At 63.7% G+C, this 57278-nt stretch carries 47 protein-coding genes and 1 tRNA gene (1 of these 48 running past the window's edge); 21 read left to right on the forward strand and 27 right to left on the reverse strand.

Annotated elements, in window-relative coordinates:
- Positions 1 to 39: 39 nt before the first annotated feature.
- From nirD to AB5Y89_RS14865, 8 genes are all read right to left on the reverse strand, one after another.
- Positions 40 to 357 (reverse strand): nitrite reductase small subunit NirD, encoded by a 318-nt coding sequence (gene nirD / locus AB5Y89_RS14830; protein ID WP_368224054.1) that lies wholly within the window; start codon positions 355 to 357, stop codon positions 40 to 42.
- 100 nt (positions 358 to 457) lie between these two features.
- On the reverse strand, positions 458 to 3004 hold the full coding sequence (nirB, locus tag AB5Y89_RS14835) for a nitrite reductase large subunit NirB (RefSeq protein WP_368224055.1): 2547 nt from the start codon (positions 3002 to 3004) through the stop codon (positions 458 to 460).
- Positions 3005 to 3300: 296 nt separating this feature from the next.
- Complete coding sequence (locus AB5Y89_RS14840; RefSeq protein ID WP_368224057.1) at positions 3301 to 4401, reverse strand: ABC transporter permease; 1101 nt, start codon at positions 4399 to 4401, stop codon at positions 3301 to 3303.
- 3 nt (positions 4402 to 4404) lie between these two features.
- On the reverse strand, positions 4405 to 5514 hold the full coding sequence (locus AB5Y89_RS14845; RefSeq protein ID WP_213320503.1) for an ABC transporter permease: 1110 nt from the start codon (positions 5512 to 5514) through the stop codon (positions 4405 to 4407).
- Entirely contained in the window at positions 5511 to 7280 is a 1770-nt protein-coding gene (locus AB5Y89_RS14850; RefSeq protein WP_202003616.1) for an ATP-binding cassette domain-containing protein, read from the reverse strand. The genes AB5Y89_RS14845 and AB5Y89_RS14850 overlap by 4 nt, the downstream gene beginning before the upstream one ends.
- Entirely contained in the window at positions 7277 to 8245 is a 969-nt protein-coding gene (gene hlyD, locus AB5Y89_RS14855) for a secretion protein HlyD (protein WP_368224059.1), read from the reverse strand. Before hlyD ends, AB5Y89_RS14850 begins: the two co-directional genes overlap by 4 nt.
- 85 nt (positions 8246 to 8330) lie before the next feature.
- Positions 8331 to 8972, reverse strand: a complete 642-nt coding sequence (locus AB5Y89_RS14860) for a TetR/AcrR family transcriptional regulator (protein ID WP_368224061.1) — start codon at positions 8970 to 8972, stop codon at positions 8331 to 8333.
- Positions 8973 to 9244: 272 nt separating this feature from the next.
- A complete protein-coding gene (locus tag AB5Y89_RS14865; RefSeq protein WP_368224062.1) occupies positions 9245 to 10165 on the reverse strand; it encodes a LysR family transcriptional regulator in 921 nt (306 codons plus the stop codon).
- A gap of 168 nt (positions 10166 to 10333) precedes the next feature.
- On the opposite strand from AB5Y89_RS14865, the gene AB5Y89_RS14870 reads away from it, so the two are divergent.
- A complete protein-coding gene (locus AB5Y89_RS14870; RefSeq protein ID WP_368224064.1) occupies positions 10334 to 11758 on the forward strand; it encodes an MFS transporter in 1425 nt (474 codons plus the stop codon).
- 88 nt (positions 11759 to 11846) lie between these two features.
- On the opposite strand, the gene hslU is transcribed toward AB5Y89_RS14870, so the two are convergent.
- From hslU to argS, 4 genes are all read right to left on the reverse strand, one after another.
- On the reverse strand, positions 11847 to 13175 hold the full coding sequence (gene hslU, locus AB5Y89_RS14875) for an HslU--HslV peptidase ATPase subunit (RefSeq protein WP_010676031.1): 1329 nt from the start codon (positions 13173 to 13175) through the stop codon (positions 11847 to 11849).
- Between the two features lie 92 nt (positions 13176 to 13267).
- Positions 13268 to 13801 (reverse strand): ATP-dependent protease subunit HslV, encoded by a 534-nt coding sequence (hslV, locus tag AB5Y89_RS14880; RefSeq protein WP_005306539.1) that lies wholly within the window; start codon positions 13799 to 13801, stop codon positions 13268 to 13270.
- A 186-nt stretch (positions 13802 to 13987) separates the two neighbouring features.
- Positions 13988 to 14836, reverse strand: coding sequence for an SPOR domain-containing protein (locus AB5Y89_RS14885; RefSeq protein ID WP_052815344.1), 849 nt, complete (start codon positions 14834 to 14836; stop codon positions 13988 to 13990).
- 3 nt (positions 14837 to 14839) lie between these two features.
- Positions 14840 to 16585, reverse strand: a complete 1746-nt coding sequence (gene argS, locus AB5Y89_RS14890) for an arginine--tRNA ligase (protein WP_010676028.1) — start codon at positions 16583 to 16585, stop codon at positions 14840 to 14842.
- 314 nt (positions 16586 to 16899) lie between these two features.
- Between argS and AB5Y89_RS14895 the strand changes: the two genes are divergently transcribed.
- The 3 genes from AB5Y89_RS14895 (at position 16900) to AB5Y89_RS14905 (ending at position 18818) form a co-directional block, all read left to right on the forward strand.
- The gene (locus tag AB5Y89_RS14895; protein ID WP_041211950.1) at positions 16900 to 17466 is read left to right on the forward strand and encodes an LON peptidase substrate-binding domain-containing protein; all 567 of its coding nucleotides are present in this window, start codon (positions 16900 to 16902) and stop codon (positions 17464 to 17466) included.
- Between the two features lie 124 nt (positions 17467 to 17590).
- Positions 17591 to 18160, forward strand: a complete 570-nt coding sequence (locus AB5Y89_RS14900; protein WP_010676026.1) for a sigma-70 family RNA polymerase sigma factor — start codon at positions 17591 to 17593, stop codon at positions 18158 to 18160.
- Positions 18153 to 18818, forward strand: coding sequence for a ChrR family anti-sigma-E factor (locus tag AB5Y89_RS14905; protein WP_223932326.1), 666 nt, complete (start codon positions 18153 to 18155; stop codon positions 18816 to 18818). The genes AB5Y89_RS14900 and AB5Y89_RS14905 overlap by 8 nt, the downstream gene beginning before the upstream one ends.
- 112 nt (positions 18819 to 18930) lie before the next feature.
- On the opposite strand, the gene bacA is transcribed toward AB5Y89_RS14905, so the two are convergent.
- The 6 genes from bacA to galE all read right to left on the reverse strand — a co-directional run bounded on the left by bacA (position 18931) and on the right by galE (position 25507).
- Complete coding sequence (bacA, locus tag AB5Y89_RS14910) at positions 18931 to 19746, reverse strand: undecaprenyl-diphosphate phosphatase (protein WP_010676024.1); 816 nt, start codon at positions 19744 to 19746, stop codon at positions 18931 to 18933.
- A 254-nt stretch (positions 19747 to 20000) separates the two neighbouring features.
- Complete coding sequence (locus tag AB5Y89_RS14915; protein WP_319891210.1) at positions 20001 to 20996, reverse strand: aldo/keto reductase; 996 nt, start codon at positions 20994 to 20996, stop codon at positions 20001 to 20003.
- A gap of 149 nt (positions 20997 to 21145) precedes the next feature.
- The gene (locus AB5Y89_RS14920) at positions 21146 to 22213 is read right to left on the reverse strand and encodes a galactose-1-epimerase (protein ID WP_368224090.1); all 1068 of its coding nucleotides are present in this window, start codon (positions 22211 to 22213) and stop codon (positions 21146 to 21148) included.
- Positions 22214 to 22240: 27 nt separating this feature from the next.
- Positions 22241 to 23389, reverse strand: coding sequence for a galactokinase (gene galK, locus AB5Y89_RS14925; RefSeq protein WP_368224066.1), 1149 nt, complete (start codon positions 23387 to 23389; stop codon positions 22241 to 22243).
- The gene (locus AB5Y89_RS14930) at positions 23386 to 24444 is read right to left on the reverse strand and encodes a UDP-glucose--hexose-1-phosphate uridylyltransferase (protein ID WP_368224067.1); all 1059 of its coding nucleotides are present in this window, start codon (positions 24442 to 24444) and stop codon (positions 23386 to 23388) included. Before AB5Y89_RS14930 ends, galK begins: the two co-directional genes overlap by 4 nt.
- Positions 24445 to 24493: 49 nt before the next feature.
- Positions 24494 to 25507 (reverse strand): UDP-glucose 4-epimerase GalE, encoded by a 1014-nt coding sequence (galE, locus tag AB5Y89_RS14935; protein WP_134997206.1) that lies wholly within the window; start codon positions 25505 to 25507, stop codon positions 24494 to 24496.
- A 216-nt stretch (positions 25508 to 25723) separates the two neighbouring features.
- On the opposite strand from galE, the gene AB5Y89_RS14940 reads away from it, so the two are divergent.
- The 6 genes from AB5Y89_RS14940 to AB5Y89_RS14965 all read left to right on the forward strand — a co-directional run bounded on the left by AB5Y89_RS14940 (position 25724) and on the right by AB5Y89_RS14965 (position 36064).
- A complete protein-coding gene (locus tag AB5Y89_RS14940) occupies positions 25724 to 26728 on the forward strand; it encodes a substrate-binding domain-containing protein (RefSeq protein ID WP_010676018.1) in 1005 nt (334 codons plus the stop codon).
- A gap of 664 nt (positions 26729 to 27392) precedes the next feature.
- Positions 27393 to 30467, forward strand: coding sequence for a beta-galactosidase (locus AB5Y89_RS14945; protein WP_368224068.1), 3075 nt, complete (start codon positions 27393 to 27395; stop codon positions 30465 to 30467).
- Positions 30468 to 30686: 219 nt separating this feature from the next.
- Entirely contained in the window at positions 30687 to 31673 is a 987-nt protein-coding gene (gene mglB / locus AB5Y89_RS14950) for a galactose/glucose ABC transporter substrate-binding protein MglB (protein WP_010676016.1), read from the forward strand.
- 53 nt (positions 31674 to 31726) lie between these two features.
- Positions 31727 to 33247, forward strand: a complete 1521-nt coding sequence (gene mglA / locus AB5Y89_RS14955) for a galactose/methyl galactoside ABC transporter ATP-binding protein MglA (RefSeq protein ID WP_010676015.1) — start codon at positions 31727 to 31729, stop codon at positions 33245 to 33247.
- Between the two features lie 15 nt (positions 33248 to 33262).
- Positions 33263 to 34273 carry a galactose/methyl galactoside ABC transporter permease MglC gene (gene mglC / locus AB5Y89_RS14960; protein ID WP_010676014.1) on the forward strand — a complete coding sequence of 337 codons (1011 nt, stop codon included), beginning with the start codon at positions 33263 to 33265 and terminating at the stop codon, positions 34271 to 34273.
- 57 nt (positions 34274 to 34330) lie between these two features.
- Positions 34331 to 36064 carry a methyl-accepting chemotaxis protein gene (locus AB5Y89_RS14965; RefSeq protein ID WP_010676013.1) on the forward strand — a complete coding sequence of 578 codons (1734 nt, stop codon included), beginning with the start codon at positions 34331 to 34333 and terminating at the stop codon, positions 36062 to 36064.
- 742 nt (positions 36065 to 36806) lie between these two features.
- Here the strand turns inward: AB5Y89_RS14965 and AB5Y89_RS14970 are convergent.
- On the reverse strand, positions 36807 to 36983 hold the full coding sequence (locus AB5Y89_RS14970) for a hypothetical protein (RefSeq protein ID WP_103243883.1): 177 nt from the start codon (positions 36981 to 36983) through the stop codon (positions 36807 to 36809).
- A 746-nt stretch (positions 36984 to 37729) separates the two neighbouring features.
- Here AB5Y89_RS14970 and arcA point away from each other — a divergent pair.
- The 4 genes from arcA to AB5Y89_RS14990 all read left to right on the forward strand — a co-directional run bounded on the left by arcA (position 37730) and on the right by AB5Y89_RS14990 (position 42550).
- Positions 37730 to 38950, forward strand: a complete 1221-nt coding sequence (gene arcA / locus AB5Y89_RS14975) for an arginine deiminase (RefSeq protein ID WP_010676011.1) — start codon at positions 37730 to 37732, stop codon at positions 38948 to 38950.
- A gap of 62 nt (positions 38951 to 39012) precedes the next feature.
- On the forward strand, positions 39013 to 39939 hold the full coding sequence (arcC, locus tag AB5Y89_RS14980; RefSeq protein ID WP_039039634.1) for a carbamate kinase: 927 nt from the start codon (positions 39013 to 39015) through the stop codon (positions 39937 to 39939).
- A gap of 78 nt (positions 39940 to 40017) precedes the next feature.
- Entirely contained in the window at positions 40018 to 41022 is a 1005-nt protein-coding gene (gene argF, locus AB5Y89_RS14985; RefSeq protein WP_042864776.1) for an ornithine carbamoyltransferase, read from the forward strand.
- 121 nt (positions 41023 to 41143) lie between these two features.
- Positions 41144 to 42550: a YfcC family protein gene (locus AB5Y89_RS14990; protein ID WP_010676008.1), complete on the forward strand. Its 1407-nt coding sequence runs from the start codon at positions 41144 to 41146 to the stop codon at positions 42548 to 42550.
- Between the two features lie 153 nt (positions 42551 to 42703).
- On the opposite strand, the gene AB5Y89_RS14995 is transcribed toward AB5Y89_RS14990, so the two are convergent.
- The 4 genes from AB5Y89_RS14995 to AB5Y89_RS15010 all read right to left on the reverse strand — a co-directional run bounded on the left by AB5Y89_RS14995 (position 42704) and on the right by AB5Y89_RS15010 (position 45632).
- A complete protein-coding gene (locus tag AB5Y89_RS14995; RefSeq protein ID WP_039039633.1) occupies positions 42704 to 43195 on the reverse strand; it encodes an arginine repressor in 492 nt (163 codons plus the stop codon).
- A gap of 218 nt (positions 43196 to 43413) precedes the next feature.
- Positions 43414 to 43878: an aspartate carbamoyltransferase regulatory subunit gene (pyrI, locus tag AB5Y89_RS15000; RefSeq protein ID WP_010676006.1), complete on the reverse strand. Its 465-nt coding sequence runs from the start codon at positions 43876 to 43878 to the stop codon at positions 43414 to 43416.
- A 16-nt stretch (positions 43879 to 43894) separates the two neighbouring features.
- Positions 43895 to 44815: an aspartate carbamoyltransferase gene (pyrB, locus tag AB5Y89_RS15005; RefSeq protein ID WP_010676005.1), complete on the reverse strand. Its 921-nt coding sequence runs from the start codon at positions 44813 to 44815 to the stop codon at positions 43895 to 43897.
- A 274-nt stretch (positions 44816 to 45089) separates the two neighbouring features.
- Positions 45090 to 45632: a hypothetical protein gene (locus tag AB5Y89_RS15010; RefSeq protein WP_368224069.1), complete on the reverse strand. Its 543-nt coding sequence runs from the start codon at positions 45630 to 45632 to the stop codon at positions 45090 to 45092.
- Between the two features lie 202 nt (positions 45633 to 45834).
- Here AB5Y89_RS15010 and AB5Y89_RS15015 point away from each other — a divergent pair.
- Positions 45835 to 45911 (forward strand) — tRNA-Trp (locus AB5Y89_RS15015).
- A gap of 209 nt (positions 45912 to 46120) precedes the next feature.
- Positions 46121 to 47491, forward strand: a complete 1371-nt coding sequence (locus AB5Y89_RS15020) for a phosphatidylserine decarboxylase family protein (RefSeq protein ID WP_368224071.1) — start codon at positions 46121 to 46123, stop codon at positions 47489 to 47491.
- A gap of 54 nt (positions 47492 to 47545) precedes the next feature.
- Here AB5Y89_RS15020 and AB5Y89_RS15025 read toward each other — a convergent pair whose 3' ends face one another.
- Positions 47546 to 48418 carry a LysR family transcriptional regulator gene (locus tag AB5Y89_RS15025; protein ID WP_049636044.1) on the reverse strand — a complete coding sequence of 291 codons (873 nt, stop codon included), beginning with the start codon at positions 48416 to 48418 and terminating at the stop codon, positions 47546 to 47548.
- 100 nt (positions 48419 to 48518) lie between these two features.
- Between AB5Y89_RS15025 and AB5Y89_RS15030 the strand changes: the two genes are divergently transcribed.
- The gene (locus AB5Y89_RS15030) at positions 48519 to 49016 is read left to right on the forward strand and encodes a lactoylglutathione lyase family protein (RefSeq protein ID WP_368224072.1); all 498 of its coding nucleotides are present in this window, start codon (positions 48519 to 48521) and stop codon (positions 49014 to 49016) included.
- 200 nt (positions 49017 to 49216) lie between these two features.
- The gene (locus AB5Y89_RS15035) at positions 49217 to 51106 is read left to right on the forward strand and encodes a methyl-accepting chemotaxis protein (protein WP_042015637.1); all 1890 of its coding nucleotides are present in this window, start codon (positions 49217 to 49219) and stop codon (positions 51104 to 51106) included.
- A 128-nt stretch (positions 51107 to 51234) separates the two neighbouring features.
- Here the strand turns inward: AB5Y89_RS15035 and AB5Y89_RS15040 are convergent, their stop codons facing one another.
- Genes AB5Y89_RS15040 through AB5Y89_RS15050 form a run of 3 tightly spaced genes read right to left on the reverse strand, consistent with a single transcriptional unit; the run spans position 51235 to position 53121 of the window.
- Complete coding sequence (locus tag AB5Y89_RS15040; RefSeq protein ID WP_368224074.1) at positions 51235 to 51678, reverse strand: N-acetyltransferase family protein; 444 nt, start codon at positions 51676 to 51678, stop codon at positions 51235 to 51237.
- On the reverse strand, positions 51675 to 52196 hold the full coding sequence (locus AB5Y89_RS15045; protein WP_368224076.1) for a lipocalin family protein: 522 nt from the start codon (positions 52194 to 52196) through the stop codon (positions 51675 to 51677). Before AB5Y89_RS15045 ends, AB5Y89_RS15040 begins: the two co-directional genes overlap by 4 nt.
- Before the next feature lies 1 nt (position 52197).
- A complete protein-coding gene (locus tag AB5Y89_RS15050; protein ID WP_104454932.1) occupies positions 52198 to 53121 on the reverse strand; it encodes an AraC family transcriptional regulator in 924 nt (307 codons plus the stop codon).
- A 118-nt stretch (positions 53122 to 53239) separates the two neighbouring features.
- On the opposite strand from AB5Y89_RS15050, the gene yqhD reads away from it, so the two are divergent.
- The 3 genes from yqhD to pntB form a co-directional block, all read left to right on the forward strand.
- Positions 53240 to 54400, forward strand: coding sequence for an alcohol dehydrogenase (yqhD, locus tag AB5Y89_RS15055; RefSeq protein ID WP_025202522.1), 1161 nt, complete (start codon positions 53240 to 53242; stop codon positions 54398 to 54400).
- 506 nt (positions 54401 to 54906) lie between these two features.
- A complete protein-coding gene (locus tag AB5Y89_RS15060; RefSeq protein WP_010675996.1) occupies positions 54907 to 56433 on the forward strand; it encodes a Re/Si-specific NAD(P)(+) transhydrogenase subunit alpha in 1527 nt (508 codons plus the stop codon).
- A gap of 11 nt (positions 56434 to 56444) precedes the next feature.
- Positions 56445 to 57278 carry the 5' portion of a Re/Si-specific NAD(P)(+) transhydrogenase subunit beta gene (pntB, locus tag AB5Y89_RS15065; protein WP_010675995.1) on the forward strand. 651 nt of this gene lie beyond the right edge of the window, so only the first 834 of its 1485 coding nucleotides appear in the window; its start codon is at positions 56445 to 56447; its stop codon lies off the right edge, out of view.

The raw sequence follows: 57278 nt of genomic DNA on the forward strand, positions 1-57278 counted from the left end.
CCTCCCCTGTGAAGGGGAGGGCCGGGGTGGGGTCTGGTGTTAGACGGCGACCCAGACCTGCTGGTCGCGTACTTCAACGGGATAGCTCTGCACCGACATGGCGGGGTTGTCGAAACAGTGGCCATCGCTCAGGCGAAAGCGCTGCTTCTTGAGCGGGCTGGCGACCCAGAGCTCGCCGTCGTGTTCGCAGATCAGGCCCCGCGACAGCACGTTGGCGGCGAAGAAGGGGTCCCGGTTGTCGATGGCGAGCACCTCGGCCGCCGCGCTCGGGCGGAACAGGGCGATCTGATGCCCCTCGAGCAGAGCGCAGACGCCGGTGCCCGGCAGGATGTCGTTAAGTTGGCAGGCAAGTTTCATCGCTTAATCTCCACCTCGAGTTGGATGAACTGGCTATCGAGCGGTGCGCAAACGTCCATGCAGCCCGGCAGGATATCGTTGAGTTGGCAGGCGAATTTCATCATTTGGTTTCCACCTCGATCTGGTAGACGGGGATGCGCTCGGCCGGGGTCGCCGGTCGGTGCTGGTCGCGCTCGCTGACGAACTGAACGTCCGGATCGCGCTTGTCGCTGTTGATGAAGTGGCTGAAGCGCTTGAGCGCCTCCTCTTCGTTGAGGGTGCGCGACCATTCGCACTCGTAGCTGTCGATGAGGGTCTGGATATCGCGCTCCAGCGTCTCGGCCAGCCCCAGCTTGTCGTCGACGATCACCTCGCGCAGGTAGTCGACGCCCCCTTCCAGATTGCCGAGCCAGACCGAGGTGCGCTGCAGTTTGTCGGCGCTGGTGACGTAGAACATCATAAAGCGGTCGATCAGCTTGATGAGGGTCTCGCGGTCAAGGTCAGACGCCAGCAGGTCGGCGTGGCGCGGCTTCATGCCGCCGTTGCCACCCACATAGAGGTTCCAGCCCGCGTCGGTGGCGATGATGCCGACATCCTTGCCCTGCGCTTCCGCACACTCGCGGGTGCAGCCGGAGACGCCGAACTTCATCTTGTGGGGGGTGCGAATGCCCTTGTAGCGGTTCTCGAGGAAGACCCCGAGGCCGACGCTGTCCTGTACGCCGAAGCGGCACCAGGTGCTGCCGACGCAGGTCTTGGCCATGCGCAGTGCCTTGGCGTAGGCCTGACCGGTCTCGAATCCGGCCGCCAGCAGCTTGCGCCAGATGGCGGGCAGATCATCCTTCTGGGCCCCGAACAGACCGATGCGCTGGGCGCCGGTGATCTTGGTGTAGAGCTTGTAGTCGCGGGCCACTTCGGCCACCGCCAGCAAGCCTTCCGGGGTCACTTCGCCGCCGGCCATGCGCGGGATGACGGAGTAGCTGCCGTCTTTTTGCATGTTGCCGAGGAAGATATCGTTGGTGTCCTGCAGCGGGATATTGCGCGGGCTCAGCACATGCTCGTTCCAGCAGGAGGCGAGGATGGAACCGACGGTCGGTTTGCACACCTCGCAGCCATAGCCCTGACCGTGTTTGGCCAGCAGCTCGTCGAAGCTCGTGATCCCCTCCACCTTGACCAGGTGGAACAGCTCCTGACGGGAGTGGGGGAAGTGGGCGCAGAGGTGGTTGTTGACCTCGATGCCCTGCTTCACCAGCTCGGCGTTGAGCACCTGGCTGATGAGCGGCACACAGCCGCCGCAGCCGGTGCCGGCCTTGGTGTGCTGCTTGATGGCGGCCAGCGTGGTGTGCCCCTCGGCCACCGCCTTGGCGATGTCGCCCTTGGAGACGTCGAAGCAGGAGCAGATCTGGGCGCTCTCCGGCAGGGCATCCACCCCCAGGGTCGGTTTGGCTCCGGCGTAGGCGGGCAGGATCAGGGTATCCGGGTGGCTCGGCAGCGGCAGGGCGTTGAGCATCATCTGCAGCAGGTTGCCGTAATCTTCCACGTCACCCACCAGCACGGCGCCGAGCAATCGGCTGTTGTCCTCGCTCACCACGATCTTCTTGTAGACGCCGGCCTGATCGTCCTGGAACACATAGCTGTGGCTGCCCGGGGTGCGGCCGTGGGCATCACCGATGGAGCCGACGGAGACGCCGAGCAGCTTGAGCTTGGCGCTCATGTCTGCCCCTTCGAAGCGGCTGTCACCGCCGAGCAGATGGTCGACGGTGATCTGGGCCATCTTGTAGCCCGGTGCCACCAGCCCGAAGAAGCGGCCCTGCCAGGCGGCGCACTCGCCGATGGCATAGATGTCGGGGTCTGAGGTGAGGCAGTGATCGTCGATGACGATGCCGCCACGGTCGGCGATGGCGAGATCACCGTAACGGCCCAGGGTATCTTGCGGGCGAATGCCGGTGGAGAAGACCACCACATCCACTTCCAGCTGGCTGCCGTCGGCAAAGGCGAGGCGGTGTTTCGCCTGCTCGCCGCCATGCATCAGGATCTCGCTGGTGCTCTTGCTGGTGTGTACCTGCACGCCCATGGATTCAATCTTGCGGCGCAGTAGCTGGCCGCCCTGACCGTCGAGCTGCTCGGCCATCAGCACAGGAGCAAACTCCACCACGTGGGTTTCGAGACCCAGCGCCTTGAGGGCGCCGGCGGCTTCGAGGCCAAGCAGACCGCCCCCGATCACCACCCCGCTCTTGCCGCTCTTGGCGGCGCTGCGGATGGCTTTCAGATCCTCGATGGTGCGATAGACGAAGCACTCGTGGTGCTGACTGCCCGCAATGGGCGGCACCCAGGGGTAGGAGCCGGTGGCCAGCACCAGCTTGTCGTACTCGACCACTGTGCCCTTGTTGGAATGCACTTCGCGGTTGGCCCTGTCGATTTTTTTCACCGCTTCGCCGAGCAGCAGGCGGATGCCGTGCTTGTCGTAGAAACCGGGTTTGACGAGGGAGAGATCTTCGCTGGTGTGATGGGAGAAGTAGGAGGAGAGATGGACGCGATCGTAGGCGGGACGGGGTTCTGCACTGAAGACGGTGATCTCGTAGCGGCCCGGATCGGCCCGCTCGATCAGCTCTTCGATGAAGCGGTGCCCCACCATGCCGTTGCCCACAACGACCAGTCTGACTTTGCTCATAGTTGCCTCAAGTTTGGAGTAATAAAACATCATTCTGGGGCTAGGCTACCCAGTCGGCAGGGGTGGGCGATTGATGCAAATCAAGTGTCTATTTATATATCTCCTCAGGGGTAATTCGAGAAAATTCAATACTATACAAAAATAGGTATACCAGTTGATGATTTCTGGGCTGGCTCGGGGTGAGGAATGGTGGAGGGAAAGCCCGGTTTACCAACTGCCGGGGAGTGAAAACTTCTGTCGGAAAAAGGCCGGTCTCGCACTGGACGAGACCGGCATCAGCTGATCAAAGCGGCACGTCAGGCGATATGGCGGCGGAACATGGCGAGCGCCAGCGACAGGGTGACGCCGGCGATGGCGAGCAGCGGCCAGAGCAGGGGCCAGGCGGCCGACCAGTCGAACCCCTTGAGGAAGACCCCCTTGAGCAGCACGATGAAGTGGGTGAGGGGGTCGATGGCCGCCAGCCACTGGAACACCTGCGGCATGTTCTCCACCGGCGAGATGTAGCCCGAGAGGATCACCGCCGGTACGGTGAAGGAGAAGACCCCGAGAAAGGCCTGCTGCTGGGTCGAGCAGAATGAGGAGATGAAGAGCCCGATCCCGGCCAGTGCCAGCCCGTAGCAGACCATGCCCGCCATCAGCAGGCTGAGGCTGCCGGCAAAGGGGAGGTGAAAGACAAAACGGGCGGCCAGCGCGACTATGCACCCTTGTCCCACCGCCACCAGGATGCCGGGCACCGCCTTGCCCGCCATGATCCAGCCTGCGGTGAGGGGGGAGACCAGCAGCTGATCGAAGGTGCCCTCTTCCCGCTCCCGCGCGACCGAGAGGGCGGTGACGATAAGACACCCCGTGGTGGTGATGATGGCCACCAGGGCCGGCAGGATATGCCAGTGGAACTCGACGTTGGGGTTGTAGAGGTTGCGCACCGCGAGGGTCGGCGGCGCCTTGCCTGCGTTCCCTTCTTCATTCTGCCAGCGGGCGATCACCTGGCTGATGTAACCCGTCGCCACCTGACCGCCATTGGAGCGGCGTCCGTCGATGATCAGCTGCACCTTGGCCGGTTCGCCCCGCGCCAGCCGGCGTGAAAAATCCCCCGGAATAATCAGCCCGAGCAGTGCCTGTTGCCCGGTGATGGCCTCGGTCATGCCCGCCTCGCCTTGCACCGGGATGATGGTGGTAAAGGCGGGCATATGGGTGAGGCGCTCCAGCAGCTCGCGGCTCTGGGCTCCGCCATCCTGGTTGTAGATGGCCAGCGTGTTGCCGGTCACCTCCAGGGTGGCGGCGAACGGGAAGAGGGCGGTTTGCAGCAGCACCGGCATGATGAGCAGAAAGCGCCCCTGGGTATTGCCCATCAGGGCCTGCAGCTCTTTTCGGATCAGCCACCAGAGTCGGATCAGCATGGGTTACTCCAGAGTGCGCCGCGTCTTGCGGGCGGTCAGGGCCAGCCAGAAACCGGCCAGCAGCAGCAGACAGAAACCGTTGACCAGCAGGATCGAGAAGACGCTGCCCGCCTGATAGAGGGTCTGTAGAGAGCTCGCGAAATAGCGGGCCGGAATGAGGTGGGTGATGGCCCGAAGCCAAGGCGGCATGCTGGCGATCTCGAACACGAAGCCCGACAGCATCACGGCGGGCAGAAAGGCGGCGATCAGCGCTGCCTGCGCGGCGTTGAACTGGCTGCGCATCACGGTGGAGAGGAACAGCCCGAGCCCGAGGGCGCTGCCGAGAAAGACGCTGGTGACCAGAAAGAGCAGCAGCAGGGAGCCGCGCCACGGCACGCCCATCACCGCCACCGAGAAGAGCAGGCAGAGCAGCATGGCGATGATGCCGAGGCCGTAGTAGGGCAACAGCTTGGAGAGCAGCAGCTCCCCCTTGGTGACCGGGGTGGCGAGCAGCGCCTCCATGGTGCCGCGCTCCCACTCCCGCGCCACCACCAGCGAGGTGAGCAGGGCCCCTATGATGGTCATCACCACCGCAATGGAGCCCGGCACCAGAAAGTTGCGGCTCACCAGCGCCGGGTTGAACCAGGCGCGGCTCTCTATCGACACCGGCATGGCGACCCCCTCGCCAGCGAGCCACCCCTGCCAGATCCCCTGCACATAGTTGGTGACGAAGTTGGCGGTGTTGGGCTCGGAGCCGTCGGTCAGCAGCAGCGCTTGCGGCGTACCATTGCCCTGACCGGCCAGCGCGCGGGAGAAGCCGTCATCGATCACCAGCAGGCCGCGGATCTCGCCACGGGCCAGACTGGCGAGCAGGGACTCCTTGCTCGGGCCGCTGTGGATCTCCAGCGCGGTTGAGCCGCGCAGGGCCTGCTCCAGCCGCACCGCCGGAGCGCCGCTGTCGGTACGCCAGATGCCGAGGCGCAGATGGTCCACATCGAGATTGATGGCGTAACCCATCACCACCAGCAGTACCACCGGCATGATGAAGGCGATGAGGATGCTGCTCGGGTCACGGACGATTTGCAGCGTCTCCTTGCGGCAGAGGGCCAGCAGTCGCCGACGGTTGATGCTCATGCGTCCTCCTCGCTGGCCCGCTCGACCAGGGTGATAAAGGCCTCTTCCATTGTTGGCAAAGAACAGGTCGGCAAGGAGCCGGTTGGCAAAGAGGTCGCCGCCTCTTTGGCGGCCAGCCCCTTGAGATCGTCCGGGGTGCCGAGCGCCAGCAGCTTGCCGCGATAGATGAGGGCGATGCGGTCGCAATACTCCGCCTCGTCCATAAAGTGGGTGGTGACCAGCACGGTGACGCCGTGGTCGGCCAGCGCGTTGATGTGCGACCAGAACTCGCGCCGGGTCACCGGATCGACCCCGGAGGTGGGCTCGTCGAGGAACAGCAGCGGCGGCTCGTGCAGCAGGGCGCAGGCCAGCGATAAGCGCTGGCGCAGGCCGAGCGGCAGGGATTCCGCCTTCTGATCGAGCCAGGGGGCGAGGGCAAAGGCAGTCACCATGGCATCGATCCGCGTCTGCTGGTGGCGGCCGAACAGGCCGTAGATACCGGCGAAGAAGGAGAGGTTCTGCGCCACGGTGAGCTGCTTGTAGAGGGAGAACTTCTGTGCCATGTAGCCGAGGCGCTGGCGCGCCGCCGAGGGGCTGTGGGCCAGATCGATGCCGGTCACCAGCGCCTGCCCTTCGCTCGGGCGCAGCAGGCCGCACTCCATCTTGAAGGTGGTGGACTTGCCCGCCCCGTTGGGGCCGAGCAGGCCGAAGATCTCGCCGCGGCGCACCGCAAAGCTGACATCATCGGTGGCGGCAAAATCGCCGAACCGCTTGGTGAGGTGGCGCGCCTCGATCACCGCCTCGGGGGAGACCCCCTGCGGCAGTTCGGCTTCCCGCATCCCGGCCGCCAGACTCGACTCCCCGCCGGGGCCGCCGCCGAGCAGGTCGATAAAGGCATCTTCCAGCCGGGGCTGGGCCGGTTGAAAGGCGCCGTTGGCGAGATGCAGCTCAGGGAGCGGCGGGGGCGTCATGCCCGGGTGCAGCAGCAGGCGAACCCGCTCCCCTGCCACCGCGCCATCCATCACCGCCGGGTGAGCCAATGCCCGGCGCAGCAGGGCGCGCCGCTCGCGGCCATCCAGTTGCCCCGCCTCCAGCAGCCAGCAGCGGCTGGCCATGGCCCCCATCAGATCGGCCGGGGTGCCGCTGGTGCGCACCTCGCCATCCGCCATCAGCAGCACGTGGTCGCACAGCTCCGCCTCATCGAGATAGGCGGTACTCCAGAGCACCGTCATCCCCCCTTTTGCCAGCTCGCGTACCATCTGCCAGAGGGCACGGCGGGAGATGGGATCGACCCCGACCCCGGGTTCGTCGAGCAGCAGCACATCCGGGGTGCCGAGCAGGGCGCAGGCTAGCCCGAGTTTCTGCTTCATCCCGCCAGAGAGCTTGCCCGCCGGTCGTGCGGTGAAGCGAGCGAGATCGGTGAAGGCGAGCAGCCGCGCGAAGGTGGGCGTGCGTTCGGGCTCCAGTACGCCGCGCAAGTCAGCGTAGAGGGTAAGATTTTCCAGCACGCTGAGATCCTCGTAGAGGCCGAACTGCTGGGGCATGTAGCCGAGGCGCTGACGCAGCAGATCCCCCTCGCTCACCGGATCCAGCCCCAGCACCCGGATGGTGCCCGCTTCGGGGATCAGCAGACCGGCCAGCAGGCGCAGCAAAGTGCTCTTGCCCGCGCCGTCGGGGCCGACCAGCCCGGTGATGCCGCCAGCCGGAATGGTAGCCGAGATGGCATTGAGGGCGACCCGCTCGCCAAAGCGTTTGGTGAGCCCCTCAAGGGAGATGGCGCAGCTCATGGCGCCAGCCTGACGGTGACTGGCATCCCCTGGCGCAGGGCCGGGTCGGGATCCTGCACCACGATGCGCAGCCGGTAGACGAGGTGAGTGCGCAGGTCCGGCGTCTCCACCGATTTCGGGGTGAACTCGGCGGTCGGCGAGACAAAGCCCACCACCCCGTGATAGGGCTGATCCGGCCGCGAGTCGGTGGTGAGGGTCACTTTGGCGCCGCTCGGGAAGTGGCCGAGCCAGGGCTCCTCCACATAGGCGCGCACCCAGACTGGCGCGGTCAGGGAGAGGTTGAAGGCGGTCGCTCCACTCTGCACCATGCTGCCGTTCTCGACAGCGCGACTGATGATGATGCCATCGCTGGGGGCGGTCAGGTTGGCATCTGCCAGCGCCAGTTCGGCACTGGCGAGCGCCGCTTTGGCCCCTTCCAGCTGGGCATCGGACTGGGCGATTTCCTCCGGGCGGTAGCCGGTTTCGAGCTGGGCGAGCTGCTCGCGGGCGGAGCGCACCTGCGCCTGGGTCTGATCCCGCTGGGAGCGGGCGGTATCGAGCTGACCGCGGGAGATGGCGCCGGTGGCGGCCAATGCGCTCTGGCGGCGCCACTGCTGGTCGGCCTCCAGCGCAGCGGCTTCGGCGGCGGCCAGTGCGGCCCGGGCGCGGTCGGTCTCTTCGCTGCGATAGCCTTTGTGGATCAAGGCGTTGGCGGCAGTGAGCGCAGCCAGATTGGCGCGGGCGCTGTCGCGGCTGTGGGTGAGGGGAACCGGATCGAGGCGGGCCAGCAGTTGACCGGCTTTTACCCTATCCCCCTCATCGACCAGCACCTGATCGACGCGGCCGCCGACCCGAAAGGCCAGATTGACGTCGCGAATATCGATATTGCCGTAGAGGATGGAGCCGTCAGCCGGGCGCCCCTGCCACCAGAGGTAGCCACCGATAACGGTTAGCAGCAGGGCCACGATTGCAATGCGTTGCTTCATACCGCTTCTCCTTGAGGATGGCTCTGCAACCAGAGGTAACCACTGAGAACCGCCAGCTGCAGAGCTACCATCGCGATGCGTTGTTTCATGCCGCTTCTCCTTCTTTCATGTCGGTGGGGCGCAGGCCGCGCAGGGCCCATATCAGTCGCTGTCTGGCGGCCTCGGGGTTGTCTATCTGGCTGAGAAAGGGGGCGGCCTGTTCGGGCAGCCAGCCGAGCTGGCGACCGCTGCCGGCGATCACCAGCGGCAGGCCGACCGACCCCATGATGAAGATCATCAGCTGGAGCGGGTGACCCGCGACCAGCGACCCTTCCGCCTGTGCCATCCGTACCTGCTCGATCAGCAGCAGGGGATGACGGCGCGGCAGACTGAGCAGAAAGCGCTGGGCCGCCCCTTCACCTGCCAGCGCATCGCCAAACAGGTGATTGATAAAGCCGCGCTGGCGCGCCACCAGCCCGATCAGCGCCTCCATGGTCGCCTCGAACATGGCGATGGCAGAGGGGTAGGAGCCTTTGGCTGCCACCGCCTTGAGCTCGTCATAGAGGGGGGCGTACCAGAGCTCGACCAGCTCGTCGATAAAGGCGTCGCGGTTGCCGAAGTGGTAGACGAAGGAGCCGAGGTTCACCTCGGCCGCCGCCGCCAGCTCGCGCACCGTCAGGCCGCGCAGCCCCTTCTCGGTGGCGATGGCGAGGCCGGTATCGAGCAGTTTCTGACGGGTGGGGTGCATCTGGCTGGTGCTCCTGGTGTATGCATTTTGTACGCAATTATACGACCGTATAAAAAATGCGGAAGCGGGCGACAGGATCTTTTTGCCCGCAATGTGATCCGCCCCGCTCTGAGGGGCCGTGATCCCCGTCCGGCAGGGGGAAGGATCCACCGCTTGTGCCCAAGCCACAGGCATGTCGGTGTGATGGGGTGGTGACAGGCGCTTCAGGCCCCGGGTACGGGCGCCCGGGCCACAAGGGACCTGTGATGGAGTCGGGAGAAGCCTGACCCGGATCAGGGGGTGTCGGTGGCCCCGGTGTGATAGGGGGGCCGGGCGCAGGTGTCCCGTATCAGGGCGCGCAGCCAGCGGTGGCCCGGATCGGCATCCTGACTGGGGTGCCAGAGCAGGGCGACCCGGATCCCTGGCAGAGCGAAGGGCAGGGGCAGGGTGACCAGATCGCCGAGCAGGCTGGCGCAGTGCAGGTGCGGCACCGTCGCCACCAGATTGCTCTCCCTGACCAGGGCCAGCGCCGTCGCAAACCCGGGAACCAGGGTGGTGATGGTGCGCCGCCTCCCCTGGCCTGCGAGAATTTCGTCGATGGGGCTGTGAGGCTGGCCCCGGCGGGAGACCAGCACGTGGCGCGCGGCGGCATAGCGCGCCACGGTCAGGGTGCCGTCGCAGAGGGGGTGGTCCGGGTGCACCACGGCGACGAAGTGGTCCTGGAACAGGGCCTGGGTGCGCAGCTCAGGGGCCGTGGTGGTGCCGATGACCCCGGTCTCGAAGTCCAGCTCGCCACGGCGCAGGGGGCCGCTCTCCTTGTCGGGTTTGGCCAGAAAGTGCAGCCGCACCCCGGGGGCCTCGACGGCGAGGCGCGCCAGCAGGGCGGGGCCTACCGCCTCCACGAAGCCGTCGCTGGATCGCAGGCGGAAGGTGCGCTCCAGGCTCGCCGGGTCTACTTCCTGATGGGGGCGCAGCACGGCCCGGGTCTCCTGAACCAGGCGGGCGACCTCATCCCGCAGGATCTGCGCCCGGGGGGTGGGGATCAGGCCGCGTCCCGCCCGCACCAGCAGCGGATCCCCCGTGGTCTCCCGCAGCCTTGCCAGGGCCCGGCTCATGGCGGAAGCACTCAGGCCTAGCCGTCTGGCGGCGCCCGCCACACTGCCCTCTTCCAGCAGGGCATCCAGGGTGATCAGCAGGTTGAAATCCGGGGTCATGGTCGTCTCCTCGCAGGCGGCGCCTGACGGGCCGACCCCTTCATGATACGCGAGTTGCCGTCTCATCATATGGCGTCTGGTGCAACTATAAGCTGCAATCCGTGTGTCTTCCGCCTTGTCATCCCCCCCGCTAGCCTGGGTGCATCATCACTTGCCGGAGAGACTGCCATGTCCACACCACTTCTTGTTTCCCCTCCCGTGACGCGCCGTCTTGGTCTCGCGGGGCTCGGGCTCGCCACCCTGCTACCCATGCTGGCGGGCAGCATGGCCAACCTGGTGCTGCCTGCCCTGGGGCAGGACTTCGGCGTGCCCTTCGCCAGCCTGCAATGGGTGCTGGTGGCCTACCTGCTTGGGATCACCAGTCTGACGGTGGTGGCGGGTCGGCTCGGGGATCGTCTGGGGCGGCGTCGCCTGCTGCTCTGGGGGACCGGGGTCTTTGCGCTGGCTTCCCTGCTGTGCGCCCTGGCCCCTTCAATTGGCTGGCTCATTGCCGCTCGCACCCTGCAAGGAGCGGGTGCGGCCTGCATGCTGGTGCTCTCGCTGGCCATGGCAGGAGAGCTGGTGCCGCCAGCCCGACGGGGCTGGAGCATGGGATTGCTCGGCACCCTATCGGCCTGCGGCACGGCGCTCGGCCCCTCCTTTGGCGGCCTGTTGATCGGCGGATTTGGCTGGCAGGCTCCCTTCCTGCTGCTGCTCCCCCTGGCGTTGCTGGCGCTGGGGTGTGCCTGGCATGATCTGCCCCGGGATGAGGCGGGCTCTGCCGAGGGAAGCCTCCCGCTCACCAGTCTGTTGCTGCTGGTGACGGCGCTGCTCTGCTACGGGCTGGCACTGACCCGGGGCAGCCCGCTCGGAGCCTGGCCGGGGATAGGGGCGCTCGTCGCCATGGCGCTCTTCGTACGTGCCGACTCGGGCGCCCGTCGCCCCCTGCTGCCCCTGGCGTTGCTGGGGGCGTCCAGGCGAAGAGGCGGGATCATCGCCAGTGCGCTGGTGGCCAGCGTCATGGTGGCGACTCTGCTGATCGGTCCTTTCTACCTGCACGGCGCCTTTGCCCTCGACATGGGGACGGTGGGGCTGATGATCTCCATGGGCCCGCTGCTGGCGGCGCTGTCCGGCATGCCCGCCGGCTGGCTGGTGGACAGGGTGGGGGCGACCCCTGTGGTGCGCCTCGGCCTGGGACTCATGGTGGTGGCCGCCGTCTTGCTGGCCCTGCTGGACAGGGCGCTCGGGCCCCTCGGCTACCTGCTGCCCATCCTGCTGCTCACCGCCGGTTATGCCCTGTTCCAGACCGCCAACAACAGCGCCGTGGTGGGGGAGGCGGAGGGGGCGAGCCGTGGCGCCGTGGCCGGGCTGCTGACCCTGTCGCGCAACCTGGGCCAGCTGACGGGGGCGGCGGGGCTGGGGGGCCTGTTCGCCGCCCTGGCGGGGCGGCCCGATCTCGCCCTCGCGACGGCGGACGAGCTGGCGTTTGCCACCCGGGTCACCTTCGCCCTGACGGCCTTGCTGCTGATGAGTGCGCTCTGGCTGGCGGGAAGGGGGGAGCGTGCCGTGCAGGGTGATGTGGCCCGGGACGGCTGCGAGTCGGGAGAACGCTGAAAACGAAGACGCCTCCACAGGGGAGGCGTCTTGCTATGGGGTTGAGCAGGATAGTAAACCGCTCAGCTCCTCGTTATCGATCAACCTGTTACAGAATGAAGCGGCTCAGATCCTCGTCTTCAATCAGCTTACCGAGGTGGGCGTTGACGTAGTCGGTGTTGATGACGAAGGTCTCGCCTGACTTCTCGGAGGCGTCATAGGAGATGTCTTCCATCAGCCGCTCCATCACGGTGTGCAGACGACGGGCGCCGATGTTCTCGGTGCGCTCGTTGACCTGCCAGGCCGCTTCGGCCAGACGGCGGATACCATCCTGGGTGAACTCGATGTTGACCCCTTCGGTGGCCATCAGCGCCTTGTACTGATCGGTCAGGGAGGCGTTCGGCTCGGTCAGGATGCGCTCGAAGTCTTCGGTGGTCAGGGCGGTCAGCTCGACCCGGATCGGCAGACGGCCCTGCAGCTCGGGGATGAGGTCGGATGGCTTGGCGATCTGGAAGGCACCGGAGGCGACAAACAGGATGTGATCGGTCTTGACCATGCCGTGCTTGGTGTTGACGGTGCAGCCCTCGACCAGCGGCAGCAGGTCGCGCTGAACCCCTTCACGGGAAACGTCCGGGCCCGAGCTCTCGCCGCGCTTGCAGATCTTGTCGATCTCGTCGAGGAAGACGATGCCGTTGTTCTCGACGGAGGCGATGGCCTTCTGCTTCAGCTCTTCCGGGTTGACCAGGCGGGCTGCTTCCTCTTCGATCAGCGCCTTCATGGCCTCTTTGACCTTGATCTTGCGCTTCTTCTTCTGGTTCTGGCCCAGGTTCTGGAACAGCCCCTGCAACTGGTTGGCCATCTCTTCCATGCCCGGCGGGGTCATGATTTCGACACCCATGGGGGAGGCGGCCAGATCCAGCTCGATCTCCTTGTCATCCAGCTGACCTTCCCGCAGTTTCTTGCGGAAAATCTGGCGGGTGTTGGAGTTGTCGGCTTTCTCTTCCTCACCCCAGCTGTTGCGCGGGTTGGGCAGCAGGGCGTCGAGGATGCGCTCTTCGGCAGCTTCCTCGGCGCGGTATTTCATCTTCTCCATCTCGGTCTCGCGCACCAGCTTGATGGCGACATCGGTCAGATCGCGGATGATGCTGTCCACTTCCTTGCCCACATAGCCCACTTCGGTGAACTTGGTCGCTTCCACCTTGATGAAGGGGGCGTTGGCCAGCTTGGCCAGACGACGGGCGATCTCGGTCTTGCCGACGCCGGTGGGACCGATCATCAGGATGTTCTTCGGGGTCACCTCGTGGCGCATCTCCTCGGAGAGCTGCATCCGGCGCCAGCGGTTGCGCAGGGCGACGGCGACCGCGCGCTTGGCGTCGGCCTGACCAATGATGTGTCTGTCCAGCTCGTGGACGATTTCTCTCGGGGTCATCTCGGACATGATGGCGTTCCTGTATCCGGGGCGGGCAGGGCCCACCCCTTGGAAAATGGGGTTTGGCTGGCGGCCTTATTTGGCGGCCCTATTTCGCCGACTTATTTAGCTGAATAATCCAGCACTTCGATGGTGTGGTTGCCGTTGGTGAACACACAGATGTCGCCCGCAATCTTGAGGGACTTCTCGACAATGCTCTTGGCGTCGAGCTCGGTGTTCTCCAGCAGGGCGATGGCGGCAGACTGGGCAAAGTTGCCGCCGCTGCCGATGGCGATGAGATCGTGCTCCGGCTGCACCACGTCACCGTTGCCGGTGATGATGAAGGATTTGTGCTCGTCGGCGACGGCCAGCAGGGCCTCGAGGCGGCGCAGGGCGCGATCGGTGCGCCAGTCCTTGGCCAGCGCCACGGCGGCGCGCTCCAGGTTGCCCTGATGGGCCTGCAGTTTGGCTTCGAAGCGCTCGAGCAGGGTGAAGGCGTCGGCGGTGCCGCCGGCGAAACCAGCCAGTACCTTGCCGTTGTAGAGGCGATGAACCTTGCGGGCGTTGCCCTTCATGACGGTGTTGCCAAGAGAAACCTGGCCATCGCCACCGATGACGACCTGACCGTTGCGGCGAACTGAAACTATGGTAGTCACTTTACTTACCTCGCTTGAGCCGAATGACGGCCTGACTGTGCATGGAGGAAAAGATGGGGATGGCAAAACGGCTTTTCAAGCCTGTGCCGAGCACGGATCGCGGAGGAGGGAGCGGGTGGGCGCGGGATGGCGCCAAAAGAAACAGGGCCGGGTGTTGCCACCCGGCCCTGTGCATGGACGCGGCGATCACCCCTTCTTGGGGATGCAGCCGCTGATGCCCGAGCCCTGCAGCTTGCGGTTGGCCGCATCGGCCGCCGCCTTGCCGTTGAAGGGGCCCACCATCACCTTGTAGACGGCGCCACCGGCCCCGTTCACCACCTGCAGGCTGGAAGATAGCCCGGCGGTGAAGGCGATGCGCGCCTTGAGGGATTCCGCGGAATCCTGGGAGCGCAGGGCGGCACACTGCATCATGTAGCGACCGCCGTCGGCGGCTGCGGTCTGTGCAGTCTGGGTCGCCGCCTTGGCCCTGGCGGCCTCGGCACGCTCCCGCTCCAGTTCGGCGCGGATCTCTCGCTCCATCCGCTCACGCTCGGCCTTCTGGTCGATCACCTGCTCCCGGGCGCTGGCGACCGGGGCGCCGGTGGCCGGCTTGGCCGGTTGCACCGGTTGCGGCTGATAGGGCTTCACCTGACCGATGGGGGTTCCTGGCTGGGGGATGTCGGTCGCGACCGGCTTGGGCAGTGCCTCCGGTTGCAGGGTCATGGTCTCGGCGGGCGGGGGCGGCAGCACGCCCGGCTGGGGCGGCGGCTCTATGATGTCCACCTGCTTGTTCTCCAGCCGCTCGATGTAGCTCCACTTCTCCTGGGGCAGGGTATTGCCCTGTGCCTTGGGTTTGTTGGCCTTCACCTGCTCTTCGATGGTGGGGGCATCGGCGCCCTTGCCGTTGATGAGGTAGAGGAAGGCGCCGAAACCGACGACCAGGGCCCCGGCCAGCAGTGCCGGGATAACAGGAAAGCGGCGAGGGGCCGCTTTCTTGATGTTACGGCCACCCGCCCGTCGTCTCGGGCTGTTGCCGACGTAATCCCGGGTCGCCATCTATTACATGCGCTCCAGGGTGTGGATGCCCAGCACGCCCAGGCCCAGCTTGAGCACCTTGGCGGTGGCGGCGCACAGCAGCAGACGGCTCTGGCGGGTCGCCTCGTCCACGCCGTCCTTGTTGATCGGGCAGGCTTCGTAGAAGGTCATGAAGTTGCCGGAGAGCTCGTACAGATAGGTACAGAGCAGGTGCGGCATCCCCTTGTCCGCCACGCCGTTGACCGCGTCGGAGAACTGGATCAGCTTCTGGGCCAGGGTCTCTTCGGCATCTTCGCTCAGGACCACCTTGCCGCTCAGGGTATCGGCATCGACGCCGGCCTTGCGGAAGATGGACTGGATACGGGTGTAGGCGTATTGCAGGTAGGGGGCGGTGTTGCCTTCAAACGACAGCATCAGATCCCAGTCGAAGATGTAGTCGGTGGTGCGGTTCTTGGAGAGATCCGCATACTTGACCGCGCCCATGGCGATGGCGTGCACCACCTGGGCCTTCTCTTCGGCAGAGAGGTCGCTGTTGCGGCTCTCCAGCAGGGCGCTGGCGCGCTCTTCCGCTTCGTTCAGCAGGTCAACCAGCTTGACGGTGCCGCCGGAGCGGGTCTTGTAGGGACGGCCGTCCTTGCCCAGCATCATGCCGAAGGCGTGGTGCTCGAGGGGCACGGACTCCGGCACATAGCCCGCCTTGCGGGTGATGGTCCAGGCCTGCATCAGGTGCTGGTGCTGACGGGAGTCGATGAAGTACATGACCCGGTCGGCGCCCAGGTTCTCGTAACGGTATTTGGCGCAGGCGATGTCGGTGGTGGTGTAGAGGAAACCGCCGTCGCTCTTCTGGATGATGACGCCCATGGGCTCGCCATCCTTGTTCTTGAACTCGTCCAGGAAGACCACGGTGGCCCCTTCGCTCTCGACTGCCAGCCCCTTGGCTTTCAGGTCGGCAACGATCTGCGGCAGCATGTCGTTGTACATGGACTCGCCCATGATGTCCTTGTTGGACAGGGAGATGTTCAGGCGATCGTAGTTGCGCTGGTTCTGCTCCATGGTCATGTCGACCAGCTTCTTCCACATGGTGCGGCAGTACTCATCGCCACCCTGCAGTTTCACCACGTAGTTGCGGGCGCGCTCGGCGAAGGCTTCGTCTTCGTCATAGTGACGCTTGGCCTGGGTGTAGAAGGCTTCCAGGTCCTTGAGCTCCATGTCGGAGGCGTGCTCGTTGGCCATCTTCTCCAGATAGGCGATCAGCATGCCGAACTGGGTGCCCCAGTCGCCGATGTGGTTGGCTCGCACCACCTTGTGGCCCAGGAATTCGAGGGCGCGGGCGGCCACGTCACCGAGCACGGTGGAGCGGATGTGGTGCACCGCCATCTCCTTGGCCACGTTGGGGGCGGAGTAGTCCACCACCACGGTCTGCGGCGCCGGCAGCTTCACGTTGGCGTTGTCGGAGGTCACCATGGCTTCCACCTGACCGGCCAGCCAGCTCGGGTCGAAGAAGAAGTTGATGAAGCCGGGGCCGGCGATCTCGACCTTGGCGATCAGATCGGAGGCGGGCAGGTGCTCGATGATGGCAGCGGCCAGCTCGCGGGGATTCTTGCGGGCCGGTTTGGCCAGCAGCATGGCCAGGTTGGTGGCCAGGTCGCCGTGAGCCTTCTCCTTGCATCGGTCTACTTGCACCCGGGCTTCCAGGTCGGCGGGCAGGACGCCTGCGGACTTGAGATTGGCTACCGTTTGTTCAAGTAGATGATGAATATGCTCTTTCATAACTGACCACCGAGGTTGCGCGTCGAAAAGTGACTGACTGGATAAGGGCGTGAATTTTACCCGCATCGGGCCGAGAAAACTATAGGAACGGCCCGCACCCGTGGGCGTGGCGGATATTTCACTGCGTTTTCCACCACATTGCAGGATATTGATTTGGGTAAGTGGTGGTTATCCATTTCTACTGCATAACGAAACGGCTTGTCCAGGCTATTCTCCCCTGATTATGACAGGGTTATTTATACCGATTCGGTCTGAATGATCCCGCTTCCCGTGGCGGTCGTATCCTTTGAGGACGCCGTTGGAGGATACTTCCCATGACACTGGTACTGTTTCCACTCTCCGCTCACCTGCTGCCGGGCGGCATCATGCCGCTGCGCATCTTCGAGCCCAGATACCAGCGCATGATCGCCGAGTCCCGGGAGCGGGAGTTCGCGCTCTGCATGCTGGACCCCCGCCAGCCCGACGCGCTGCGCAACATGTACCCCATCGCCACCCGGGTGCGCATCATCGATTTCGATCTGCTGCCCGATGGTTTGCTCGGCATCACGGTGCTCGGGGTGGAGCGGGTGCGCATCACGGATCTCTGGCAGGAAGAGGACGGTCTGCGGGTCGGCGAGGTGGATCCCCTGCCCCCCTGGCAGAGCGGCAGGCTCCAGGCGGATCAGCACTCCCTGGCCAAGGCGTTGCAGGATGTGTTCAACGACTATCCGGAGTATGCGGCCCTCTATCCGGAGCCGGACTGGGAGGATGCGAGCTGGGTCGCCCAGCGCTGGCTGGAGGTGCTGCCCATCCCGGTGGAGCAAAAGCAGTGGCTGGTGGCGGCCAAGGACAACCAGCCCACCCTCTCCCTGCTGAGCGGTCTGCTGGTCGCGAGCCATTGAATTCCCCTTCCCGGTGATCCTTTTTCCTCGCTCACCGTATTGGGGGTGAACACCACACGCGAGGGATGGCGCAATGGCATATACTGGCCAACCACAATCGGCTCCACGCAGGACATCGCCCCCCATGGACAACCCAGACGGCGACCTCACATCTTTGCTGGTCCGGGTGGCCGAGCGTGCCGACAAGGCTGCCTTCGCCACCCTGTTCCACCACTTCGCGCCGCGCATCCGCAGCTACGGGCTGCGCCACCTCGGCAGCGAAGCCAACGCCATGGAACTGGTGCAGGAGACCATGCTGCTGGTCTGGCAGAAGGCACGGCTCTATCACCCCGACAAGGGCGCCGCCACCACCTGGATCTACACAGTGATGCGCAACCAGAGCTTTGACATGCTGCGCCGCCGCCGCGCCAGCAAGGAGGAGCTCTGCGCCGAGGAGATCTGGCCGCTGCTGGAATTCCGGGCCGAAGAGGAGCACCTGAGCGGCGGTGAAGACGCGGTGCTGACCCGCCAGATGGCCCACTATGTCGCCACGCTGCCGGAGCCGCAGCAGCAGGTGGTGCGCGGCATCTACCTGCAGGAGCTCTCCCAGCAGGAGCTGGCCGACCGGCTCGGCGTGCCCCTTGGCACCATCAAGTCCCGGCTGCGGCTGGCACTACAGAAACTGAAGGAACAAGTGGAGCAAGGCCATGATTAAGACCCATCCGACTGAACCCATGCTGCGCGCCTTCGCCGCCGACGAGCTGCCCCTGCCGCTGGCCGTCGGTGTCTCCGCCCATTGCGAGTTCTGCCCCGAGTGCGCCGCCCGGGTGAAGGAATTTGAAGAGGCGCTGGCGTGCCAGCATCTCGCCCCTGACGCGCCGGACGAGGCACTGCCCGCCGGATTCGATGCCATGCTGGCGGGCATACTGCAACAGCCGGTGGCGACGGAGGCGGCGCTCGCCCTTCCCGAGAGCCCGAGGCCAGAGCTCAGGGTGGCGGGTCACAGTTACCGGCTGCCGCGGGCATTGGCACGGCATCATGCCCCCAGGTGGCGTCATCTCGGGGCCATCCGTCAGGTCAGCCTGCCGCTGGACGAGATGGGTGCGCGGGCCAACCTGCTCCACATCGAGGCGGGGGGGCGGATCCCCGAGCACACCCACAAGGGATATGAGCTGACCCTGCTGCTGGCGGGCACCATCGAGGATGGCGACACCCGCTATCAGGCGGGGGATTTCATCTGGCGCGACGCCAGCCACGCCCACAGCCCCCACACCCCGGACGGCTGCCTCTGCTACACGGTGCAAGATGCGCCGGTCCAGTTCACCAAGGGGCTGTCACGGCTGCTCAACGGCATCAGCCAGCACCTCTATTGAGTTAGGCTCACGGCTGCTCGGTGATCGCGGGCTGCCGCGCGACTGAGGCGGTATCACGGCATGAAAAAAGGGACCCTCGGGTCCCTTTTGTGTTGCTTGGCGGCGAAGCCCATCAGGCCACGAAGACCAGGTAGACGACGAAGGCCAGCAGGAAGCGGTAGATGGCGAACGGGATGAAGTCGAGACGACGGATCAGCGCCAGGAAGGTCTTGATGGCGACCATGGCCACCACGAAGGCGGTGACGAAGCCCACCGCAAACATGGGGAAGTCCGCCATGGAGAGGAAATCGCGGCTCTTGTAGAGATCCAGGCCGCTGGCCGCGATCATCATGGGCACCGCCATGATGAAGGAGAATTCCGCTGCCGCGTGGCGGCTGATGCCCATCAGCATGCCGCCGCTGATGGTGGCACCGGAGCGGGAGAAGCCGGGCCAGAGTGCCAGGCACTGAAACAGGCCGATGCCGAAGGCCTGCTTGTAGCTGATGTCGTCCAGGGTCTCCGCGGTCACGGCGGGGCGGAACTTTTCGGCGATGATGAGCAGGATGCCACCGGCCACCAGGGCATACATCACGGTTTCCGGCCCGAACAGATTGGCCTTGATCCAGCTGTGGATAGCCAGCCCGACGACCACGGCAGGCAGCATGCCGAGGATGACGTGCACCAGGGAGAGGGTCGCGTGGCCCGGGGTCGGTTTCTGACCGAAGTGAATGCCGATGAGTCCGAACAGGCGGCGCCAGAACATGACGACCACTGCCAGGATGGAGCCGAGCTGGATCACCACCTCGAAGGTGGCGGCCTTGGGTCCTTCAAACCCGAGGAGGTGGCCGACGATGATCATGTGGCCGGTGGAGGAGACGGGGAGGAACTCGGTCAGGCCTTCCACTATGCCCAGCACAAAGGCGACGAACAGGGCGTAGGATTCGGTCATGGTGCAGATCTCTTGGTTATGGGGTCTGGATAAAATCAACCCCGAACGGGTCGGGGCGGCCAATGATGGCGGAAAATCGCGCGGGCAACCAGTGAATATTGGGGATTTCAGCGCCCTGTTCCGGCCGGGAAAGGGCGCTGGCGGACCATGCAGGGCGCGGCTTGCAGCATGCTGTCAGAAGCCATGACTGCCCCGTCACGTTCTGACAGGTCAGTCACGCCTGTTGACCTCTGTTTTATGATCTCTTTGTGCTGTCAGGCCAGTATGGACAGGATTTTCTGTTGAAGATCATCGTCCAGGGGGGGCTGCCCCAGGGCGTCGATGGCGCTCGTTATCTGTTGGGGATGGCTGGCGCCGATCAGGGCGCAGCTCACCACGGGGTCGCGCAGCACCCATTGCAGTGCGAGTTGCGACAGGGACTGACCCCGTTGCAGGGCCAGTGCATGCAGGGCGCGGACGGTGGCGAGCTTCTCCTCGGTGATCTGGTCCGCCGTGAGGAAGGGGCTGGCACTGGCGGCGCGGGAATCCGCGGGAATGCCCGCCAGGTAGCGATCGCTCAGCAGCCCCCCCGCCAGGGGCGAGAAGGCGACCACCCCCATGCCGTGCTCCCGGCAGGCCGGCAGGGTGTCGGGCTCAATATCGCGTTGGAACAGGGAGTATTTGAGCTGGTTGACCAGGCAGGGGGTGCCGAGCTCCGCCAGCCGGGCGGCAGCCTTGGCCGCGAGCGGGGCCGGGTAGTTGGAGAGGCCGATGTAGAGCGCCTTGCCCTGGCGCACCATCAGGGCCAGGGCCTGGCAGGTCTCCTCGAGCGGGGTGCGGGGATCCGGCCTGTGGTGATAGAAGATGTCCACGTAGTCGAGGCCCAGACGGCGCAGGCTCTGGTGCAGGCTGGCGAAGAGGTACTTGGCGCTGCCGCCATCGCCGTAGGGGCCGTCCCACATCACGTAGCCCGCCTTGCTGGCGATGATGAGTTCATCCCGATAGGGAGCCAGGCTCCTCTTGAGCAGCGTGCCGAAGGTCAGTTCGGCAGATCCCGGCGGCGGCCCGTAGTTGTTGGCGAGATCGAAGTGGGTGATCCCCAGATCGAACGCCTGATGCACCATGGCCTTCGCGGTGGCGGGATCGCTCCCGGCGCCGAAGTTGTGCCAAAGCCCGAGGCCGATGCCGGGCAGGCGCAGGCCGTGGCGGCCCGCCGGTCGGTAGGGCTGGCGCTGGTAGCGGTCGGGGGCGGCGAGGTAGTTGTCATCCATCACGGTGCGGTTCCTTGGGCTGGTGTGCAATGAGGAGCGACGGGCCCTGCGGCGGGCCTCACCCCGGCTGATTCGGCGGTGCCATCGGGGCCGGGGCCGCCATGACGTGGCGGCGCGCCCGGGCCCCTTCGTCTGCCCGAGCAGGGCTGTCAGGGGGCAGGAATAAAGCGATAACGGGTCTGGTGGCGATAACGCTGCCCCGGCAGCAACCAGGGATCGCCGAGGGCGGGCCGGTTCGGGCTGTCGGGCAATTGCTGGGCCTCCAGGCAGAAGCCGTCGTAATCCCGGTAGGGTCGGCCCTGACGATCCGGTGTGCCGGTCAGCCAGTTGCCGCTGTAGAACTGCAGGGAGGGCTGGTTGGTGTAGACCGCCATGGCCAGCTTGCCATCCCCCGAGATCACCCGGGCGGCCCATGGCTGGTTGGACCCATCAAACGGCTCATCAGCAGGCTCAAAATCGCTGTTGTTGAGCAGAAATGCGTGATCGTACCCCTTGGCCAACTGCTGCTGGGGGTGGTCCAGCCACGCCTGGCCGATGGGGCGGGGGACGCGCAGATCGAAGGGGCCTTCCACCGGGGCGATGGCCAGTGGCAGGCTCTGGTCATCCGTGGGCAGGTAGCGGTCGGCGTCGAGGCTGATGGTGTGGTGGCGGATGTCGCCACCGCCATCCAGGTTGAAGTAGGCGTGGCTGGTGAGGCTGACCGGGCTGGGGGCGTCCGTGCTGGCGCAGAAGTCGACCACCAGATCGCACTGCTCCAGCCGATACTCCAGGCTCACCCTCAGATTGCCGGGAAAGCCCTGATCCCCCGCCCGGGAGAGGAGCGCCAGCTTGACCCTGTCCGCCTCCTGCTCCTTGATCTGCCAGGTGCGGCGATGGAACCCGTCGCGCCCGCCGTGCAGGCAGTTGGCCCCCTGGTTGGCGTCCAGCGTCCAGCACTGGCCTTCCCGCTCAAGGCGGGCGCCGCCGATGCGGTTGGCAAAGCGCCCCGCCACAGCCCCCAGCCATACCTGCTGGGTGAGGTAGGCCTCGTCGGCGCAGCCCAGCAGCACCTCCCGCCGCTCTCCCGCCACCGGCAGGGTGAGGGAGGTGAGGGTGGCCCCGTATGCGAGACCGCGCAGCCGCAGTCCCTCCTCGTTTTCCAGCTCGAATCTCATCATGGTTTGCGGTTCCCCGTCGTGATCCCGTCGCCCCCTGCCGGCCTCGCGAGTGCCGGGCAGGGGGCGTCACCCGTTGTCAGGCGTGCGTTACAGTCTGCCGGCCCCTGCGCTGGCACGGCAGACGTAGCAGTCCGCCTTGAGGCCGAAGCGTGCCGGGTATTCCGCCTCCACCACGGCGATCACCTCGGCCACCTTCTCGGGGCGCAGCAGGGCGACCACGCAGCCGCCAAAACCGCCGCCGGTCATGCGCACACCGCCTTCGCTGCCGAGCCGGGCCTTGATGATCTCCACCAGGCCGTCGATGGGGGGCACGGTGATCTCGAAGTCATCGCGCATGGCGGCGTGGGACTGGCCCATCAGTTCGCCGAGGCGCACCAGATCGCCCTGTGCCAGCGCATCGGCCGCCGCCAGAGTGCGGGCGTTCTCGCCGACCACGTGGCGGGCACGGCGATAGCAGGCCTCGTCCAGACCGTCCTTGCCCGCTTCCAGCGTGGCCAGGTCAAGATCCCGCAGGGCCTTGACCCCGTAGTGACGGGCGGCGGTTTCGCACTGCTGGCGACGGGTGTTGTATTCGCTGTCCACCAGGCCGCGGCGCACGTTGGAGTTGACGATGAGCACCGCCAGATCGGTCGGCATGGGGATGAGCCGGGTCTCCAGGGAACGGCAATCGAGCAGCAGGGCGTGATCCTGCCTGCCGCTCGCGGAGATCATCTGATCCATGATGCCGCAGTTGCAGCCGACGAACTGGTTCTCCGCCTGCTGGCCGTTGAGGGCGATTTCCGCCTGGCTGATGGCCAGCCCCTGGGCCTCCTTGAAGGCCTGGCCGATGGCCACCTCCAGGGAGGCGGAGGAGGAGAGACCCGTCCCCTGGGGCACGTTGCCGGAGACCACCAGATTGAGGCCGCGCAGGGCGTGGCCCCGTGCCTGCAGGTGTTTCACCACGCCGCGGATGTAGTCGCTCCAGCGCTGGCTGGGGTGGTGCTCGATGGGTTGATCGAGACTGAACCGGTCGCGCTGGTTGTCGTAGTCGGCGGCGATCACTTCGACCAGGTTGTCGCCGCGCAGGCCGATGGCGACGCAGGTCTCGTAGTCGATGGCGCAGGGCAGCACGAAGCCGTCGTTGTAGTCTGTGTGCTCGCCGATGAGGTTGACGCGGCCTGGAGCCCGTACCAGCAGGTCGGGTTGTTGCTCAAACTGCTCGGCAAACACGGCGCTGACGCGCTGGCTCGGGGTCATAGGGCCTCCTCGTTGGCCTGGTTCTGGTCGTTGTAGTGGATGGGACTGAGGGCGCGCAGCCGTTCCGCCGCCTGTTCCGGGGTGAGATCGCGCTGGGTTTCGGCCAGCATCTCGAAGCCCACCATGAATTTGCGCACCGTGGCGGAGCGCAGCAGGGGCGGATAGAAGTGGGCGTGCAGTTGCCACGCCTCGGGGCAGTCGGAACGGGGCGGGGCGAAGTGCCAGCCCATGGAGTAGGGGAAGCTGCACTGGAACAGGTTGTCGTAGCGGCTGGTGAGCTCCTTGAGCGCGATGGCCAGGTCCTGTTGCTGTTCCCGGGTGAGATCCAGCATGGAGGGGACATGGGCCTTGGGCAGCAGCAGGGTCTCGAACGGCCAGGCCGCCCAGAAGGGCACCACCGCCAGCCAGTGGGCGGTCTCCACCACGATGCGGGAGCGATCTGCCAGCTCCCGCTCCACATAGTCCAGCAGCAGGGGGCGGCCGTGTTCGGCCAGCCAGGCGCGCTGGTGCGCCTCTTCCCGGGCAATCTCGTTGGGCAGGAAGTCGCTGCCCCAGAGCTGGCCGTGAGGGTGCGGGTTGGAGCAGCCCATGACGGCGCCCTTGTTTTCAAAGACTTGGACCCATTCCCACTGGTCAGAAAGCTCGGCCACCTGGTCCATCCAGGTGGTGATCACCCCTTCGATGGCGGGCAGGGGCTGCTCGGGCAGGGTCTTGCCGTGATCCGGCGAGAAGCAGATGACCCGGCTGGTGCCCCGGGCGGCTTCCAGCTTCAGCAGGGGATCCGGCGCCGCATTGGCGGCCGGGGTGTCCTGCATCAGGGCGGCGAAGTCGTTGGTAAAGACGAAGGTGCCCTGATAGTTGGGGTTGATATCGCCGGTCACCCGGGTGTTGCCCGCACAGAGGAAGCAGTCGGGATCATGGGCCTGGCTCGGCGCCAGGCTCACCTTCTCGACCTGGCCTTGCCAGGGGCGCTTGGCCCTGTGAGGGGAAACCAGCACGTACTGGCCGGTGAGTGGGTTGAAGCGGCGGTGGGGGTGATCAACGGGGTTGAACATCATCACTCCAGTGTGTGAGTTGAATACATCCGAAGGCGCAGGCCAGGGCCTACGCCTCGTAACCATTGGGGTTGGCGGACTGCCAGCGCCAGCTGTCGGCGCACATGGCGGCGAGATCCCGGCTGGCGTGCCAGTCCAGTTCCCGAGCGGCCTTGGCGGGATCGGCCCAGCACTCGGCGATGTCGCCGGGGCGCCGTGGCTCGATCCGGTAGGGAAGGGGCCGACCGCAGGCGGCCTCGAACGCCGCGACCATCTGCAACACGCTCTGGCCCTGGCCCGTGCCCAGGTTGTAGGCGTGGACACCGCCCCGTCCGGCGCAGTGTTCCAGAGCCTTGACGTGCCCTTCGGCGAGATCCATCACATGGATGTAGTCGCGTACCCCGGTGCCGTCGATGGTTGGGTAATCGTTACCAAAGACCGAGAGGCAGTCGCGCCGGCCGATGGCTACCTGGGTCAAAAACGGCATCAGATTGTTGGGGATGCCCTGGGGATCCTCCCCCAGAGTGCCGGACTCGTGGGCGCCGACGGGGTTGAAATAGCGCAGCAGGGTCATGCTCCAGTGGGGCTCGGCCCGCTGCAGATCCTCGAGGATCTCCTCGATGATCAGCTTGGATCGGCCGTAGGGGTTGGTGGCGCTGCGGGGAAAATCTTCCCGGATCGGGGTGCTGGCGGGATCGCCGTAGACGGTGGCCGACGAGCTGAACACCAGATTGCGTACCCCGGCCCGTTTCATCGCCTGCAGCAATACCAGGGTGCCGCTCAGGTTGTTCTCGTAGTAGTCCAGCGGGATGCGGGTCGACTCGCCGACCGCCTTGAGGGCGGCGAAGTGGATCACGGCGTCGATGTGCTGCTCGCTGAAGATGCGATCCAGCAGGGCCGGGTCACGGATGTCCCCTTCGTAGAAGCGGGGTTCGCGCCCGCTGATGGCGGCGACACGGGTCAGGACGCCCGCCTTGCTGTTGCAGAGGTTGTCCACCACCACGGGCTCCATGCCTGCGGCCTGCAAGGCCAGACAGGTGTGGCTGCCGATGTAGCCGCAACCGCCGGTGACCAGTACTTTCATCCGTTGTTCCACCCTCAACTCCTCGCATCAGGAAAGCCTGAGCAGGAGTCTAGCCGAGGGGCTGACGGGCAAACTGTGAGCTGCTTAACAAATATGTGTAAACGATTACACTTGTTTTCATCGACCAATGTGGCAAGTTCTGATTTTTCCCCCTGTTATCAGTGACATTGAACGGTATAATGCGGCCAGTCGCAGCGTGAAATAAGTGAAAACAGCATGAGCACCATCAAGGATGTCGCCCGTTTGGCCAATGTGTCAGTGGCAACGGTTTCACGGGTGATGAACAACTCACCCAAGGCCAGTGCCGCCTCCCGCGAGGTGGTGCTGAAGGCCATGGCCGAGCTGGGCTATACCCCCAACGCCAACGCGCGGGCCCTGGTCAGCCAGACCTGTGACACCATGGGAGTGGTGGTGGGGGACGTGGCGGATCCTTTCTTCGGCGCCCTGGTCAAAGGGGTCGCGGCAGTGGCGGTGGAGCAGGGCTTGCACCTGTTGATGGGTAATGGTTTTCACCGCGCCCAGCAGGAGCGGGAGGCCATCGAGCTGCTCATCGGCAAACGCTGCGAGGCACTGGTGGTGCACAGCAAGGCGCTCGGCGACGAGGAGCTGGTCGACTACGCCCTGCGCGCCCCCGGCATGGTGCTGATCAACCGCGACATTCCGAGTCTGAGGGGGCGCTGCATCGCCCTCAACAACCGCCAGGGTGCGGCGACCGCCACCCGTCATCTGCTGGATCTCGGCCACCGCCATATCGCCTTCCTGAGCTCGGATCACGCCATCGAGGATGCGCTGTTGCGCCACCAGGGCTATCAGGATGCCCTGGCGGAGGCGGAGGTCTTCGCCGATCCCGAGCTGGTGGAGAGCGGCATGCCCAATGAAGAGGGGGGCGAGCGCGCCATGCTCAACCTGCTGGCCAAGGGGTTGCCCATCACGGCGGTGGTGGCCTACAACGACGCCATGGCGGCAGGGGCCATCTCTGTGCTGGCGGACAACGGCCTCAAGGTGCCGGAAGAGGTCTCGGTGGTAGGCTTCGATGACATCATCTACGCCAGATACCTGAGACCCAAGCTTTCCACCATGCGCTATCCCATCGAGCTGATGGCGGCCCAGGCGGCCAAGCTGGCGCTGCAACTCGCCGCAGGGGAGAGCGAATCGGTGCAGAGCCGCATCTATACCCCCACCCTGATCAACCGCCATTCGGTCGCTCCCGTCAGGTCCTGATCGCAGCGCTTGTGCCCCCGTCGGCGCAAGCGCTGCGCCTGGCGAACCCGGATTGCAGCCCATAAAGCGCCCCATAGCTCAGACGATAGATAGCTCAGACCATGGATAGCTGAGAGCATGGCTAGCGCAGACCACAGAGGGTTGCCTGAGGAGTGACAACCGTCCCCTCACGCTCCCTGCCTGCCGAACTCGCCAGTTCTTCCCGCTCGTCTGTCACGAGCCCCTCTCCCCCGGCCTGCCGAGCCTCACTTCCGGCCAGATCCTGCCAGACGCTCGCCATGGCTTTTCTCTGCGCCGGGCAGGGGCTCTCGTGGCCTCTGCACACTCCTTCGAGAGGCCGGGCTGCGTGCGTGCCCGGAACCGGGTTGAGGCGCTCCAGCACCTGATGAGGCGAGGGGGGCGCGATGTCGGGTCTTTGCCATGGCTTGCTCCGCTTGTTCGGCCATTGCCTCCCGGTTTCACACTCCCGGGCATCTTTTGCCCTTCCGAAGGTCCGCTTTTTCCCCCGTGGGGTCATTTACCCGGATTTATCCGATTTTTACTCCGTTTTACTTAACAAAATGAGTGTAATCGTTTACATCTGTGTGAGCGGGATCGCCGATCACCGGGCAAAACTCTCCTACACTGCAGTGGTTTTCAGCGTGAATGCAGGGAGAAGTGAAGCATGCTCAGGGAGATAGTGGCCCGTCAGGATTGGCAGACCCAGGGGATCACCGCCGTGAACCGGTTGCCAGCCCATACCCCCTTGTCCAGTTGGCGCAGTGAAGGGGAAGCCAGGATGGGGGGGTTGTCACCTTCCCGCCTGCTGCTGGACGGCGAGTGGCAGTTCTCCTGGTTCGAGGCCCCGGAGCGGGTGCCGGAGCAGTGGCTGGTGGAGGATCTGCCGGATGCCTGCCCCATCAAGGTGCCGGGCAACTGGCAACTGGCTGCGGCCTACCCGGGGGCGCGGCCCGTCACGGATGTGCCCATCTACACCAACATCAAGTACCCCTTTCCCTGCGACCCGCCCCGGGTGCCTGCCGAGAATCCCACCGGTTGCTACTCTCGCGAGTTCACCGTTGCTGCGGACTGGCTGGCCGAGGGGCAGACCCGGATCATCTTCGACGGGGTGGACAGCGCGTTTCACCTCTTCTGCAACGGCCGCTGGGTCGGCTACTCCCAGGACAGCCGGCTGCCGGCGGAATTCGATCTGACCCCCTTCCTTCAGGCCGGGGCCAACCGCCTCGCCGTCCTGGTGCTGCGCTGGTCTGACGGCTCCTATCTGGAAGATCAGGACATGTGGCGCATGAGCGGCATCTTCCGCTCCGTCAGCCTGTTGCACAAACCGGTCCGTCATTTGATGGATATCCGGGTGACGCCCGAGCTCGACGCCTGCTACCGGGATGCCCGCCTCAAGGTTGAATTGCAGGCGGCCAACGGAGCCGGTCTGTCGGTGGAGGCCAACCTCTATGATGGCGACGAGCGGGTGGCGACCCTGCGCCAGCAGATCGGCACCCAGGCCATCGACGAGAAAGGGGTGTATGACGATCGCGCCGAGCTGTGCCTGACGGTAACGGCCCCACACAAGTGGAGCGCCGAGACCCCGCACCTCTATCGCCTGACCTTGACTCTGCTGGACGAGCAGGGAAGTGCTCTCGAGAGCGAGGCCCATGACGTGGGCTTTCGGGCGGTGGAGATCCGTGGCGGCCTGCTGCGGGTCAACGGCCAGCCCCTGCTGATTCGTGGTGCCAATCGCCATGAACACCATCCCGCCACGGGTCACGTGGTGACCCCGGCCGACATGGAGCAGGATCTGCTGCTGATGAAGCGGCACAACTTCAACGCGGTGCGCTGCTCCCACTATCCCAATCACCCCGAGCTCTATCGCCTGTGCGACCGGCTCGGCCTCTATGTGGTGGACGAGGCGAACCTGGAGACCCACGGCATGACCCCCATGGGGCGGCTGGCGCGGGATCCCGCCTGGAGCAACGCCTTCCTGGAGCGGGTGACCCGCATGGTGGCCCGGGACTTCAACCACCCCTGCATCATCATCTGGTCCCTGGGGAACGAATCCGGTTATGGCCCGGCCCACGACGCCATGTATCGCTGGGTGAAGGGGGCGGATCCCAGCCGCCCGGTGCAGTACGAAGGGGGCGGGGCCGACACCCCGGCCACCGACATCATCTGCCCCATGTATGCCCGTACCCATCAGGATCAACCCTTCCCGGCGGTGCCCAAGTGGGCGCTGGCCAAGTGGATCGGCCTGCCGGAAGAGACCCGGCCGCTGATCCTGTGCGAATACGCCCACGCCATGGGCAACAGCCTGGGGGGCTATGCCCATTACTGGCAGGCATTTCGCGATCATCCGCGGCTGCAGGGTGGGTTTGTCTGGGATTGGGTCGATCAGGGGCTGGACAAGCAGACCGACGATGGCCGCCATTTCTGGGCCTATGGTGGCGATTTCGGCGACACTCCCAACGATCGCCAGTTCTGCTGCAACGGCCTGCTGTTCCCCGATCGCACCTCCCATCCTTCCCTGTTTGAAGCCCGACGTGCCCAGCAGCCCTTTGTTCTGACCCTGCAGGGTCGCCAGCCGCTGACGGTGGAGATCCGCAGCGAATACCTGTTCCGCGAGACGGACAACGAACGCCTGCAGTGGCGTCTGTGTGAAGACGGCGTGGTGGTGAGCCAGGGTGAATGCCCGCTCGAGCTGGCCCCCCGGGGGAGCGTGACGCTGACCCTGCTGGAGCAACTGCCGGCCTTTGCGCCGGGGGCGCTCGCCTGGCTGGATCTCGCCATCGTGCAGCCCACCGCCACGGCCTGGGCCGGAGCGGGTCACGAGGTGGCTCGCCAGCAATGCCTGTTGCCCGCGCCCCTGGCGCTGCCGTCGGCCTGCCCGGCGGTCAGCCTGACCGAGCAGCGCGATCACTGGGTGCTTGGCGCCGCAGATTCCCTGTGGCAGCTCGACAAGGCCAGTGGTCGCATCGTCAGCTGGCAGAAGCAGGGCCGGGAACGGCTTCGCGACGCCATCGCCGATCACTTCTATCGGGCGCCGCTCGACAACGATATCGGCACCAGCGAGGCGGATCACGCCGATCCCAACGCCTGGATTGCCCGCTGGCAGGAAGCCGGACTCAATGATCTGCAGCACTGCTGTCTCGGCCTGGAGGCGAGTCCGGAGCTGGGTCTCATCACGGCGCACCACGGCTACTTCGTGGGTGACGAACCGAAGATCCTGACCCGCTGGCATCACAGGGTGGACGGGGAGGGCGCCATGCACCTCGCCATCGAGGTGGAGGTGGCCGCCGACATGCCCTCCCTGCCGCGCATCGGTGCCCGGCTCTGGCTGGCTGATGAACCGGCCGAAGGTGCCCCGGTGAGCTGGCTGGGGCTTGGCCCCCACGAGAATTACCCGGATCGACGGCTCGCCGCCGATCTCGGTCGCTGGCAATTGCCCATCGAGGCGTTGCACACCCCTTATGTCTTCCCCACCGACAACGGACTGCGCTGCGATACCCGCGCACTGCAACTGGGGGATCTGGCGGTGGAGGGGCGCTTCCACTTCAGCGTCAGCCGCTACAGTCAGCAGCAGCTGGCCGAAGCCCGTCACCAGACCGATCTGGTGGCTCTGGGGGGCACGCACCTGTGCCTCGATGGCTTCCACATGGGGGTAGGAGGCGACGACTCCTGGAGCCAGAGCGTGCGGCCCGAGTTCTGGCTGTTGCCGGGGCGTTATCACTGGCACTGCCGTCTGAGCTAGCCGGACCCGCCGTCGCGAGATGGCGAGACTCAAAGGCGGTTTCTCACGTAACTATTTAATTTTTAACAATATTACGGCTATGTAACAGAGTGTAAACGTTTTCATTTTGTTGCCAGGATCACAGACCGCCTCACAACAAACTGATTACATTAGGCTGGCGCCAGCTCAAACGGTGTACAGCATTCCCTACAAAAAACAGATAGAGATCGGAGCATAACAATGAAAAAACTCACGACAGTTGCCACCTTGCTGATGGGACTGATGGCGGGAGCCCAAGCCCAGGCCGATACCCGTATCGGGGTCACCGTCTACAAGTACGACGACAACTTCATGGCCGTGGTGCGCAAGGCCATCGAGAAAGAAGCGGCGGCCACCCCGGGTGTGGAACTGCTGATGAACGACTCCCAGAACGACCAGTCCAAGCAGAACGACCAGATCGACGTGCTGCTGGCCAAGGGCGTGAAGGCCCTGGCCATCAACCTGGTTGACCCGGCGGCGGCCCCTGTCGTGATTGAGAAAGCCCGTGCGGACGAGATCCCCGTGGTCTTCTACAACAAGGAACCGAGCGCGGCTGACCTGGCCAGCTATGACAAGGCCTACTACGTTGGCACAGACTCCAAGGAGTCCGGAATCATTCAGGGCCAGCTGATCGCCAAGCACTGGAAAGCGCACCCCGAGTGGGATCTGAACAAGGATGGCGTCATCCAGTTCGTGCTGCTCAAGGGTGAGCCTGGTCACCCGGATGCGGAAGCCCGCACCACCTACGTCGTCAAGACCTTGAACGATGGCGGCATCAAGACCGAGCAACTGCACATGGATACCGGTATGTGGGATACCGCCATGGCCAAGGACAAGATGGATGCCTGGATCTCCGGTCCGAACGCCAACAAGATCGAAGTGGTCATCGCCAACAACGATGGCATGGCGATGGGCGCCGTGGAATCTCTGAAGGCCCAGGGCAAGACCGCCATCCCGGTGTTCGGTGTTGACGCCCTGCCGGAAGCCCTGGCCATGGTCAAGAGCGGTGCCATGGCCGGTACCGTGCTGAACGATGCGGCCAACCAGGCCAAGGCCACCTTCGAGCTGACCAAGAACCTGGCCGAAGGCAAGCCGGCCGGTGAAGGCACCAACTGGAAGATCGACAACAAGGTCGTCCGCGTTGCCTACGTGGGCGTAGACAAAGACAACCTGTCCCAATTCGAGTAATTCCTCCCCTCAGGGCAAGGGAGATCCCCTTGCCCTCTTTTCAACCAGATGTGATGGCTGATATGACAACACGGCAACAATCAGAATGGCTGTTGGAGATGATTGACGTCAGTAAGAGCTTTCCTGGCGTCAAGGCACTCGATAATGTCAATTTACGGGTCCGTCCTCATTCTGTGCATGCGTTGATGGGCGAGAATGGCGCAGGGAAGTCCACGCTGCTCAAGTGCCTGTTCGGCATCTACGAGAAGGATCAGGGCAAGATCTTCTTCAAGGGACAGGAGATCAACTTCACCTCGTCCAAAGAGGCGCTGGAGAATGGCGTTTCCATGGTGCACCAGGAGCTGAACCTGGTACTGCAACGCACCGTGATGGACAACATGTGGCTCGGCCGCTATCCCACCAAGGGACTGTTTGTCGACCACGGCAAGATGTATCAGGACACCAAGCATATCTTCGAGGAGCTGGACATCGACATCGACCCCAGGGTCAAGGTCGGCACCCTGTCGGTTTCCCAGATGCAGATGATCGAGATTGCCAAGGCATTCTCCTATGACGCCAAGATCGTCATCATGGACGAACCCACCTCCTCCCTGACCGAGAAAGAGGTCAACCATCTCTTCAAGATCATCAACAAGCTCAAGGAGAAGGGGTGCGGCATCGTCTACATCTCCCACAAGATGGAAGAGATCTTCCAGCTCTGTGACGAGATCACCATATTGCGGGATGGCCAGTGGGTGGCGACCCAGCCCCTCAAGGGCATGACCATGGATCAGATCATCGGCATGATGGTCGGCCGCGAGCTCACCCAGCGCTTCCCGGAAAAAACCAACCAGCCCAAAGAGGTGATCCTCGAGGTCGAGCACCTGACGGCCAAGAACCAGCCTTCCATCAAGGACGTGACCTTCAACCTGCACAAGGGGGAGATCCTCGGCATCGCCGGTCTGGTGGGGGCCAAGCGCACCGACATCGTGGAGACCCTGTTCGGCATCCGCGATCGCAGCGAAGGGACCATCAAGCTGCACGGCAAAGAGGTGGCGAACCACAACGCCCACGAGGCGATCCAGAACGGCTTCGCCCTGGTGACCGAGGAGCGCCGCTCCACCGGGATCTATTCACGCCTCGACATCGCCTTCAACTCCCTGATCGCCAACATGGACAACTACAAGGGATCCATGGGGCTGCTCAGCGACAACAAGATGAAGAGCGATACCCAGTGGGTCATCGACTCCATGCGGGTCAAGACACCGACCCAGCAGACCCAGATCGGCTCCCTCTCCGGTGGCAACCAGCAGAAGGTGATCATCGGTCGCTGGCTGCTGACCCAGCCCGAGATCCTGATGCTGGATGAACCGACCCGGGGTATCGACGTCGGCGCCAAGTTCGAGATCTACCAGCTCATCCTGGAGCTGGCGAAGAAGGACAAGGGCATCGTCATCATCTCCTCCGAAATGCCGGAACTGCTCGGCATCACGGACCGCATCATGGTCATGAGCAATGGCCGGGTCGCGGGGATCGTCAACACCAAAGAAACTGACCAGAGCGAGATCCTGCGCCTGGCATCTCTGTACCTATAAAGACAGGAAGACATTATGGAGTCGGCTAAAAATTTCAATCTGATGCAGGCGCTCAAAGAGAACGGCATCTATGTGGTGTTGCTGGTGTTGCTCATGATCATCGTGATCAAGGAGCCATCCTTCCTCAGCCTCACCAACCTCAGCAACATCCTGACCCAGTCCTCGGTACGGGTCATCATTGCCCTCGGGGTGGCGGGCATCATCATCACCCAGGGTACTGACCTGTCGGCCGGTCGTCAGGTCGGTCTGGCGGCGCTGATCGCGGCCACCATGCTGCAGGCCCTGACCAACGTGAACAAGGTCTTCCCCACCCTGGGGGAGGTGCCCATTCCGGCGGTGATCCTCCTGGTGTGCGTGGTGGGGGCCCTGATTGGTCTGGTCAACGGCCTGATCGTCGCCTACCTGAACGTGACGCCCTTCATCACCACCCTGGGCACCATGATCATCGTCTACGGTATCAACTCCCTCTATTTCGACTCCGTGGGTGCTTCTCCGGTGGCCGGGTTTGATCCTCGCTTCTCCAACTTTGCGCAGGGCTTCATCCGGATTGGCGGGTTCAAGCTCTCGTACCTGACCTTCTATGCGGCCATCGCCAGCGTCTTCGTCTGGGTGCTGTGGAACAAGACCCGCTTTGGCAAGAACATCTTCGCCATCGGTGGCAACCCGGAAGCGGCCAAGGTGTCCGGTGTCAACGTCGCCGTCAACCTGGTGGTCATCTATGCCCTGGCCGGTGTCTTCTACGCCTTCGGCGGCATGCTGGAAGCGGGGCGGATCGGCAGTGCCACCAACAACCTCGGCTTCATGTACGAGCTGGATGCCATCGCGGCCTGCGTGGTGGGGGGCGTTTCGTTTGCCGGCGGTGTGGGAACTGTCGCGGGTGTGATCACCGGCGTACTTATCTTCACGCTGATCAACTATGGTTTGACCTACATCGGTGTCAGCCCTTACTGGCAGTTCATCATCAAGGGCGGCATCATCATCCTGGCGGTAGCCCTGGACTCCATGAAGTACGCCAAGAAGAAGTAAGCATTGGCAGGGAGGGCCGGGTCATCCCGGCCCTTTCTCTTTGGAGGGACCCATACCATGGCATTCAAAGTCAAAATCAACGTGCTGTTGCTGCTCGCCATTCTGGTCACCATCGGTACCGCCTGGTTCAGCGTCAACCACTTCATCAGCGGCTACATCCGCACCCAGGCCACCCAGAACATCAACGAGCAGATCACCCTGGTCAGGGAGAAGCTGGCGGGTGACATCAACCAGAAGGTGCTGCTGGCCGCCAACCTCAACCTCGGGGTGACCAGCGTCAAGAAGGCGCTGCAGGAGACCGGCTTTCACAACATCGTCAAGCTCATTGGCGACATGGCATTCGACGCGAACGGGGTCATCGACGACAAGGCCAGGGTTGACGCCCTGCGCAAGCTGATCCCCGCCGCCAACAACCAGATCACCGTCAGCCCGCTGGAGCAGCTGGACGGCAAACCCGTCATCTCCATCCTGGTGCCGCGCGGTGCAGACTCCGCCTACCTCTACTACCTCGACATGAGCGAATTCAAGACGCTGCTGACCAAGGTAAGCGGAGAAGGGCGTTACTTCTCCCTCACCGACAGTCAGGGACAGGTGCTCTACAGCAGCAAGCCCCAGGGAGAGAGCGAGAGCCGCCCCAACAAGCTGGATATTCGCGGCAGCGAGTGGACCCTGACCGGTTATGTGGATCTCGACTATATCCGGGCCATGACCCAGGCGCTCAACGGCAAGATCACCCTGGCCCTGCTCGGGGTGGCGGCGCTGGTACTGGCCCTCTCCATGGTGGCCCTCAACCTGGCCTATAGACCCATCCTCTCCCTGCGCGACCTGGTGCAGGAGCTCTCCCAGGGCAATGGGGATCTGACCCGTCGGCTCACGGTGACCAGCAAGGATGATCTCGGCCAGATCTCGGCGGGCATCAACCGTTTCATCGAGCAGTTGCAGGGCATGATGGGGGAGGTGAGACAAGCGAGCGGCCAGCTCAATGAAGGGATATCGGCATTGGCGAGGCAGACGGGGTCAGCCCAGGGCCTGCTGGCCGAGCATGTGCGGGAGACCGAACAGGTGGTCACCGCCATCAACGAGATGAGCCGTACTGCCGTCTCGGTATCGGAGAGCGCGGCCAATACTGCCCAGCTGACTGGCCAGAGCCAGCAACTGGCCAACCAGTCGCGTCAGGTGGTGGATCAGGCCATGGCCAGCGTCACTGCGCTGGTGACGGAGGTGGAGACCACGGCACACTCCATCGAAGCCATGCAGCAGGATGTGCAGCAGATAGGCTCGATTCTCGGGGTCATCGGTGGCATCGCAGAGCAGACCAACCTGCTGGCCCTCAACGCCGCCATCGAGGCGGCCCGGGCCGGGGAGCAGGGGCGGGGGTTTGCGGTGGTGGCGGACGAAGTGCGCTCTCTGGCGGGGCGCACCCAGAAGAGCACTGCCGAGATCCAGACCATGCTGACCAGGCTGCAACGGGGCACCCAGACCGTGGTGGCCGCCATGGGCAACACCCGGCAGAGTTGCCAGGATGCGGCGGAAAACACCAGCAAGGTGAATGCGTCACTGGATCTGATGGCGGGAGAAGTGGTGGAGATCAACGATCTCATCAGCCATATTGCCACGGCCGCAGAGGAGCAGAGTGCCGTCGCCGAGGAGATCAATCGCAACATGAGTGCCATCGCCGAGGTGATCACCCAGCTCAAGGGGAATGGCGAGCGCACCGTGGACAGCTCGAACGCCATGCAGCGCACCTATGACAGGCTGCGGGAGATAGTGGGGCACTTCCGGCTGGAATAGCGCCGGCTGGGCGAGTCCCGGGTACCCTGGCCAGCAACATCGTGGCCGGGGTGACCCATCAGCGGGCAGACGTGAAAAATACCCAAAAAAGATGGGGGCGACTTGCGTCGCCCCCGATAGTCTTATCGCTCATATCCTTGAACGAAGTTGCTCCCTGCAATCCCTGACTATACCTCTTCCTTTAGGTTTCCCCTTCCCAATCCTTTGGGGTGTCCTTTAGCCATCATGGCCTGACGAGTCATCCGTTCCCGTCGCACTTTCTCCGTCCTGGGAGGTGTCCTTTACCACATCCTGTGGTGAGTCCATTTGCCCAACCCTGGCAGCCAGTCTTCCTGACCGACTTCATTGCGTCCGTGCAGGAGTAACTATAAGGATTTCGCGCAGGGCGACAATGACATGCTGAAAAACGTTTTATTCAAACTGGTTTCCCGCGAAAGGATAATGAAGTTATCTTTTTTAAAATCATGGCTTTAATGATCTCTCATGCTGTTTTTTCACGCGCATCTTCCGACTATGGCGAGAATTTTGTTGGCACTTTACTTACTCAGTCGATGGCGAATATCTCACAAGGCGTTTAACTGCGGTTCAGAATCCGGGGAGGCCGATCAGTGTCGATCGCAGATGAGGGTGGAGGAGAGCAACGGGCATGATGCAGGTGGCGTGGTCCGGATCCCATTCAGGAGATAAAGGAGGGAGAGCGGGGATGACCCAAGAGGAGATCGCCTCCCCTTGGGCGAGAGGGTCAGGGATGCTGGCTGCCACCGTGCCATTGGCATAGGTAGGCGGGGACCAGCATCTGGGGTGCCTGGTCAACGTGACAGACCACCAGCGGCATGGCGGGGGCTCCCTGGGCATGCACCAAGGCCGGTGTCATGGGCAGGACCAGGGCGACGAACAGAAACAGCGACGGGATCTTCATGGTTATCTCCTTGGTGACGGGAACGAATGTGACAAGCATCACTTTTTGAGTTAAGGCGAACCCGAAATCGGCGCAAGGTGACTGAAAAAATTCAACTAATGAAAAAACTTTGAATCCCGGTTGCACTCCGGTCGGTGAAAAAGCCGCCATCAGGATGCGTGCAAAATGCATATCCATATAAAAGAGATAGTGCACACGACTTGGCGATGAGGCTCGCCATCTGGCCCGGGCAGGCCGCCATGATCTGGGACAAGAGATGGATTATTCAGCGATAAAGGAGCAGGTGATTATTTATGTGAGAGCAAACGGGATGACAAGCGAGGATAAATTCAAAGGTGGGTGAAGTTTATTCAAAAAATGAGCGTTTTGATTTTAATATAATGATTTGTTTGATGTTTTTTATTGGTGGCTATCCATTTTTGGATATCATGGGTGAATGGAATTGCGTTCTTTGTGGAATATATTGGGGCTTTATTGCGTATTTATGCCGGATGGAGGGTGAGGGAAATGTCAGATATGTAAACTCCATCATAAATTAACTTCTGAATTTATGCAGTCTCGGGTGAATGTGATCAATGTCCAAGTTTGGTGGAGTTGCCAGACCTAATCTCTGCGTCGAAAGGCAAGGGCAGGATAGAACACAAGCCGAATACCCTACATAAAGAATATCCCGCCTTAGCCACGAGCCTGAATAGAAGGAATCTATTCAATCACTCGCAGGGACCACTGCTAGACGGAATATCATCATGAGCAAATTTTATGTAGGTTCTGAAGTTGGCCAGTTGCGCCGTGTCATGTTGCACCGCCCCAACCTCAGTCTGAAGCGTCTGACCCCTTCCAACTGCCAGGATCTGCTGTTTGACGACGTCCTGTCCGTGGAACGTGCCGGTCAGGAGCACGACAAATTCGCTCAGGTACTGCGCGATCAGAATGTCGAAGTCTTCCTCCTGACCAATCTGCTGGCGGAAACCCTGGACGTGCCGGAAGCCAAAGCCTGGCTGCTGCAACACCAGGTCTCCGACTATCGCCTCGGCACTGCCCTGGCCAACGACGTGCGCTGCTTCCTGGCGGACATGCCTCACCGCGAGCTGGCCCGCATCCTCTCCGGCGGCCTCACCTACTCCGAGATGCCCTACAGCGGCGTCAACATGGTGGTCGGCATGCATGCCCCGACCGATTTCATCATCGAACCGCTGCCCAACCACCTCTTCACCCGCGACACCTCCTGCTGGGTCTATGGCGGTGTCTCCATCAACCCCATGGCCAAGGCCGCCCGTCGTCGCGAGACCAACCACGTGAAGGCCATCTACCGCTGGCACCCGCAGTTTGCCGGTCAGGAGTTCATCAAGTACTTCGGTGACGAGGAGCGCGACTACGACAACTCCACCATCGAAGGGGGCGACGTCCTGGTCATCGGCCGTGGCGCCGTGCTCATCGGCATGTCCGAGCGCACCACGCCACAAGGGGTGGAGCACCTGGCCCGCAGCCTGTTCAAGCACGGTCAGGCGAAACAGGTCATCGCCATGGAGCTGCCGAAACACCGCAGTTGCATGCACCTCGACACCGTCATGACCCACATGGATGTCGACACCTTCTCCGTCTATCCGGAAGTCATCCGCAAGGATGTGAACTGCTGGAGCCTGACCCCGGGCGGTGCCACCGGGATGAACATCAAGGAAGAGGGTTACTTCGTGACCGCCATCGAGAAAGCGCTGGGGGTGGATCAGCTCAGGCTCATCACCACCGGCGGCGACAGCTTCGAGGCCGAGCGGGAGCAGTGGAACGACGCCAACAACGTGCTGACCGTGCGCCCCGGCGTGGTGGTGGGTTACGAGCGCAACACCTACACCAACGAGAAGTACGACAAGGCCGGCATCACTGTGCTGCCCATCCCGGGTGAAGAGCTGGGACGTGGCCGCGGCGGCGCCCGCTGCATGAGCTGCCCGATGGAACGCGACGGCATCTGACAAGACGGCGTGGCGCCGGCAGAGGCTGGCGCCACACACACCCGAATTCGAGAGTAACACCCATGAAAAAACCAACTGTCGTCGTCGCCCTGGGGGGCAATGCCCTGCTCCGCCGCGGTGAACCTCTGGAAGCCGACATCCAGCGCAAGAACATCGCCACCGCCGCCAAGACCATCGCCCGCATCGCCGAGGATTACAACGTGGTGCTGGTGCACGGCAACGGCCCGCAAGTCGGCCTGCTGGCCCTGCAGAACAGCGCCTACACCAAGGTCTCCCCCTATCCCCTGGATGTGCTGGGTGCCGAGTCCCAGGGCATGATCGGCTACATGCTGATCCAGGAGTTGAAGAACCTGATGCCGAGCCGCAACGTCACCGCGCTGCTGACCCAGGTGCAGGTTGATCCGCAAGATCCGGCGTTTGCCAACCCGACCAAGTTCATCGGCCCCGTCTACGAAGAGGCGGAAGCCCGCACCCTGGCTGCCGAGAAGCACTGGGTGGTCAAGGCAGACGGCAAGTTCTTCCGCCGCGTGGTGCCGTCCCCGCTGCCCCAGCGCATCGTCGAAGGCGACGCCATCGAAACCCTGATCGCCCAGGGTCACCTCATCATCTGTACCGGTGGTGGTGGCATCCCGGTGACCTGGGATGGCCAGAGCCTGACCGGCATCGAGGCCGTCATCGACAAGGACATGTCTGCCGCCTACCTGGCCAAGCAGATCAAGGCCGACGCCCTGCTGATCCTGACCGATGCCGATGCAGTGTATCTGGATTGGGGCAAGCCGACCCAGCGTCCGCTGCGGGTCACCAGCCCGGACGAGCTGGCTGGCGTCAAGTTCGATGCTGGCTCCATGGGGCCCAAGGTCGAAGCCTCCTGCGAATTCGTCAAGGCGACCGGCGGCATGGTCGGCATCGGCTCCCTGGAAGATGGCCTCGCCATCCTCAAGGGGGAAGCCGGCACCAACATCGTCGCCACCAATACCGTCAATGCCTGAGCCAAGGCTCTGGTCTGAACAACTGCGTAGTCAATAACACTGCCAAATTGGTCTGAACAAATATAGAGAGAACTCATCATGGCTTTTAATCTGCGTAACCGTAACTTCCTGAAACTGCTGGACTTCACCCCTCGCGAAATCCAATACATGATCGATCTGGCCATCGACCTGAAGAAAGCCAAATACGGTGGCTATGAGCGCAAGCATCTGGTCGGCAAGAACATTGCCCTGATCTTCGAGAAGACCTCCACCCGTACCCGCTGTGCGTTTGAAGTGGCGGCCTTCGACCAGGGCGCGCAAGTTTCCTACCTCGGCCCAAGCGGTTCCCAGATCGGTCACAAGGAGTCCATGAAGGACACCGCCCGGGTACTGGGTCGCATGTATGACGGTATCGAATACCGTGGCTACGGTCAGGAGATAGTGGAAGAGCTGGGTGCCTACGCCGGTGTGCCGGTCTGGAACGGCCTGACCAACGAATTCCACCCGACCCAGATCCTGGCGGACTTCATGACCATGCTGGAGCACGGCAAGGGCAAACGTCTGGATCAGATCAAGTTCGCCTACCTGGGTGACGCCCGCAACAACATGGGCAACTCCCTGATGGTGGGTGCCGCCAAGATGGGCATGGACATCCGTCTGGTGGCGCCGAAAGCCTTCTGGCCGGAAGAGGAGCTGGTTGCCACCTGCCGCCTCATCGCCGAAGAGACCGGTGCGCGCATCCACCTGACCGAAGACGTGAAAGAGGGTGTGCTGGGTGCCGACTTCCTCTACACCGACGTCTGGGTCTCCATGGGTGAAGCGAAGGAAGCCTGGGATCAACGGGTCAAACTGATGACCCCGTATCAGGTCAACATGGATGTCATCAACGCGACCAAGAACCCGGATGTGAAGTTCATGCACTGCCTGCCGGCGTTCCACAACGACGAGACCACCATGGGCAAGGAAGTGGCCGACAAATATGGCATGAAGGGCCTGGAAGTGACCGAGGACGTGTTCGAATCCGAGCACAGCATCGTGTTCGACGAGGCGGAAAACCGGATGCACACCATCAAGGCAGTGATGGTGGCTACGCTGGGCGACTGACGTCGTCAGTGGTGCCGGGGGGTGACCCCCGGCTTTTCAACCATGTGACAGCGGCATAATACCTCCAACCCTACGACCCGCAGCCTGCATGGATACCACACCCACAGAAGGAAGCTGGACCATGACCAAATTCAAGTTCCCGTCAGCCTACACGATACTGTTTGTGCTGATCGCCCTAGTGGCCGCCCTGAGCTGGATAGTGCCGGCCGGCAAATACGAGATGACCATGAACGAGGCCCTCGGCAAGGAAGTGCCGGTGGCCGGTACCTACAAACTGGTGGATGCCAATCCCCAGGGGATCGTCGACGTGCTGCTGGCACCCATCGACGGTCTCTACAACCACGACACCTACGAAGCTGGCGCCATCGACGTCTCCCTCTTCATCCTGATCATCGGTGGCTTCCTTGGCATCGTGACCAAGACAGGTGCCATCGATGCCGGTATCGAGCGCGTCACCGATCGCCTGCGTGGCCGTGAAGAGTGGATGATCCCCATCCTGATGGCGCTGTTCGCCGCAGGGGGCACCATCTACGGCATGGCGGAAGAGTCCCTGCCGTTCTACACCTTGCTGGTGCCGGTGATGATGGCCGCCCGCTTCGACCCTGTCGTGGCTGCCGCGACCGTGCTGCTGGGAGCCGGTATCGGTACCCTGGGCTCCACCATCAACCCGTTCGCCACCGTGATCGCCGCCAACGCGGCCGGTATCTCCTTCACCGACGGCATCTGGTTGCGGGTCGCCATGCTGGTGGCCGGCTGGCTGATCTGCGTGGCCTATGTGATGCGTTACGCCAAGATGGTGAGAAGCGATCCCAGCAAGTCCCTGGTGGCCGACAAGTGGGAAGAGAACCGTGCCCACTTCCTTGGCAACAAGAGCGACCAGATGCTGGAGTTCACCACCACCCGCAAGATCGTGCTGGGCATCTTCGTCGCCGCCTTCGCCGTGATGATCTACGGGGTGGCCGTGCTGGGCTGGTGGATGGCGCAGATCTCCGGCGTGTTCCTGGCTGCCGCCATCATCGTCGGTGTCATCTCCCGCATGAGCGAAGAAGAGCTGACCTCCAACTTCATCGACGGCGCTCGTGACCTGCTCGGCGTGGCCCTCATCATCGGTATCGCCCGCGGTATCGTGGTGGTGATGGACAACGGCATGATCACCCACACCATTTTGCACAGCGCAGAGGGGATAGTGACCGGCCTCTCCACCATCGTCTTCATCAACGTGATGTTCGTGCTGGAAGTGGTGCTCTCCTTCCTGGTGCCCTCTTCCTCCGGTCTGGCGGTGCTGACCATGCCGATCATGGCGCCGCTCGCCGACTTCGCCAACGTGGGCCGCGAGCTGGTGGTCACCGCCTACCAGTCCGCTTCCGGCCTGGTGAACCTGGTGACCCCGACCTCCGCCGTGGTCATGGGGGGGCTGGCCATTGCCAAGGTGCCCTATGTGCGCTGGCTGAAGTGGGTGGCCCCGCTGCTCGGCATGCTGACCGTGCTGATCGTGCTCTGCCTGAGCCTGGGCGCCGTGCTGGCATGAATGCCGACAGACATAGGGACAACAACGGGAGCCTGGGGCTCCCGTTTTTTATGGCTGGCAAGGCGGGGCGCCCGGCCTCTCACGTGGCTTGGCTCCTTGCCGCGCGGGCAACAAAAAGGCGACCCCGGGTCGCCTTCTGGCATCCAGCAGGGGTCAGCGGGCGTTTTCCAGGGTGCGCACCACGGCGGCGTGAGCCTGGCGGGTGCGGCTGATGTGGCGCGGGGCGATCAGTACCACGTCGTTGCCGGCCACGGCCCCCAGGATCTCGGGATTGGCGTTGCGATCCAGCAGGCGAGCCACCACGGTAGCGGCCCCCGGGGTGGTATGCACCAGCACCATCTGCTGGTTGTGGACCACGGCGCGCACCATGTCGTGGATGGAGCGGGTGCTGCCGGCGGGCTCCAGCTGCTCGTCCACCAGGGTGTAGACCTTCTTGCCGTTGGCGTTCTGGGCCTTGGCGACCCCGAGACGGCGCAGCAGGCGGGAGATGGTGGACTGGCTGATGTCCGCAAAACCGCGGGCGGAGAGCTCGCGGCGGATCTCCTCCTGGGTGCTGTAACAGTGCTGGCCGATGATCTGGCGGCAGGCGTCGAGCTGGGCCAGGTCGGACTCTGGTTCTGCTGGGCGGCTGAGGGTGTTGACCATGGCGACTTCCTTTGGCGATGAGCGATGGCGGTCTCGCCCAGTCTGTCGTTCCGGCTTTTCATAGCGAAAAACACTAATGAGGAGCACTCAAGCAGGGGATGAGCGAGGTATATCCATTACGGGATGGCAAATTATAACCAAAGGGGGAATAAGTGATGTGACAGGGTTCAAAAATGGGCCCGATGGGGCCCACATGGATATCTTTTGTCGGCAGGAAATCAGTAGCGTTCGCTGACGATGTCCTGGGTGAAGGACTTCTCGCAGTATTTGCACTTCATCCGCACCGCCCCTTTCACCTCGCGCACCCGGAAGTAGCTCTCCACCGGTTCGTTGTGGGAGATGCAGTTGGAGTTGGGGCAGTGGAAGACCCCTTCGATGAACTCCGGCAGCGCCAGTTGGTGCTTCTTCACCACCACGAAGTCTTCGATGATGTTGACGGTCGCCTTGGGGGCGAACAGGGCGAGCTGGTTGGCCTGCTGCTCGGTCAGACGGGTGTTCTCGATCTTGATGAGATCCTTCTTGCCGAGGGCGCCGGATTTGAGGTTGAAGCCGACGGTGATCCGCTCCTGGGTCTCGATCAGCTGGAACAGCTTGAGGATCTTGATGCCCTGGCCGGCGGGGACGTGGTCGATGACGGAGCCGTGGCGGATGGCTTCGACTTGCAGTTGGTTCTTCTCGGACATGATGTTCCCCTTTCCCTTAGACGGTTTCGTTCAGTACCAGTGCCAGCAGTGCCTGGCGGGCATAGACCCCGTTCTCCGCCTGCTGGAAGTAGTAGGCGTGGGGGGTCTTGTCGACGGCGACCTCGATCTCGTCAACCCGGGGCAGGGGATGGAGGATCTTCATGGTGGGCTTGGCCCCTTCCAGGGTCGCCAGCTCCAGCACGAACTTGGCGGCCATGTGCTTGTACTCGGTCTCGTCGAAGCGCTCCTTCTGGACGCGGGTCATGTAGAGGATGTCGAGCTCCGGCATCACCTCTTCCATGGTCTCGTGCACGCTGAAGCGGATGCCCTTCTCTTCCAGCTCCTCGCAGAGGTAGTCCGGCATGGCCAGGGCCTCCGGGGAGATGAAGAAGAAGCGGCAGTTGAACAGGCTCAGGGCCTGGGCCAGGGAGTGGACGGTGCGGCCGTACTTCAGGTCACCGACGAAGGCGACGTTGAGGCCGTCCAGCTTGCCTTGGGTCTCGTGGATGGAGAAGAGGTCGAGCAGGGTCTGGGTGGGATGCTGGTTGGAGCCGTCACCGCCGTTGATGACCGGCACCCGGGAGAACTCGGAGGCCAGACGGGCTGCCCCTTCCTTCGGGTGGCGCATCACCACCGCATCGGTGTAGGAGCTGATGATCTTGATGGAGTCGGCCAGAGTCTCGCCCTTCTTGGCGCTGGTGTTGCCGCCGTCGGCGAAGCCGATGATGTTGCCGCCCAGGCGCTGGACCGCGGTCTCGAAGGAGAGACGGGTGCGGGTGGAGGCTTCGAAGAAGCAACTGGCGACCAGCTTGTCTTTCAGCAGGCGGCTGTCGGGTTCGGCCTTCAACCGCTGTGCGGTGGCGACCACCAGTTCCATGTCGGACCGGGTCAGATCCGAGATGGAGATGACGTGTTTGTTATAGAGTGGATTGGTCATCGTCTGCATTCCCTTTGGCATCAATGAAGGTTTTTCCGGCACAAAAAAAAGCCCCTGAAACAGGGGCTCTTTTCAAAAAAAACGGGGGATCTGTGGGACGGGAACCGGAAACAACGGGGCCGCTCTGGTGCGCTCCACCCGTCTGCAAGGCTGCTTTTTTCATCAAAAACGGCATTGTCCTGTCCCGACCTTTTTCAAAACCGCACCGATTATAGGGCTGGTTTTTGAATTGTCAAAAATTTATTTCAAAGGCAGGATTTGCCCAGAAAAACGTTTAAGTGTCGCGAACGGGTCGACAAATCCAGAGTGCGTGCTGCGCCTGCAAGGGAGCGTCATCGGCGGCCATGCTGCGCAGGTAGCCGAGTCTGTGGTGCCCCTCCAGCAGGCAGTAGGGATGGGGCAGGGGGTGACCGTCCGGGTAGCAGGTTCCCGGGGCGGTGGCGAGGACGATGACAGGCTCGGACCAGGTGCCCCGGCGCAGCATGTCATCGCCGAGCCAGGAGCGGCGCACGTAGCGGTTGCTGCGCAGCATCTCGCCCCAGCGATCGATCACCTCCATGTGGCGGGAGTCTATCTGCTCGATAATCTGCGCGGTGGGCCAGTGCTCGCACTCGAACTGGTGGCTGGCGAGATCGATAAAGCTCCAGTTGGATTCAAAACCGCGCCAATGACGGTAAATCCACTGGGCGAGCACATTGGAGGGAATGGAGGGCACCAGGGGAGAGACTCTGTCCAGATAGTCGGCCAGGGTCTCCGTCTTGCGCTCATCCCGGAAGTTGAGGGGCGCAAGCTGTTGCAGCAGTCGGTAATTGAGCATGGGCAGCCTCCCTGAGCCTGGTTTCACCCTACCCCCATTTGTGTCCCATTCCTACCCCGTCGGGGCTGCAAATACAGCAGCTTACCCCCGCTCCTTGTTGGAATTGCGGGGATCTGCTCGTCATTTGTTCGATCGCATCGAAAGTGAGAAAAAAAGCCTTTACCTTTGACCTCCGCTTTGTATACTACGCCTCGTTTGTTGCAGGGGCGTAGTTCCAATTGGTAGAACAGCGGTCTCCAAAACCGATGGTTGCGGGTTCGAGTCCTGCCGCCCCTGCCATTTTTCAGAAAGGCCAGCTCATTGAGCTGGCCTTTCGCATTTCCGGCGTTTGCCACCGCCTCCGTTAGCCTCTTTTTCCCCGCTTCGCCGCTGCCATTTCTGCCAATGGAGGCCGCTTTTCCCCTGTGCTACACCTTGCTTCCTGCCAGATGGCGCCCTCAGGCGCATCGCATCCGGCGGGCCCAAGGCGCTTCAACAAGGAGAGAGCGATGAACAAGGCAGTGGATACGCGTCCCCCCCATGCCCATGCCGGTGGCTGGGTCCCCCGGGATCAGGCCCATGTGGCGCGCTGGGTACAGCGGCTGCGTCAGGCGGTCACCCGCCAGCCTCGCCCGCTGGTGGCCCCGATCGCCGGATTGAAGGCGCTGGTGGAGCAGGATCCTCTCCTGCATCAGCAGGCACAGGGGATGTTTGACGAGGCATGGCAGCACGAGCACAGCACGCCGCTCGGTCAGGTCCAGGTGCGCAGCTTCGATGAGTTCCTGCAGCTGCTCAACGGCATCATGACCACGGCCCCGGAAGCCTATCAGGATGTGCAGACCCAGGAGCCCGCCGGGCTGATCGGATTCCCCATCAATGCCCTGCTCAACTGGCCCATGGCGACGGCCGCCGGGTTCGACTTCTTTGCCAATGCGCTGGTGAACCAGCAATTGCGCAAGATCCTCGGTTACTGGGCCGACTTCCTGCAAAGTCCCGCGTCCCGTTATGTGCTGACCGAGTCGGTGAGCCCCCTGGATCGCCAGACCCTGATCGTCCCCTGGCTGGGTGACGTGGCGAAACGGGAGATGGTCAAGGTGGCGCAGGGGGCGCTCGGGGCCGGCGACAACCCCACCCCAGAGCGCTTCGAGGGGATCTTCCACACCGCGCCGGGAGAGGAATACGAGGGCTTCGCCAGCTGGGACGACTTCTTCACCCGCCGCTTCTGCCCCGGCGTGCGGCCGGTGACGGCCCCGGACGATGACAGCGTGATCGCCAACGCCTGCGAGTCGGCCCCGCTGCAGGTGGTGACCGGGGTAAGGCGGCAGGACGCGTTCTGGCTCAAGGGGCAGCCCTATTCTCTGGACAACCTGCTGGACTTTGACCCGCGCGCCGCCGCGTTCGAGGGGGGCACCCTCTATCAGGCCTTCCTCAGCGCCCTCAGCTATCACCGCTGGCACAGCCCGGTGAGCGGCACGGTGCGCTCGGTCAAGGTGGTCAACGGCAGCTACTACCTGGCCAACCGCCACCAGGGTTTCGACAGCCCGGCGGGGCCCGACCCCAGCGCCCCGAACCAGTCCCAGCCCTTCCTCACCGCAGTGGCGACCCGGGCACTCATCTTCATCGAGGCGGACAACCCCAAAATCGGCCTGATGTGCGTGGTGCCGGTGGGCATGGCGGAGGTGTCGAGCTGCGAGGTGACGGTGCAGCCGGGGCAGCGGATCGCGAAGGGGGAGCAGCTCGGCATGTTCCACTTCGGCGGCTCCACCCACTGCCTGCTGTTTCGCCCCGGGGTCGAGCTGGCGTTCGACTTCTACGGCCAGCAGCCGGGGCTGGAAGCGACCAACCTGAGGATCAACACGGCGCTGGCGCGGGTCAAATAACCCAGCCGCCGGACAGTAAAAGGCCGCCCTTGAGGCGGCCTTGTTGTTTGTCCATCAGATGGCGCCGACCTGCGTCTTGAGGGTTTCCACCAGCCGCTGGTGGCGGGCGGGGAGCGGCCACTCGGCGCGGTAGATCAGCCAGAGGGTGTCGATCACCTCAATGCTGCTCTGGATCACCCGGATCTGCTCCTGTTGGGCAAAGGCGGTGACGGCGAAGCGGGGCAGCACGGTAAAGCCGAGGCCGCGGGCGACTGGCTCCAGGATCAGGCCGATCTGGTTGGTAAAGCCGCGCAGCGGGATCTCGCCGAAGCGCTGGCCGGGATAGCGTCGTCCCAGCAGGCGCTGAGCCATGCTGCGGCCATCCGGGTGGTCAATAAAGCCGAGCTGACAGAGGTGCTGCCAGCTCGGCTCCTCGCCGTCGTTGGGTACAACCAGACAGAGGGGTTCGCGGGCGAAGGGCTCGGCGGCTATGCTGGGGTGCTCCGGCGGTTGATCCACCAGTCCCAGATCGCTGCGCCCCGCCAGTACCGCCTGCACTATGTCGGGGGTGGGGGCAAAGCGGTGCTGGATGGTGAGTCCGGGATGCTCCTGTTGCTGATCGAGCAGCAGGGGATAGAGCAGCAGGCCAATGCTGCCGGGGGTGGTGAGGGTGATGGCGCCGCGGTGAGGGTCGTCATCAGAGAGACGGGCTCGCAGCTGTTCGGCGGCCTGCGCCTGCTGGCGGGCGAAGTCGAGCAGCACCAGCCCGCGCGGGGTGAGCTCCAGCTGACGGGGCTTGCGTAGCAGCAGGGGGCCGAATTCGGCCTCGAGGCGCGAGATATGCTGACTGACGGCGGCCTGAGTGAGATCCAGCCGATCGGCGGCACGGGTAAAACTGCCGGTTTCATGCACCACCACCAGGGTGTGGAGCCAGAGTGGATTAACCATAAATTTAATTTATGTATTCCATTAGTTTGACCTTATTTTTCATTATGGCGTCTCTTCCTATCATGTCACCTGTTTCCCACACACAATTTCAAGGTGACTTATGACTTACCCGCGCAACTTCTCCCACATCGGCATCACGGTGACTGACCTCGACAAGGCAGTCGAGTTCTATACCAAGGTGATGGGCTGGTATCTCATCATGCTGGCGACCACCATCACCGAGGATGACTCCGCCATCGGCGTGATGTGCAACGACGTATTTGGCCCGGGCTGGGGCTCTTTCCGCATCGCTCATCTCTCCACCGGCGACAAGATCGGCATCGAGCTGTTCGAGTTCCCCAACAGCGAGCAGCGCGAAAACAACTTCGAATTCTGGAAGACCGGGGTGTTCCACTTCAGCGTGCAGGATCCGGATGTCGAGGGGCTGGCGGCGCGCATCGTCGCAGCGGGTGGCAAGCAGCGGATGCCGGTGCGCGAGTACTATCCGGGCGAGAAGCCCTACCGCATGGTCTACATGGAAGATCCCTTCGGCAACATCATCGAGATCTACAGCCACAGCTATGAGCTGACCTACTCCGCCGGTGCCTATCAGGGGTAAGTGACAGGCCGCCTTCGGGCGGCTTTGTGGTGCCTGCGGGTGTCAGCATGGAATAGTGAGCAGTCTGTTGCTGGTAGTGCGTTCTGTTGTTGATAGATGAAAAAATATCAGGATTCACTAAAGACCGTTCATGATTGTGCCGATAGAACTACCAAGATGGGGGTATTTCCGGCCCCCGGCTACCACAAGGATTCGTTGTCATGACTCTCTCGTTGCGCGGCAAGCTGCTCGCGGCCAGCCTGGGGGTAGTGCTGCTGATGGCAGCCCTGCTCGGTATTGTCGCCTTCCACACCCTCAAATCCCGCACCCTTGACGCCATCCAGAGCGAGGCGGTCAACTACGGCCACGCCCACTCGGTGGCCATCGGCAACTGGCTTGAGGATCGCAAGCACGCGGTCGACGCCCTGGCCGCTGTCATTGCGCGCGACCCCGACACGGCCCTGGTGCCCCACCTGTTGCAGACCCGCACCTCCGGCGGTTTCGGCCTCACCTATTTTGGTTCGGCGCAGGGGGAGATGACCCGCCACGATCCCGCCCTCAACACCGCCAACTATGACCCCAGGGCCCGCCCCTGGTACCAGAACGCCGACAAGGCGGGCAAGCTCATCGTCACGCCGCCCTATGTCAGCGTGACCATGCAGCAGATGGTGGTGACCCTGGCCGAGCCGGTGAGCCACCAGGGCCGGGTGATCGGGGTGGCCGGGGCGGATCTCTCCCTCGACGCCCTCATCGACGAGGTGCTGGCCATGAAGGTGCAGGGAGAGGGCTACGCCATGCTGCTCGACCGCACCGGCCTCATCGTCGGCCACCCGAACAAGGAGCTGGCACTCAAGCAGGTGGCGGAGCTGGATCCCGGTCTCACCGGGGCGGCGCTGGATGCGTGGAGCCGCGACGGCGAACTGCACGGCGCCAACCTGAACGGGCGCGAGGTGCTGCTCTCGGTGCAGGGCGTGCCCGGCACCGACTGGCTGCTCGCCATGGTGATGTACAAGGAGGTGCTGGAGGCGCCGCTCGCCTCCCTGCTGTGGCAACTGGTGGGGCTGACCCTGGTGCTGCTGCTGGTGTTCGGTGCCCTGCTCATCGCCATGTTCAACTACCTGTTCGCGGATCTGGGACGGGTCTCCAGGGCGCTCGCCGACATCGCCCACGGGGAGGGGGATCTCACGGTGCAGATCGCCACCCGCAGCCAGGATGAGGTGGGGCAGCTGGCTCAGAACTTCAACCAGTTCGTGGCGCGACTGCACGGCATCGTCAGCCGGTTGCGGGACGTCACCGTCGAGCTGGCGGCCCAGTCCCGCACCCAGGCGGCGGGGGCCGAGGCCCGCAGCCAGCGGGTGCGCCAGCAGCAGGACGAGATCGTCATGGTGGCCACCGCGGTGACCGAGATGGCCTCCGCCACCCAGGAGATCGCCGGCAACGCCGAGTTTGCCGCCAACACCGCCGGCGATGCGGTGCGCCTCGCGGTGGCCGGCCAGTCCCAGGTCGGCCAGAGCCAGCGCAGCATCACGGGGCTGGCGGGGGAGGTCTCCGACGCCAGCCAGACCATCCACGAGCTGGATGGCCACGCCCAGCAGATCAGCGGCATTCTGGCCACCATCAGCGGCATCGCCGAGCAGACCAATTTGCTGGCCCTGAACGCCGCCATCGAGGCGGCCCGGGCCGGGGAGCAGGGGCGCGGCTTTGCCGTGGTGGCGGACGAGGTGCGGGTGCTGTCGCGCCGCACCCACGACTCCACCGCCGAGATCCAGCAGATGATCGAGGCGCTGCAGCAGACCACCCGCAAGGCGGTGGGCGGCATGGAGACCAGCCGCCAGCTGGCGGGCACCAGCGTGGAGGACGCCGAAGCGGCGAATCTCAGCCTGGGCAGGATCAATGAGGCCATCGGCGCCATCAGCGACATGGCGACCCAGATCGCGGCGGCGGCCGAGGAGCAGACCTCGGTGACCGGCGAGATCAGCCGCAACACCGAGAATATCCGCCACGTCTCCCAGGCGCTGGCGGCCCAGGCTGGCGAAGAGGCCGCCCAGGCGGCCCAGCTCAAGTCTCTCACCGAGCGGCTGGAGCAGGAGATCGGGCGCTTCCGGCTCTAGGCTGCGACCCGGATGTGACAAAGGCGACCCCGGGGTCGCCTTTATTCATCCTGTGTATGGATATTATCTCACCATGCACCCGCTGAATAATGCCGGGGCCTGGCCCTGCAACGGGTGCAGGCAGAGGCTCAGAGGGGCTTGATGTAGCTGTAGAACTCGTTGTCCCGCTGGTAGCCGTGCCCTTCGTAGAGGGCCTGAGCCTGTCGGTTGTCGGTGGCGGTGCTCAGCATCAGGAAGGCGGCGCCCGTCTCCTGGCCGTGGCGATCGGCCCGCGCCAGCAGCGCCTGGGCCACCCCCTGCTGGCGGGCCGCCGGCGCCACGAACAGATCGTACAGCAGCCAGACGGGCTTCAGGGCGAGGGAGCAGAACAGGGGATAGAGGTGGGCAAATCCCAGCACCTCTCCCTCCTCGCTCTGGGCCACGAAGAGCACCGACTCCCCGGCGGTGCAGCGCTCCAGCAGGAAGGCTTCGGCGGCCTCGGGCCGGGCAGGCAGCTGGTAGAACGCCCGGTATTCCACGAACAGGGGGGTGACCCGGGGAATGTCCCCGGGGGTGGCCTGGAAGATCCTCATGGGGCGTTCCCCGCCGGATCCTGGTTGACCCAGATCATCCGGTCGGTGGCAAAGCCGAGCCCTCTGGCCCGCTCGACCAGGGCCTCTACCTTCTCTTTGGGGGGATGGGGCGTGCGGGAGAGGATCCAGAGGTACTGGAGGTTGTAACTGCTCACCAGGGAGAGGTCATAGTCCGTCGCCAGCACGTTGTAGCTGCCGTAGAAGGGGCCGAAGAAGCTCACCTTGAGGCGCCCCTCGTCGCTGTCACCCACGAAGTAGGCGCGCCCCTCGGCCTCGCGCCATTCCCCCTGTTCGTCCTGCCCCCGGTTGATCACCCTGACACCGCCGTCATCCCGCAGGCTGTAGGTGGCGGTGACCCGGTTCAGGCCGCGCTCGAAACCGTGATCGAGGCGGGCCACCTCGTACCAGGTGCCCAGGTAGCGGTCGAGCTGGAAGGGCTTGACCACTTGGTGTCCCGGTGGAATGCCGGTGCAGGCGGTGGCCAGCAGGGTCAGAACGAGCAGGATCAGTGTGCGCATGTCATCCCTCCACGATACGCAGTTGTCCCGAGCGGAAGCGTGCCGCGTGTTCGCTCGGGGTGTTGCCAAAGAAGCGTTTGTATTCGCGGCTGAACTGGGAGCCGCTCTCGTAGCCTACCTTGTCCGCCGCCACCCCGGCCTTGAGGCCGTCGTGCAGCATCATCAGCCGCGCCCGGTGCAGGCGCAGGGTCTTGATGTACTGCAGGGGCGAGGTGGCGGTGGCCGCCTTGAAGTGGTGGTGGAAGGCCGAGATGCTCATGTTCGCCTCCCGGGCCAGCTCCTCCACCGTCAGGTTCTCGGTAAAGCGCTGCTCCATGATACGCAGCACCCGGGCTATCTGGCTCACCTGGCTGTGACGGCTGGCCATGGCCAGCAGGGCGGGGGCCCCCCCTTCGTGCAGGGCGTGGAACAGGATCTCGCGCACGATCTGGGGCCCCAGCACCCGGGCGTGGAGCGGCTTGTCCATCACGTCGATGAGGCGCTCCACCGCGCAGAGCATGGTCTCGGAGAGGGGCACGGAGACCACGCCGCGACCCGGCTCCGCCGGGGCGGGGGCCGCGTCCCCCATCTCCAGCAGCAGGGCCTGCAGCGCCGCCACGTCGATCTCCACCGAGAGCCCCACCAGAGGGGATTCGGGGGAGGCGAAGCACTCGCACTCGCAGGGCAGCGGCAGGGTCATCATCAGGTAGTGCTCGGGGTCGTAGCGGAAGGTGAAGTCCGAGAGATAGCCCACCTTGTGCCCCTGCAGGATGATGATCATGCGCGGGCGGTAGAGCACCGGGATGCGGTCATGATGCTCCGTGGTGTAGATGAGGTGCACGCCGGGCACGGGGGCGGCGGTGATCCCCGGGTGGGGTGCCAGGGCGGCGAGTCGGCTGGCGAGGGCGGACTGGTGGGTCGCCGCGATGGGCTGATTTGTACTCATTTATCCAGGCTCAGTAGAAATAGGCAAGAAATCGGCAGAAAGCTCCCTTGATGGTAGGAGGTTATAAGAGAAAAATGCAACCCATACCTTACCGACTACGACCACCCCGGGAGATCCCATGAACAACTTCATCCTGCACACCCCCACCAAGGTGCTGTTCGGCAAGGGCCAGGTGGCCCAGCTGCGCGGCCAGATCCCCAGCGACGCCCGCATCCTCGTCACCTACGGCGGTGGCAGCGTGGTGCGCAGCGGCCTGCTGGACCAGATCCGCAGCGAGCTGGCCGGCCTGACCCTGTTTGAATTTGGCGGCATCGAGCCCAACCCCACCTACGAGACCCTGATGGGAGCGGTCGAGTTGGCCCGCGCCGAGAAGGTCGACTTCCTGCTCGCGGTGGGTGGCGGCTCCGTGCTGGACGGCTCCAAGTTCATCGCCGCGGCCGCTCACTACGATCCGGCCAGGGATCCCTGGCACATCCTCGAGACCGTCGGGGGCGAGGTGGCCTCCGCCATTCCCCTGGGCAGCGTGCTGACCCTGCCGGCCACCGGTTCCGAGATGAACATGGGCGCCGTCATCACCCGCAAGAGCACAGGGGACAAGCAGCACTTCTTCTCCCCCTTCGTGATGCCGCGCTTCGCCGTGCTCGACCCCGTGCTCACCTACACCCTGCCCGCCCGTCAGGTGGCCAATGGGGTGGTGGATGCCTTCATCCACACCCTGGAGCAGTACCTCACCTACCCGGTGGATGCCAAGGTGCAGGATCGCTTTGCAGAAGGGCTGCTGCTGACCCTGGCGGAAGAGGGGCCCAAGGCGCTGGTGGAGCCGGAAAACTACGACGTGCGTGCCAACATCATGTGGAGCGCCACCCTGGCGCTGAACGGCCTGATCGGAGCCGGTGTGCCCCAGGACTGGGCCACCCACATGCTGGGCCACGAGATCACCGCCCTGCACGGTCTGGACCACGCCCAGACCCTGGCGGTGGTGCTGCCCGCCCTGCTGCAGGCCAAGCGCGAGCAGAAGCGCGCCAAGCTGCTGCAATACGCCGAGCGGGTTTGGGATCTGCGCAGCGGCAGTGACGAGGCGCGTATCGACGGTGCCATCGCCGCCACCCGCGACTTCTTCGAGCGGATGGGGATCAAGACCCGGCTGCGGGATTACGTGGCCGACGCCCGGATCGACGCCCTGCTGGCCAAGCTCGAAGAGCACGGCATGACCGCCCTGGGTGAGCACGGCGACATCGACCTGGCCCAGAGCCGGCATATTTATGAGGCAGCCTGGTAAGCAGAGCACGCCTGAAGCGGGCCGCAGGCCCAGTTGCACCAGGGGGCCCGAACCCGCCAGCAGGCGGGGACGCGGCCCCCTGATCGTTGCAAAATGGTTACTTTTTCCCTTTTCATCTCATCAGATGAGCCAACGGCAGATTTCGTAAGAACAAAAAACGCTAAGGTAGAGGCCGGGTTAAACATTTTTTTTGACTGGTTGGATCACTTTTTTTAGCGCTTTTTGCTGGTATAAGCCCCTAATTTGGTTTGTTTTTTTTAATCACGGTCCGGGATGGGCTGAATTCTGTACCCGCCCGCCCGGGGCCGTGGTTGTAATAAAACTCCAAAATTTGATACTAATCACCCTCGCGCCTGAAAAGCGGGGGCCTGACCGTGACAGGAGGTCGAGGTGAAGCCTGCTGATTTTCATAACAAAGGGCCCGTGACCTGCACTTTGATCATGCCTTGTCCCCTCAGACATGAGAGACTTGGCGATGATTGTTTATTAACCATCAGGGAATAGTCATGCAGATTGGAATACCGAGAGAGAGTCTCGCCGGTGAGACCCGGGTCGCAGCGACCCCGGCCACTGTCGAGCAGCTGAAAAAGCTCGGCTTCGAGGTTGCCATCGAGGCCGGTGCCGGCCTGCGAGCCAGCTTCGATGATGCCGCCTTCGAGGCTGCCGGTGCCAGCGTGGTACCGAACGTCTGGCAAGCCGACCTTGTCTTCAAGGTCAACGCGCCGACCGAGGCCGAAATCGCACAAATTAAGGATGGTGCCACCCTGGTGAGCTTCATCTGGCCCGCCCAGAACCCCGAGCTGGTCAAGAAGCTTTCCGAGCGCAACATCAATGTGATGGCGATGGACATGGTGCCGCGGATCTCCCGTGCCCAGTCCCTCGACGCCCTCTCTTCCATGGCCAACATCGGTGGCTATCGCGCCGTCGTGGAAGCCGCGCACCAGTTCGGTCGCTTCTTCACCGGCCAGATCACCGCCGCCGGTAAAGTACCGCCCGCCAAGGTGCTGGTCATCGGTGCCGGTGTGGCCGGTCTGGCCGCCATCGGGACCGCCGGTTCCCTCGGTGCCATCGTGCGTGCCTTCGATACCCGTCTGGAAGTGGCCGAGCAGATCGAGTCCATGGGTGGGGAATTCCTCAAGCTGGACTTCGGCGGCGAAGATGGCGCTTCCAGCGACGGTTACGCCAAGGTGATGAGCGAAGAGTTCATCAAGGCCGAGATGGAGCTGTTCGCCCAGCAGGCCAAGGAAGTGGACATCATCATCACTACCGCCCTGATCCCGGGCAAGCCGGCACCCAAGCTCATCACCAAGGAAATGGTGGACAGCATGAAGCCGGGCTCCGTCATCGTGGACATGGCGGCCCAGGCCGGCGGCAACTGCGAATACACGGTACCGGGTGAACTGCATGTCACCGACAACGGCGTCAAGGTGATCGGTTACACCGATCTGCCGGGCCGCCTGCCTGCCCAATCCTCCCAGCTCTACGGCACCAACCTGGTGAACCTGATGAAGCTGATGTGCAAGGAGAAGGACGGCAACGTCGCCATCGACTTCGAAGACGTGGTGCAGCGCAACATGACGGTGGTCCAGGCCGGTGAAGTGACCTTCCCGCCCCCCGCCATCTCCGTCTCTGCCGCCCCGCAGAAACCGGCTGCCGCCAAACCGGCCGCCAAGAAGGAAGAGGCCAAGCCCTCCAACAAGAAGTTCGTGTTCGGTGCCCTCGGCATCGCCGCCTTCGGTTGGGTGGCCGCCGTGGCGCCTGCCGCCTTCCTCTCCCACTTCACCGTCTTCATCCTGGCCTGCGTGGTCGGTTACTACGTGGTGTGGAACGTCTCTCACGCCCTGCACACGCCGCTGATGTCGGTCACCAATGCCATCTCCGGCATCATCGTGGTCGGTGCGCTGTTGCAGATTGGACAAGGGTCGACCCTGGTCACCGTGCTGGCCTTTGTCGCCGTGCTGATTGCCAGTATCAACATCTTCGGTGGCTTCACCGTCACTCAGCGCATGCTGAAGATGTTCCGTAAGGATTAAGGGGGTTTAACGTGTCTCAAGGACTGGTAACAGCATCCTATATCGTTGCCGCCGTGCTCTTCATCCTCAGTCTCGCGGGACTGTCGAAGCAAGAAACGGCCAAGCATGGCAACCTGTTCGGTATCGCGGGGATGGCCATCGCCCTGCTCGCCACCGTCTTCAACCCGGAAACCAGTGGCGTCCACTGGATCATCCTGGCCATGGCCATCGGTGGCGCCATCGGCGTGCGTCTGGCCCTCAAGGTCGAGATGACCGAGATGCCCGAGCTGGTGGCCGTGCTGCACAGCTTCGTGGGCATGGCAGCGGTGCTGGTGGGCTTCAACAGCTTCATCGATCTGCACCCCTCCGCCCCCGCTGAAGTGGTGGTCTCCGTCGGTTCCAACCTGGATGCGACCTTGGCAGCCGCCCGGGCGGCGTTCGAGCAGGCGGCAAGCGTCGCCCAGGTCGAGCACCTCTCCGGCGCCATGCTGAACATCCACCTGGTGGAAGTGTTCCTGGGCGTCTTCATCGGTGCCGTGACCTTCACCGGTTCCGTGGTGGCGTTCGGCAAGCTGCGTGGCCTCATCTCTTCCAAGCCGCTGATGCTGCCGCACCGCCACAAGCTGAACCTGCTGGCAGTGGTGGTCTCCATCGCGCTGATGATCCACTTCGTCAACGCCGGTGGCTCCACCTTCGCCCTGCTGGTGATGACCCTGATCGCCTTCGCCTTCGGCTGGCACCTGGTCGCCTCCATCGGTGGCGCGGACATGCCGGTGGTGGTCTCCATGCTGAACTCCTACTCCGGTTGGGCGGCGGCGGCGGCGGGCTTCATGCTTTCCAATGACCTGCTGATCGTCACCGGTGCC

It is taken from the genome of Aeromonas sp. s4 (assembly GCF_040907855.1).
Taxonomy (GTDB): Bacteria; Pseudomonadota; Gammaproteobacteria; order Enterobacterales; family Aeromonadaceae; genus Aeromonas; species Aeromonas caviae.

Excerpts from the sequence above, each read along its gene's own strand:
- nirD (WP_368224054.1), bottom strand. The coding sequence starts at position 357 with ATGAAACTTGCCTGCCAACTTAACGACATCCTGCCGGGCACCGGCGTC.
- nirB (WP_368224055.1), bottom strand. The coding sequence starts at position 3,004 with ATGAGCAAAGTCAGACTGGTCGTTGTGGGCAACGGCATGGTGGGGCAC.
- AB5Y89_RS14840 (WP_368224057.1), bottom strand. The coding sequence starts at position 4,401 with ATGCTGATCCGACTCTGGTGGCTGATCCGAAAAGAGCTGCAGGCCCTG.
- AB5Y89_RS14845 (WP_213320503.1), bottom strand. The coding sequence starts at position 5,514 with ATGAGCATCAACCGTCGGCGACTGCTGGCCCTCTGCCGCAAGGAGACG.
- AB5Y89_RS14850 (WP_202003616.1), bottom strand. The coding sequence starts at position 7,280 with ATGAGCTGCGCCATCTCCCTTGAGGGGCTCACCAAACGCTTTGGCGAG.
- hlyD (WP_368224059.1), bottom strand. The coding sequence starts at position 8,245 with ATGAAGCAACGCATTGCAATCGTGGCCCTGCTGCTAACCGTTATCGGT.
- AB5Y89_RS14860 (WP_368224061.1), bottom strand. The coding sequence starts at position 8,972 with ATGCACCCCACCCGTCAGAAACTGCTCGATACCGGCCTCGCCATCGCC.
- AB5Y89_RS14865 (WP_368224062.1), bottom strand. The coding sequence starts at position 10,165 with ATGACCCCGGATTTCAACCTGCTGATCACCCTGGATGCCCTGCTGGAA.
- AB5Y89_RS14870 (WP_368224064.1), top strand. The coding sequence starts at position 10,334 with ATGTCCACACCACTTCTTGTTTCCCCTCCCGTGACGCGCCGTCTTGGT.
- hslU (WP_010676031.1), bottom strand. The coding sequence starts at position 13,175 with ATGTCCGAGATGACCCCGAGAGAAATCGTCCACGAGCTGGACAGACAC.
- AB5Y89_RS14885 (WP_052815344.1), bottom strand. The coding sequence starts at position 14,836 with ATGGCGACCCGGGATTACGTCGGCAACAGCCCGAGACGACGGGCGGGT.
- argS (WP_010676028.1), bottom strand. The coding sequence starts at position 16,585 with ATGAAAGAGCATATTCATCATCTACTTGAACAAACGGTAGCCAATCTC.
- AB5Y89_RS14895 (WP_041211950.1), top strand. The coding sequence starts at position 16,900 with ATGACACTGGTACTGTTTCCACTCTCCGCTCACCTGCTGCCGGGCGGC.
- AB5Y89_RS14900 (WP_010676026.1), top strand. The coding sequence starts at position 17,591 with ATGGACAACCCAGACGGCGACCTCACATCTTTGCTGGTCCGGGTGGCC.
- AB5Y89_RS14905 (WP_223932326.1), top strand. The coding sequence starts at position 18,153 with ATGATTAAGACCCATCCGACTGAACCCATGCTGCGCGCCTTCGCCGCC.
- bacA (WP_010676024.1), bottom strand. The coding sequence starts at position 19,746 with ATGACCGAATCCTACGCCCTGTTCGTCGCCTTTGTGCTGGGCATAGTG.
- AB5Y89_RS14915 (WP_319891210.1), bottom strand. The coding sequence starts at position 20,996 with ATGGATGACAACTACCTCGCCGCCCCCGACCGCTACCAGCGCCAGCCC.
- galK (WP_368224066.1), bottom strand. The coding sequence starts at position 23,389 with ATGACCCCGAGCCAGCGCGTCAGCGCCGTGTTTGCCGAGCAGTTTGAG.
- AB5Y89_RS14930 (WP_368224067.1), bottom strand. The coding sequence starts at position 24,444 with ATGTTCAACCCCGTTGATCACCCCCACCGCCGCTTCAACCCACTCACC.
- galE (WP_134997206.1), bottom strand. The coding sequence starts at position 25,507 with ATGAAAGTACTGGTCACCGGCGGTTGCGGCTACATCGGCAGCCACACC.
- AB5Y89_RS14940 (WP_010676018.1), top strand. The coding sequence starts at position 25,724 with ATGAGCACCATCAAGGATGTCGCCCGTTTGGCCAATGTGTCAGTGGCA.
- AB5Y89_RS14945 (WP_368224068.1), top strand. The coding sequence starts at position 27,393 with ATGCTCAGGGAGATAGTGGCCCGTCAGGATTGGCAGACCCAGGGGATC.
- mglB (WP_010676016.1), top strand. The coding sequence starts at position 30,687 with ATGAAAAAACTCACGACAGTTGCCACCTTGCTGATGGGACTGATGGCG.
- mglA (WP_010676015.1), top strand. The coding sequence starts at position 31,727 with ATGGCTGATATGACAACACGGCAACAATCAGAATGGCTGTTGGAGATG.
- mglC (WP_010676014.1), top strand. The coding sequence starts at position 33,263 with ATGGAGTCGGCTAAAAATTTCAATCTGATGCAGGCGCTCAAAGAGAAC.
- AB5Y89_RS14965 (WP_010676013.1), top strand. The coding sequence starts at position 34,331 with ATGGCATTCAAAGTCAAAATCAACGTGCTGTTGCTGCTCGCCATTCTG.
- AB5Y89_RS14970 (WP_103243883.1), bottom strand. The coding sequence starts at position 36,983 with ATGAAGATCCCGTCGCTGTTTCTGTTCGTCGCCCTGGTCCTGCCCATG.
- arcA (WP_010676011.1), top strand. The coding sequence starts at position 37,730 with ATGAGCAAATTTTATGTAGGTTCTGAAGTTGGCCAGTTGCGCCGTGTC.
- arcC (WP_039039634.1), top strand. The coding sequence starts at position 39,013 with ATGAAAAAACCAACTGTCGTCGTCGCCCTGGGGGGCAATGCCCTGCTC.
- argF (WP_042864776.1), top strand. The coding sequence starts at position 40,018 with ATGGCTTTTAATCTGCGTAACCGTAACTTCCTGAAACTGCTGGACTTC.
- AB5Y89_RS14990 (WP_010676008.1), top strand. The coding sequence starts at position 41,144 with ATGACCAAATTCAAGTTCCCGTCAGCCTACACGATACTGTTTGTGCTG.
- AB5Y89_RS14995 (WP_039039633.1), bottom strand. The coding sequence starts at position 43,195 with ATGGTCAACACCCTCAGCCGCCCAGCAGAACCAGAGTCCGACCTGGCC.
- pyrI (WP_010676006.1), bottom strand. The coding sequence starts at position 43,878 with ATGTCCGAGAAGAACCAACTGCAAGTCGAAGCCATCCGCCACGGCTCC.
- pyrB (WP_010676005.1), bottom strand. The coding sequence starts at position 44,815 with ATGACCAATCCACTCTATAACAAACACGTCATCTCCATCTCGGATCTG.
- AB5Y89_RS15010 (WP_368224069.1), bottom strand. The coding sequence starts at position 45,632 with ATGCTCAATTACCGACTGCTGCAACAGCTTGCGCCCCTCAACTTCCGG.
- AB5Y89_RS15020 (WP_368224071.1), top strand. The coding sequence starts at position 46,121 with ATGAACAAGGCAGTGGATACGCGTCCCCCCCATGCCCATGCCGGTGGC.
- AB5Y89_RS15025 (WP_049636044.1), bottom strand. The coding sequence starts at position 48,418 with ATGGTTAATCCACTCTGGCTCCACACCCTGGTGGTGGTGCATGAAACC.
- AB5Y89_RS15030 (WP_368224072.1), top strand. The coding sequence starts at position 48,519 with ATGACTTACCCGCGCAACTTCTCCCACATCGGCATCACGGTGACTGAC.
- AB5Y89_RS15035 (WP_042015637.1), top strand. The coding sequence starts at position 49,217 with ATGACTCTCTCGTTGCGCGGCAAGCTGCTCGCGGCCAGCCTGGGGGTA.
- AB5Y89_RS15040 (WP_368224074.1), bottom strand. The coding sequence starts at position 51,678 with ATGAGGATCTTCCAGGCCACCCCCGGGGACATTCCCCGGGTCACCCCC.
- AB5Y89_RS15045 (WP_368224076.1), bottom strand. The coding sequence starts at position 52,196 with ATGCGCACACTGATCCTGCTCGTTCTGACCCTGCTGGCCACCGCCTGC.
- AB5Y89_RS15050 (WP_104454932.1), bottom strand. The coding sequence starts at position 53,121 with ATGAGTACAAATCAGCCCATCGCGGCGACCCACCAGTCCGCCCTCGCC.
- yqhD (WP_025202522.1), top strand. The coding sequence starts at position 53,240 with ATGAACAACTTCATCCTGCACACCCCCACCAAGGTGCTGTTCGGCAAG.
- AB5Y89_RS15060 (WP_010675996.1), top strand. The coding sequence starts at position 54,907 with ATGCAGATTGGAATACCGAGAGAGAGTCTCGCCGGTGAGACCCGGGTC.